A 55,110-nucleotide genomic window follows, 5' to 3' on the forward strand; every position below is an offset into this window, starting at 1 on the left:
CCAGCAGCGCGAGGGTGCCCGACGCGCTGCCGCCCGACAGGTCGGCGCCCACGCCGGGGGCGGGCGCGCCGCGCGCCGCGCGCCGGTCGGCCGGGCCCATGCCGGGGACGGGCCCCGGGTCGGGCGCCTCGGGCACGTGCCGGGGAGCGGTGAGCCGTACGCGCACGGCCTCCACCAGCGCGTCGCGGACCCCGTCCACGGCCGTGGCCGCGTCGGTCTGGGGGGCGGAGACGACGAGGGACGCGGTGGGCTCGTACCCGGCGATGTCGCGCGCGCCGTCGCGCAGTATCAGCGCGTGGCCGGGCGGCACCCGCCGTACGCCCAGGTAGGGCGTGCCGTCGCCCACGGCCTCCGGCGAGTCGGGGCAGGCCAGCAGCGCGGCGAGGTGGCCGACGTCGAGCTGGGCCTCGACGAGGTCGGCGAGCGGGAGCGCGGCGGTGGCGTACGCCGTGCCGCCGGCCCAGTCGGTGTGGAAGACGGGCCGGGCGCCCGCGAGGTCGCCGACGACGGTGAGGCGGCGGCCGACCTGGGCCACGGCGGTGTAGCTGCCGGGCCAGGCGGTGAGGTGGCGCAGCGCGCCGCCGCGGGCGGCGGTCAGGGCGACGCGCAGCTCGTCGTCACGGGCGCCGCAGTAGCCGAAGACGGCGAGCCGGGTGAGGGGGTCGGCGTGCACCACGCGCACCTCGTCGGGCCGCCAGTCGCCGACCGCCCACAGCGGGTCCGGGTCGGCCCATACGAGCTGCGCGCCGACGGGGTGGACGGCCTGGCTCTCCACGGAAGTCGGCCGCGAGGCGGACGTGCCCCACCCCACCAACCACCGCATCGCAGCCTCCACGGGCCGTGGCAACGAAGAACGAGAAGCCATCATGCACAGCGAGCCGGCGGTTTCGGCATCGCACCGGACAACTCCGCGCGCCGACCGGGCCACTTGGGCCCCGAAAGCGCCGACGCCCGTACCGGTCGCCCCGGTCGCGGTGAACCGCTCCGCCGGGGCCCATGCTCCCACGACTGGGGCGCATAGGCGCGTAGGGGGCGCGCAGAGAGCGCGGGGCGTACGGCGCGGGTGCGCGGTCGCGCCGGTGCTGGGCGGGGTGGGGGGGAGTTGGGCAGTGGGGCAATGGGGCAGCGGTCGGTGGCCGGAGGCGGGCGGTCGGTGGCCGGGATGGGCTCCCGCGCCGGGCCTCCCCCTCCGCGGCCCGGCGCGGTGCCCGGTCATCGGGGCGCGGTCTCATCCGCCCGCGGGCAGGGTCCACAGGCAGGGGCGACTTTCAGCCAATTTACCGAGGCCCCACCGTCGATTCCCCCGCGCTTCCGCGCGCCCGCGCGCATGCGTTCCGCCCGTACGCGCCTCGCGCCGATACGCGCCCGGCGCGCGCCGGACACCACAGTCCGGGAGGCGGTGTTCGCCTCCCGGACCGTTCCGTCGCCCGCGGGGAATGAGGCGACGGCGTCCTCCAGCCCACTGGACCCAGCAGTGGACCGACCCACGCGTCACTAATGGAAACGGTCCCTCCGTGGCTGAGACAGAGCGCACGCACGGGCGCACGGCCACACACAGTGGGAGCACGCGCCGGGCTCCGCACGCCCGTTCGTACAAGAATTTCGCCATCCGGTACACCACCTCTTAACGGTCGGGATGCGGCGAACTACGCTGGGTTTACGAATGCCCCGCGCCCATGTCGGGGCGGCCGTCTGTGCTGTCGAGGGGTGCGCATGTCCAGGGAGCCACGCGGGCCGAACGAGAAGCTCGGCACCGTTCTCGCCCTCGCGGGAATCAGCAACGCCGGGCTCGCGCGCAGAGTCAACGACCTTGGCGCCCAGCGGGGTTTGACCCTTCGCTACGACAAGACGTCGGTGGCCCGCTGGGTGACCAAGGGCATGGTCCCGCAGGGCGCCGCGCCCCACCTCATCGCCGCCGCGATCGCCAGCAAGCTGGGCCGTCCGGTGACCCTGCACGAGGTAGGGCTCGCCGACGCCGACCCGGCCCCCGAGGTCGGGCTCGCCTTCCCGCGCGATGTCGGCCAGGCCGTGAGCTCCGCGACCGACCTGTACCGGCTGGATCTGGCCGGGCGCCGCGGCGGGAGCGGAATCTGGCAGAGCCTGGCCGGATCCTTCGCCGTCAGCGCGTACGCCACGCCGGTGTCCCGGTGGCTGATCGCGCCCGCCGACACCTCCGTCACGCGCGAGCCGAAGGAGGGTGAGGGCGCCGTCCTGCACCCGGACGGCACGCCCCAGCGGGTCGGCCACAGCGACGTCGCCAAGCTGCGCGAGGCCGCCGAGGACGCGCGGCGCTGGGACTCCAAGTACGGCGGCGGGGACTGGCGCTCGTCCATGGTGCCCGAGTGCCTGCGGGTCGACGCCGCGCCGCTGCTCCTGGGCTCCTACAGCGACGAGGTCGGCCGCGCCCTGTTCGGCGCCACCGCCGAGCTGACCAGGCTCGCGGGCTGGATGGCCTTCGACACCGGCCAGCAGGAGGCCGCCCAGCGGTACTACATACAGGCCCTGCGCCTCGCGCGCGCCGCCGCCGACGTGCCCCTGGGGGGGTACGTGCTGGCGTCGATGAGCCTTCAGGCCACCTACCGGGGCTTCGCCGACGAGGGCGTGGACCTCGCGCAGGCGGCCCTGGAGCGCAACCGCGGGCTCGCCACCGCGCGCACCATGAGCTTCTTCCGCCTGGTGGAGGCCCGCGCGCAGGCCAAGGCGGGCGACGGGCCGGCGTGCGGCGCGGCGCTGAAGGCGGCCGAGGGCTGGCTGGAGCGGTCCCGCGCGGGCGACCCCGACCCGTCCTGGCTCGACTTCTACACCCAGGAGCGGTTCGCCGCCGACGCCGCCGAGTGCTACCGCGACCTGGGCGTGCCGGGCCAGGTGCGGCGCTTCACCGAACAGGCGCTGGCCCGGCCGACCGAGGAGTTCGTGCGCTCCCACGGGCTGCGTCTGGTGGTGTCGGCCGTGGCCGAGCTGGAGTCCGGCAACCTGGACGCCGCCTGCGCGGCGGGCGCCCGGGCGGTGGAGGTCGCCGGCCGCATCTCCTCGGCGCGCACGACGGAGTACGTACGGGACCTGCTGCACCGGCTGGAGCCGTACGGGGACGAGCCGCGCGTGGCGGAGCTGCGCGAGCGGGCCCGGCCGCTGCTGGTCGCCCCGGCGTGACCTGGCCGCGCCGGCGGTCCGGTCGCCCCGGCGGTCCCGGTCGCCCCGGCGGTCCCGGTCGCCCCGGCGGTCCCGGTCGCCCCGGCGGTCCCGGTCGCCGGGGCGGGCCCTCGGGGGCCGGGCCGGGTGCCGCTCCTCGTGCCGTCGGGTCCGGGTGCTGGACCGCGTGCCGTCCGGACCGGGTGCTGGACCGTGTGTCGTCGGGTCCGGGTGCTGGACCGTGTGTCGTCGGGTCCGGGTGCCTGGGCCGGATCGGGTTACGCCCTGGTCAGCGGCCCGGCCGGGGCGTTGTCAGCGGCTGGCGTCATGATGGAGGCAGTCGGGGGACGGCCGGGACGGGCGACCGGCGGGCGGATGACTGAACGACGTGGCGGGTGGGGAGGTGACGTGGCGTGGACATGAAGTCGCTGGACTGCGACGTGCTCGTGGTCGGAGGCGGGATCGTCGGCCTGTCGACGGCGTACGCGCTCACGCGCGCCGCGCCGGGCACCCGCGTGACCGTCCTGGAGAAGGAGGACGCCCCGGCCCGCCACCAGACGGGGCGCAACAGCGGCGTGATCCACAGCGGCATCTACTACCGGCCGGGGTCGCTGAAGGCGCGGTTCGCGGTGCAGGGCTCGGCGGAGATGGTCAAGTTCTGCGTGGAGCACGGCATCGCGCACGAGGTCACCGGCAAGCTCATCGTCGCCACCGAGCGCGCTGAGCTGCCGCGGCTGCACGCCCTGGTGCAGCGCGGCCGGGAGCACGGCCTGCCGGTGCGCGAGCTGGGCCCCGCCCAGATCTCCGAGTACGAGCCGCGGGTGCGGGGCCTGGCCGCGATCCACGTGGGCACGACGGGCGTGTGCGACTTCACGGCGGTCGCGGCCAAGCTCGCCGGCCTGGCCCGCGACGCGGGGGCCGTGGTGCGGTACGGCGCGGAGGTGCGCGCCGTGGGGCGGCGCCCGGAGGCGGTCGCGGTGCGCACGGCGGGCGGTGCGGTGCTCCGCGCGCGGGCCCTGGTCAACTGCGCCGGCCTGCACTGCGACCAGGTGGCCCGGCTGGCGGGCGACGACCCCGGCATGCGGATCGTGCCCTTCCGGGGCGAGTACTACGAGCTGGCCCCCGCCCGCGCCGACCTGGTGCGCGGCCTGGTCTACCCGGTGCCCGACCCGGCGTTCCCCTTCCTCGGCGTCCACCTCACCCGGGGCGTCCACGGCGAGGTGCACATCGGGCCGAACGCGGTGCCCGCGCTGGCCCGCGAGGGCTACGCCTGGCACACGCTCCGCCCGCGCGAGCTGGCCGGCACCCTGGCGTTCCCCGGCTCCTGGCAGATAGCCCGCCGCCACTGGCGGTACGGGGCGGGCGAGCTGCGCCGCTCCCTGTCCAAGCGGGCCTTCACCGAGGCGGTCCGCAGGCTGCTGCCCGAGGTGACGGCGGACGACCTGATACCGGCGCCGGCGGGCGTGCGGGCGCAGGCGGTGCTGCGGGACGGGACGCTGGTGGACGACTTCCTGTTCGCGCAGTCGCCGCGGGTGGTGCACGTGCTGAACGCGCCGTCGCCGGCGGCGACGGCGTCGCTGCCGATCGGGCGGGAGGTGGCGCGGCGGGTGCTGCTGGCGTTGGAGGGGTAGCGGGTCGCGGCAGGCCGTGCGGGCGGGCCGTGCGGGCGGGTCGCGGCGGGCCGTGGGCGGTGCGGGGCCGGGGGCTCCGGGGCAGGGTCCCGGACTCGCATATTTACGCATTTAGGCGGCCTCACCCCGGGCGAGGAGTCAACCGGAACCAGCCGCCCAAATACGAAAATATGCGGTCACGTCCGGGACCCTACCCCTGCGCCCCCGACCCCTCCCGTCTCGTCGTCGTCCGCGGCCCGGTGGCCGGTAGCCCGGTCGTGGCCCGGTGGCCCGGCTGCCGGTGGTCCGGTGTCCCGTGGTCCGGTGGCCCGGCGCCCGGTAGCCCGGTGTCCGTGTCCCGGTGGTCCGGTGGTCCGGCTGCCGGTGGTCCCGTGCCCCCGTGGCCCGTGGCCCGGTCGGCGGAATGGGCGGTCGTAGAATCGACAGCACTGTGTCCGAGAACCACGCCGTGAATCCCCGAGCCGTGACCGTCGCGATCGCCGCGGCGGACGGCGTGGGGACCCCTGCGGGCCGCGCGTCGGCCGCCGGCCGCAGGCGCGGGGAGCCGAGGTTCCCGGGCGGGCCGGCGCCCGATCCGGCCGGCTCGCACCACGAGCGCCGCATCCGCTCCTTCCGCCCGCGGCGCGGCCGGGTGACCCCCGGGCAGGGCGAGGCGCTGCGCAGGCTGTGGGGCCGGTGGGGCCTGGACATCGACGGCCTGCGCCCGGTCGACCTCGGCGGCCTCTTCGGCGACCCGGACCTGCCGGTGGTGCTGGAGATCGGCTTCGGCATGGGCGAGGCCACGGCCCGGATGGCGGCGGCCGACCCGGGCACGGGCATTCTGGCCGTCGACGTGCACACTCCGGGCCAGGGCAACCTGCTCGCGCGGGCGGAGCGCGCCGGCCTGTCCAACGTACGGGTGGCGAACGGCGACGCGATCATCCTGCTGCGCGAGATGCTGCCGCCCGCGTCCCTGGCCGGCCTGCGCGTGTACTTCCCCGACCCGTGGCCGAAGAAGCGGCACCACAAGCGCCGCCTGATCCAGCCGGAGTTCACCGCGCTGGCGGCCTCGCGACTGCGGCCGGGCGCGCTGCTGCACTGCGCGACCGACTGGGAGCCGTACGCCGAGCAGATGCTGCACGTCCTGAGTGAGAGCCCCGACTTCGTCAACACCCGGCCGGACGGCGGATACGCGCCGCGCCCGGACTTCCGTCCGCTGACGAAGTTCGAGGGGCAGGGCCTGGCCAAGGGCCACACCGTGCGCGATCTCCTCTTCCGCCGCCGCTGACCTCCCGGGCCGGAGGCCGGGCGCCGGGCATAATCGAAGGTCGCGCCACGCCCCCTTTCCCCATTCGCGAGGGTTATCGAGTGCACCAGCCGCTACCCGCCCCGCCCGCCCCGCGCGGTGCCCTGGCCCGCCTCTGGGCCAGCAGGCCGCTGCGCGCCACCGCGGTCGTCGTCCTGCTGTCGCTGTCCGGCCTGACCATCCTGGCGCTCGTACGGAAGGAGACGGGCACCGACGGGTTCCTGGTGGGCCTGGGCCTGGCCACCCTGCCGGTGCCGCTGCTGATCGCGGCCTTCGGCTGGACGGACCGCGTCGAGCCCAAGCCCAAACGGAACCTGGCGTTCGCTTTCGCCTGGGGCGCCTGCGCGGCGACGCTGGTCGCGCTGCTGGCCAACGGCTTCGCGACCGAGTGGCTGATGACCACCATCCGCGACGGGTCGTCCGACCAGTCGGACGCGGACGCCTGGGGCGCCACGTTCGTCGCGCCCGTGGTGGAGGAGACGGCGAAGGCGGCCGCGGTGCTGCTGCTGTTCCGCTTCCGGCGGCGGGACTTCAACGGGATCGTGGACGGCGTCGTCATAGCGGGCATCACGGCCACCGGCTTCGCGTTCACCGAGAACATCCTCTACCTGGGCACGGCCTTCGACAGCGACCAGGAGTTCGGCGGGGACGGCCTGGAGTCGGCGACCGCCGGCACGTTCTTCATCCGCGCGATCATGTCCCCCTTCGCGCACCCCCTGTTCACCGCCGCGACCGGCATAGGCTTCGGTCTGGCCGCCATGGCCCCGCACTCCCGCCGCGCCCGCCGCATCCTGATACCCGTGGCGGGCCTGCTGGCCGCCATGGTCCTGCACGGCGTCTGGAACGGCTCGGCCTCGCTCGGCGGCGTCGGCTTCCTCGCCGTCTACGCCCTGTTCATGGCGCCGGTCCTGGGCCTGCTGACGTGGCTGACGATCTGGGCCCGCAACAACGAGCTGCGCGCCATACGCACCCACCTGCCCGCCTACCAGGCCGCCGGCTGGCTCACCCCGCCCGAGCCGGTCGCCCTGTCCTCCCTGCGCGCCCGCGGCATAGCCCGCGACCTCGCCCGCCGCCTCCACGGCCCGGCGGCGGCCCGCGCCGTCCACGAGTACGCGGCGTCCGCCACCTCCCTGGCCTTCCTCCGCCAGCGCGCCTACCGCGGCACCGCGGGCCCGGACTTCGCCACCCGCGAACGCGAACTCCTGCACCGCCTCTGGGAACGCCGCACCATAGCCGGCCCCCTCCTCGCCCACGCCGCCCTGTCGGTCCCACCCCCGCGCGTGCCGGTCCCGATGCCGATGCCGATGCCGCCGCCCCCGCTGTACTGGCGGCCGTAGCCGCGCCTCCGGTACGGGCCGGATCACATCCCAGCGAAGATCGAGAAGACCGCGAAGACCGCGAAGAACTGGAGAGAGCCCGCCGTGGCCGACGACGCCCTCGCGTACCACCCCGCCCCCGTGGCCGGACTCTACGAACGTTTGATCACGGCCCGCTTGGCGAAGCAGCTCGCGAGGTTGGACGCCGACCGGTGGCGGGCCATCGAGCAGAAGGTCGGCGAGCACTCGACGCCCCACGTGCTGGCCCGGCACATCGCCGACACCGTGCGGCAGGTCTTCGCCGGGCTGCCGCCCGAGGAGCAGGTCGCCGCGGCCAACCACATCCTGGAGTCGATCAGCACCCTGGACGGCGCCGCGCGGTGGGTGGACCTCGTGGCGGACGGCCCCCGGCAGCTCATCGCGCTCGCCGAGCAGCAGGCGCCCGGCGTCTACGCCGTCCGCCCGGCGACGCCCCTGTCCGAGACGGCGCTGCTCACCAACTCTCCCGAGGACCCCAATCTCGGCTTCGAACTGCGGGCCGAGCTGGCCACCGCGGACCACGTCGACCTGCTCTGCGCGTTCGTGAAGTGGCACGGCCTGCGCGTCCTCGAACAGTCCCTCGCCGCCGCCGCAGAACGCGGCGTCCCCATCCGCGTCATCACCACCACCTACATCGGCGCCACCGAACGCCGGGCGCTCGACCGGCTGGTGCGGGACTTCCAGGCCGAGGTCAGGATCAACTACGAGCTGAGGTCGACGCGCCTGCATGCCAAGGCGTGGCTGTTCCGCCGGAACAGCGGCTACGACACCGCGTACGTCGGCAGCTCCAACCTCTCCCGCGCGGCCCTGCTGGACGGCCTGGAGTGGAACGTCCGGCTGTCGTCGGTGGCGACACCGGCGGTGCTGAAGAAGTTCGAGGCCACCTTCGACTCGTACTGGAGCGAGCCCGCTTTCGAGCCGTACGACCCGGACCGGGACGCGGAGCGCCTGGACGAGGCGCTGGCCCAGGCGGGCGGCAAGCGGCAGGGGGACGACACCCGGGCCATCAGCCTGTCCGGCCTGGAGGTCCGCCCCTACCCCCACCAGCGCGACATGCTGGAACGGCTCAGGATCGAGCGCGAGCTGCACGACCGGCACCGCAACCTGCTGGTGGCGGCCACCGGCACCGGCAAGACGGTCATGGCCGCGCTCGACTACCGGGACCTGCGGAAGCGCCATCCGGGCCGCGGCCTGACCCTGCTGTTCGTGGCCCACCGCCAGGAGATCCTGGAGCAGTCGCTGCGCACCTACCAGGACGTGCTGATCGATGCGAACTTCGGCGAGCTCCTGAGGAACGGAAAGACCCCGAAGGAGTGGAAGCACGTCTTCGCCAGCGTCCAGTCTCTTTCCGGGCGCGTGCTGGAGCCGTTCGCTCCGGACCACTTCGACGTGGTCGTCATCGATGAGTTCCACCACGGTGTCTCGCCGACCTACCGGCGCGTCATCGACCACTTCCGGCCGATGGAGCTGCTGGCGCTCACCGCCACTCCCGAGCGGATGGACGGGCGGAACGTCCAGGACGAGTTCTTCGACGGCCGCATCGCGGCGGAGATGCGGCTGTGGGAGGCCCTGGAGAACGATCTGCTCAGCCCGTTCCACTACTTCGGCATCGCCGACAACACCGACCTGGCGGGAATCACCTGGAAGCGCGGTTCGTACGACGCGGGCGAGCTCGACGCGCTGTTCACGGGAAACCACGCCCGGGCCCGGCTCGTCGTGAAGGCCGTACAGGACAAGGTCTCGGACCCCCGATCGATGCGCGCGCTGGGCTTCTGCGTGTCCGTGGCGCACGCGCACTTCATGGCTGACTTCTTCCGGCAGGCGGGATTCGACGCGCTGTCGCTGGACGGCTCGACGCCCGCCTCGGAGCGCGCCCGGGCGCTGGCCGACCTGCGCGACGGGCGAATACAGATCCTCTTCTCCGTCGACCTTCTCAACGAAGGTGTGGACATCCCCGACGTCGACACGCTTCTGCTGCTGCGTCCGACGTCCAGCGCGACGGTCTTTCTCCAGCAGTTCGGCCGCGGCCTGCGCCGCACGCCGGACAAGGCGGTCCTCACCGTGCTGGACTTCATCGGCCAGCACCGCAAGGAGTTCCGCTTCGAGGAGCGGTTCACGGCGCTCACCAACCTGACCCGCAGGCGGCTGGTCGACAACCTGGAGCAGGACTTCCCGCTCCTGCCCTCCGGCTGCCAGATCGTCCTGGACCGCAAGTCCAAGGACCTCGTCCTGGAGAACATCAGGACCCAGTTGAAGGTCAACGCCACGGTCCTGGCCCGGGAAATCGCCAGCTACGCCGAACCGGAACTCTCCGCCTTCCTGCGGGAGAGCGGACGGGAGTTGAAGGAGCTCTACCGGTCCAAGAACTCGTGGACCGGACTGCTGCGGCGGGCGGGACTGCTACCCGATCCGGCATCAGAGGGCGAGGACGCGCTGCTGACGCGCATGTCCGCGTTTCTGCACGTGGACGACCCGCACAGGGTCGCTGCCTACACCCGGCTCCTGGACGACGACGCCCCGGACTACGCCTCGCTCGATCCGCTGGAGCAGGCGTACGCGCGCATGCTCTTCTTCTCGCTGTGGCCTCTGGGCGGCCGATTCTCCTCGTACGGAGAGGGTTTCCACGCCTTGCGGGGGCAGTCGGCGGTGCGCAGCGAACTGCGGCAGATACTCGCCCACAACCTGGAGCACACCGAGCACTATCCCGTTCCGCTGGACGGCGCCTTGGGCGGCGTCCCCCTCACCGTCCATGCCTCCTACAGCCGGGAGGAGATCCTGCCCGCGCTCGGGCAGGCGGACGTCGGCGGCTTCCTGCCGGGGAACTTCCGGGAGGGTGTGAAGTGGTGCGAGAACGTTCGGACCGACGCGCTGCTCATCACCCTGGAGAAGGACGCGAAGGACTTCTCACCGCAGACGCGGTACAAGGACTATGCGATGAGCCCGGAGCTGTTCCACTGGGAGTCCCAGAACCAGACGTCCGCCACGTCCCCGACCGGCGTCCGGTACCAGCGGCACAAGCAGTCGGGCTCGCACGTCCTCCTGTTCGTCCGCCGCTACAAGAAGAACGACATCGGCGGCCCTCAGCCGTGGATGCTGCTCGGTCCCGCCGAGTACGTCTCGCACGAGGGCAGCAATCCCATGGGTGTCGTTTGGAAGCTCCGGCACGAGCTGCCTGCCGACGTGTGGACGTACTCGGCGATCGCGTCGAGTTAGCTTCGTCCGAGGTAGTCGAAGTCTCCTGACTTGGCTGCGCGTATGAAAGTCCGCAGGGTCACGGGGGACATGGTGAGGATGACGTCGGGGTCGTCGCTCTCGCGGAGCTTGACGGTGCCGTCCGCAGGGGTAGCGATGTAAACGCAATTGCCCGCATCGGGGCTGAACGAGGACTTTCGCCAGCTCAACTCGTTCATGATCCCCTCCCGGTCGGCCCGTGATCGGTGACACCATCGAACTCGCCTGCCTTGGCAGCGCATACGAAAGACCGCAGCGCATCAGGCGTGGTGGTGATCACGACCGTCGGGTAATCGCTCTCACGAAGCTTGACCGTACCGCCGTCCGCTGTGCGAACGTTCAGACAGTTGGCCGCCGTGCCACTGTAGGACGACTTCCGCCAGTTCAATGCGCTCATGTTCACCGCCTGCTCAGGCCATGCTCCGTGACGCAATCGAACTCGCCCGCCTTGGCCGCGTGTATGAAGGTCCGCAGCGCGGCGGGAGTGGTGGTGAGGATGACGCCGGGCTCGTCGCTCTCTCGGAGCTTTACGGTGCCAGCCCCCGGAGCAGCAACATAGACACAGTTGGCCGCTTCCGGGCTGTATGAGGACTTCCGCCAGTTTAAGTCGCTCATGTTCACCTCCTGCTCAGGTCTGATCCATAACGCTATCGAACTTACCTGCCTTGGCCGCGCGTATGAAGGCCCTCAAGGCCGTTCGACTGGCGGTGAGCACGACATCCGGATCGTCGCTCTCGCGGAGCTTGACGGTGCCATCCTCGACTGCGGCAACGTACACACAGGAGGCTGACTCCTGGCAGTACGAGGACTTCTGCCAGCTCAACTCGGTCACATCCACGTCCTGTCACAGCTCCTGAGCGATCTCCCGGATGAAGTCGCGGGACTCGTCCGCCGCGAGAGCGGTGGCCTCCATCTTGTCGATCACCATACGGTACTTCTCCAACTGGGCTGCGGCATCGAGCAGCAGAGAGCCGTGGGACTGTTCGAGCAGTACGGTGTCGAGTTGGGGCACCGGGCCGGAGAAGTAGTTGATCGACTGGCCGGAGCCGGGGAAGGTCCCGTTGCGGAAGGGGATCACCAGGATCGTGATGTGATCCCGCTCGCTCATGTCGATCAAGTGCTGGAGCTGCGCCCGCGAGGTCTTCGAGCCCCCGAACCGCATGCGTAGCGCGGCCTCGTGGATGATCGCCCAGCACGGCGTCGGGTCGTCTCCGTACAGGATCCGCTGCCGCTTGATCCGGTAGGTGACGCGGTCCTCAGCCTCCGGCGGAGGCAGCGCGGGCACGCCCTCGGCGAAGACCGCGCGAGCGTGGTCGGCGGTCTGGAGCAGCCCGGGGATGTGCAGAACGGTGGCCAGCCGGAGCCTCACCGCATGGTGTTCGAGTTCGGCAAGATCGAGCTGGGCGGCGGACAGGGTCTCGCGGTAGTCCTCCCACCAGCCGCGCCGCTGCCTGCCGGTCATGGCGACAAGGGCGTTGACAAGGTCCTCGTCGACGCAGTCGTAGTTCCGGGTCAGCGCCCGGACACTCCGCTCACTGAGCCCGAAGCGTCCCGTCTCGATGTTGCTGATGCGGGCCTGGTTGGCCCCGATCAGTGCGGCCGCTTCCTTGGTGTTCAGGCCCGCGCGCTCGCGCAGCTTACGCAGCTCCAGGCCCAGTCGCAGCTGACGGGCGGTTGGGGCGGCTCTCGGCGGCATGCCCTTCTTCTCCTTCGTACACAGGGCGCGAGCATCACCCACAAGGGTGCATCGGAAGAGTAATTCTCCTCACGCCGTAGAAAGTATCCTACGGAGAGCCTACGGTGTGAGCGAAACCACTTCGACTCGCAGCGGCGGCGCATCCGTCGTCTGTGACAACGACTCGGCTCTCGTCAAGTCCTCCTCACGACTGGAGATTTCCATGGCAACCGTATCCCCGCAGGAACCCTCCTCCGCCCCCAGCGACCCCACCGCCCTCGTGGACCCCGACTACGACGAGGCCCTGCGCGGCCTCGTCGTGGACACCGCGCCCCGCCTGTTCGCCGTCGTCCGGGAGTACGGGGAGGCGGACGAGCGGGACGCGGAGGTCGCCGCCTGGGGGCTGGCGCACGACGACGGCAGCGCGGACGTGACCACCTGCCCGGAGGACGGCCCGGCCATCCGGCTCCGGCTGCGCTCGCCCGAGCGGGCCGTCTGGTGGTTTGCCCGGCCCGCCGGGGTCTCGGCGCGGCTGGTCTGGCTGGAGCCGTCCGCGGACGCCGGGTTCGTACGGCCCGCAGCGGCCTGACCCGCAGCTGACCGAAACCACCCACGATGCGGGCGTTCGGCCGCCCCGCGTGCGGTGTCCGCGGGCCCGGTGTTGTCGAATAGGGCGAGAGCATGAGTCGCAGACACACAGTGGAGGTCAGGGCCATGGCGGGAGTACCGGCAAGCGTGGTGGCGGCGGGCGGGCTCGTCGGGGGGTACGGGGTCGCGCGCTGGACGAAGAAGCGGCCGCTGGGCGGCGCGGCGCTGGCGGCGGCCGGGGTGGTGGCCGCGCGGGAGTGGCGGCGGAAGGCCGGGACGGGGACGGCGGCCGCGCTGACCGGGCTGTACGTGGCGGCCTTCGCCGGGTCGCACCCGCTGGCGAAGAAGGTCGGGGCGTGGCCCTCGGTGTTCGCCGTCGCGGGCGGCGTCGCGCTCGCCTCCTGGGCCGCCGCCGACCGCCGCGCGGGCTGAGCACGGGGCCGCCCGGGGCCGTACGCCCCGCCCGCACCGTACGGGCGTACGTACCGGTGGGCGGGCCCGGGAAGCCGTCGGCACCTACCCGACCGGCCCCCGGCCCCGCCGGAAGAAGCGTTACGCCGACGCCTCCGTCAGCCGGGCCAGCTCCTCCCCCGTCAGCGTCAGGTCCGCCACCGCAAGCAGCGCCGGGAGCTGGTCCACCGTGCGGGCGCTGGCGATCGGGGCCGCGACCGTGGGCTGGGCGGCCAGCCAGGCGAGGGCCACGGTGGCATGGGCGGCGCCGCGAGCGGAGGCGACCTCGTCGAGGGCGGCCAGGACCTTGCGGCCGCGTTCGGTGGACAGGTGCTGGGCGGCGCTCTCCGAGCGGGCGCTGTCCACGGTGGCGCCCGGCCGGTACTTGCCGCTGAGGAAGCCGGACGCCAGGGCGAAGTACGGGAGGGTGGCCAGTCCGTGGCGGGCGGCGGTGTCGGCCAGCGGGCCCTCGTAGGTGTCGCGGGAGACCAGGTTGTAGTGCGGCTGGAGGGCTGCGTACCGGGCCAGGTTCTCGCGCTCCGAGAAGGCGAGGGACGCTTCCAGGCGCTCGGGGGAGATGTTCGAGGCGCCGATCTCGCGGACCTTGCCCTCCCGGACGAGCGCGTCGAGGGTGGCGATGATGTCCTCGACCGGCACGGACGGGTCGTCGAAATGGGTGTAGTAGAGGTCGATGTAGTCGGTGCGCAGACGTTTCAGCGACTCCTCGACGCCCGACCTGATCACGGCGGGGGCCAGGCCGCGGCGCTCCGGGTAGCCCGCGCCGACCTTGGTGGCCAGTACCACCTCGGAGCGGTTGCCGCGGGAGGCGAACCAGTCGCCGATGATCGTCTCGGACTCGCCGCCCGCGTTGCCCGGCGCCCAGGCCGAGTAGATGTCGGCGGTGTCCACGAAGTCGCCGCCCGCCTCGGCGTAGGCGTCGAGCACGGCGAAGGACCCGGCCTCGTCGGCCGTCCAGCCGAAGACGTTGCCGCCGAGCGAGAGCGGGAAGACGGAGAGGCCGCCGATCCGCTTGCGACCGGTGCCGGGCCGCGGCGCCGCGCCCGTCTTGGTGTCGTTCGCGGTCGGGTTGTCAAGCGCATTATCGGTCATGCGTGGGTTCAACACCCGGGCGGGGAACGATATTCCGCGCGGTATCTCACCGATTATCCAGGTCCGGAAGGGCCGCGTACGAGACCGGCGGCCCTGGCGTCAAGGGGGGAGAGATCGCCAGGGCCGCCGGGGTATCAGGGGCCTCAGGGGGTGAGGCCGTGCTGGCGCAGCCAGGCCAGCGGGTCGACCGGCTCGCCGCCGCCCGGCCTGACCTCCAGGTGCAGGTGCGGGCCGGTCACGTTGCCGGTGGCGCCGACGCGGCCGAGCACGTCGCCCGTCGTCACCGTGCCCGCCGTCCTGACCATGGACGACAGGTGGCAGTACCACAGCTCGGTGCCGTCGGGCAGCGTCAGCACGACACGGTAGCCGTACGAACCGGCCCACCCGGCCTCCGTGATGGTGCCGCCGTGCACCGCCTTGACCGGCGTGCCGGTCGGCGCCGCGAAGTCCTGGCCCGTGTGGTTGGCCGACCACATGTCGCCCGCCTGGCCGAAACCGGCCGTGAGCGTGTACGAGGACACCGGCAGGGCGTACGAGCCGGCGAGCGTGACCGCGCGGTCGGCCTCGGCCTGCCGCCGCGCCGCCTCCTCGGCCTGCCGGGCCGCCTCCGCCGCCTTCCGGGCGGCCTCCTGCTCGGCGGCCTTCTGCCGGGCCTCGTCCTCCGCGCGCCGCTTGGCGGCCTCCTTCGCGGCCTGCTCGGCCGCGGCCTTGGCGGCGGCCTCCCGCTCCGCCTCCTCGGCGGCGAGCCGCTGCGCCTCGGCCTGGCGCAGGATGCGGGCGCGCAGCGCCTCGCCCGCGTCGGCGACGCCGGTCGCCGCCTGGGCGGCGGTCGCCGGGCCGTGGGCCGTCAGGTCGGGGTGGGCGGCGGTCGTCCGCTGTCCGGCCGCCGCGTCGGGGAAGCCGATCGTGCCGAGGGCCGGCAGGTCCTTGGTGGTGTCGGGCATCGCCCGCTGGACCTGGTCGGCGACGTGGCCGAGGTCGGGCACGGTGATCGGGGGCGCGGGCCGGTCCTTGGCGGACGCCATGCCGCCCGCGCCGACCGCCGCCATCACGCCGACGCCGAGCACGGCGCTGCTGCGCGCCATCGTGCCGCCGCGCTGCCGCGCCACGCGGTGCCTGCCGCGCACCGGGGCCAGCGACTCCTCGGTGGGGTTCCACTCCTGCCCGTCGGTGCCGGGCGGCAGCCCTTCGGGCCCGGCGTACGCGCCGTGATCGCCGTACGGGCCGTAGCCGCCGGGAGCGCCGTCGCCGGTCGGGGGGTTGGAGGCCGCGCCGAGCGCGTCATACGGCCCGTACGGCGCGGACGTGGGCGTCGCGGGAAGCGAAGGCGCGGCAGGGGACGCGGGGGCCGGGGCCGGGAACGGCGCCGGTGCGGCAGACGGACCCTCGTCGAGGGCAGACCTGTTGGACGCCACGGGGGCGCACTCCTTTCCTTCCCTCTCGCCTACCGGGTTAGCTGACGGGTTCGGAGGTGGAAGGTCTCCTACGGGCCACGCTGGCCCGATTCACCCCAGGGTGTGTGGTTCCCCGGTTCCCTTGGTGCTGCCGCGCCGCGGCGGCTTGTGGTGCCGCGGCTCGGCCGGGATTCGGCGACGGCGCACGGTGCCGCCTGGTGGCGACAGTGACGACCGCGCTGCGTTATCGAACGTTAATAGACAGCCCGTCGGGATTCCAAGCTCTTCCCCAGAATCCCCTCGACTTCACCAGAGAATTTACCGGCCACAGTGGCACCAAAGGGGACGAATCCACGACGGCCAAAATCCGCACCAAAACACGTCACGCTCGATCGTGCGCCAATCGTTATCCTGCGGGACCTTGACCGCATACGCTCCGTGTCCCACGCGAGCGGATACGGGCGGCGGGTGAGGGGCGGGCGCTCGTGGTCCGGGGCGGCCCGGCGGCCGGCGGCGCGGCCGTACGTGCCGTATGCGCCGTGCCGCCTGCGCTGTACGGGTGCGCCGCGTACGGACGCGCGGGTGGGCGGGCAGCCTACAGGCGGGCCCGCGCGCGGAATCCCGCCCAGACCGCGCGGCCGCCTCCCGGGCCGCCGGGCCGGACGCTCGGCGGCGGTCACACCCGGTCAGTCCGAGCGCCCGTTCGGCCGACTGTGCCCGGGGTGGGGTCCGGCCACGCTCAAGGGGTGTTCGAGGCTCGCTCAGGCCGCGGTCACAGGTCGACGCCCAGCGCGCGGGCGTGCCGGTCCGCCGCCAGCTCCGCCGCCGCCTCGTCCAGGTAGACCTCGCACACCAGCCGCCCGTCGCTGGTCAGGTTGTGCTCCAGCTCCCACAGCACGATCTCGTCCCCTCCGGCGAGGAGGAACGCGTGCTCGTAGAAGCGGCACCAGGTCGCGTCCGAGTGCTCCGAGCGGCGGCGCGGCTTCGTCGCCAGCACGATGTCGTGCGCGAAGGCCGTCGCGAGCAGCCGCTCGGTGTCCTCGCCCGGGCGGTCGGGGTTCTCGGCGCGGCGCAGCACCCGGCGGGCGTGGTCGGCCGAGTCGTCGGCCACGTACATGTACGCGCGCCTGAGGGCGCGCGGGGACGCCGAGGGCGCGAAGGTGGGCGGGAACTGCTCCGGCAGCAGCAGCGCGCCGATGTCCCACCGCTCCGCCTCCCCGGCCAGGCCTCCCGGCCGACCCGCCGGACGCGCCCGCTCCGCCCCGTCCTCCGGCCGTCCGCCGTCGATCCGCTCCTGCGCGCGGCACTCGGCGACGACCAGGGCCTCCTCGTCGGTGTACAGCTCGTACAGGGGGCGGGCCCCGGGCGCCGGGACGTGCTCCAGCTCCCACAGCGTGCGGCTGCTGCCGTCCGGCAGGAGGAAGACGTGCCGGTAGGTGCTGTAGCCCGCCGGGCCGGGCGGTTCGTTGTCCTGTCGGCAGGAGCGCAGGTCGGACTGGTACATCAGGGCGCGGTGCAGCCGTGTGCGCACCGCCTCGTCGATCTCGAACCCGTTCTGCGCGCGGGCCAGCAGCCCGTCCACGTACTCGGCCGGCGTGCCGCCCGCCCGTAAGCGCTCCATGCCTCTCTCCTCCCGGCCATCGACTCGCCGCGCTTTCCCTGACGACCTCCGCGCACTTACCGTAGCGGCGCGAACACGGTCGGCGTGGGGATTTCGGATAAGCGATCGCCGGTCTGTTCCGTCGTTATCTCACTCCTGCGCCGGAAGGCGCGGATGTATCACTCACCGGCCTGACCGGACGCCTCAGCCGTCGCCGCTCCCGTCCCCGGCCGGGCCGCCTCCGTCCGGCCTTTCGCCCTCTTCCGACGACCCGGCCCGTAGCGTCGCGGCCCGGCAGCGCAGGACGACGGCGCACGCCGCGGTGCTCGCCGCGAACCCGAGGGCCACCACCCAGGGCCGGTCGAGCCGGTGCCCGGTGAGGTGGTCGAGGGAGAGGCGGCCGGGACCGGCCAGGCCCAGCCCGGCCGCGACCGCGCCGAGGAACGCCGGGAACTCGAAGCCGCCCTCCATGTTGAAGAACCCGGCCGGGGCCTGCACGGCCACCGCCGCGGCCATCGCGCCCGCGGCGGCGGCCCCGGCGGCGGGCGTCGCGAGCCCGGCCGCGAGCAGCGCGCCGCCGCCCGCCTCGCCGAGCCCCGCCGCGAGCGCGCTCGTCCGGCCCGGCACGAAACCCATCTGCTCCATGGCCTGACCGGTGGCCGCCAGGCCGTGGCCGCCGAACCAGCCGAAGAGCTTCTGGGCGCCGTGGGCGAAGAGGACCCCTCCGGTGCTCGCGCGCAGGGCGAGCAGTCCGAGGTCCTGGCGGTGCTTCAGCGGCATGGGACGCCTCCTGGGGATCCTTGGGACGTGGCACCTGCGGGCTGGGCGCGGGGGCTCTGGGGGCGGGCTACGGGCTGTCGGGCCACCGGCCGGCGGCTCCGGGCCTTCGGGCTGTTCGGGCTGTTCGGGCTGTTCGGGCTGTTCGGGTCGTCGTCCGGTCGTCCGGTGTCCGGGCCTGCCGGGGCCTGCGGGCATCAGCCCGGTTGCGGGGGCATCGGGGCCTCGGGGCATCGGGGCGGCCCTCGGGGTCACAGGGGCTGTCGGGGTTACAGGGTCGTCGGAGGCCGCCGGGACCCCTCCCGGGCGGGTCCGGCTGCCGGGCGGGGACCGGGCGTACGGCCGCCCGACCGCCAGTATCCGGCCGCGGCGGCCCGCGCGGCTGGCCGGACTGCGCCGTCCCGGTGACCGCCCGCGGCGGCGCAGACGGCAGCCCCGGCAGTGTCCGACCGACGACCCGGCCGACGACCCGGCCGACGACCCGACGGACGACGCGACCAGCGGCCCGAGCGAACGGCCCGCGGGCGCTACCGGCCGACGAAGATGAACTCGCGCGCCGCCCGGCGCGCCGCGGCCGGGTGCGTGCCGAAAGAATACGTATGATCCACCGAAATCATGCGCACGTCCTCCTTCACCTCGGACAGCAGACCTTTCACCGTGTCCGCGTCGGGAACCGCGTTGGAGGAATAGGAGAGGACGATGACCGACTCGGAGAATGTGTCGAAGGTACGCGCGAGAGCGTCCACGACGGTCTTTTTTGAGGAGAAGGGAGTGGGCTTCTTCGCCAGCTTCTTGGTTTTCGTGTTCTCCATGATCTCCTGGCCCCGCCAGTAGACGGAAAGCCCTTCCAGGAAGTGGTAGCGCTTGACGTAGCAGTTGTCGTCGCGGGGCGGCGCGTACGGCGGGTCGAGGTACACCACGTCGTGTCCGCCGGACGGGATGTCGAAGACCTCGCCGGTCAGCGCGGCGCACGGCTGCCCGCTGTCGAAGACCGCGCGGCTGTATTCGGCGGCGCGCCGCCGGAAGTGGTCGCGCAGCGGCAGCCGCAGGTCGGGGCGGCCGTCGTCGTAGCGCAGGCCGGTGACGGTGAAGACGCCGCGCGGCTGCTTGCGCGCGGCCGACAGCACGAGGGCGGCGATGGCCAGGTCCCGCTTGGCGCCGCGCATGCGGTCGATGTGCGACCAGGCGGCGTCCAGGAAGGCGCGGTCCTCGCCGGTGAAGTACAGGCCGTCGAACGTGGACTGGATGAAGTCGCGGTCGTCGGCGGCCGGCCCGGTGATGGCCTCCACGTCTTCGGGGGTGAGCGCCTGGTCGTGGTTGACCACGGCCGCCCGGGCGATCACGGACGGGAAATTCAGGAAGTCGTTCGAGGTGACGGCGCAGCCCATGGACTTCAGCAGGTAGGAGACCACTCCACTGCCGCTGAACGCGTCGAGGGCGGTTTTCCCGGATCCGTTCCGCCCGGCCTCTCCATCCCGCTGGGCGGGTCCGTCCCGCACGTCCCGCTGGTCCCGTACGCCGCGCGCGCCGGGTACGCCGCGTACGCCGCGCGCGTCTGCGAAGATGTCCGCGAAGACCTCGGCGAGTCGGGGAAGCAGCCGGTGCTTCGATCCCATGTAACGCAGCCGTGGAAAGCGCGCGGCGACGCGGGCGGCGAGCACCGAGTCCGCCGCCTGGTACGGGTGTTCGCCGGTCCGGTCCCCATTCCGCTGCGGGGTCCCTGCGGGCACCACGGGGTTCATGCGCCTTCACCCTACCGGGGAAAGACCTCGAAGAGCCTTATTCCGAAGTCTTTTCCCGGTGCTTTGCCGAAAGCCCGCCGCGCCGCCCCGCGGGCTCGCCCTGGGCCCGTACCAGCGCGTCGCCGACGGCCGTCCGGTAGTACAGCACCGACCGCCCGGCCCGCCGCCGCAGCACCAGCCCGGCGTCGAGGAGGACCTTCAGGTGGCGGCCCACGGAGCCGAGGCCCTGCCCGGTGAGCGCCACGAGCTGCGTCGTGCTCTTCGGGGCGTCCAGCAGGACGAGGACGGCCGCCCGCGCGGGGCCGAGCAGCCTGCCCAGCGGCTCGGGCGCCGCCGTCCGCTCCGGGTCGGCGAGTTGGCCCGCGCAGGGGTACACCACGGCGTACCGGTGCCGGGAGCGCTCCGGGCCCCCGGCCGCGCCGACCGGACCGGGCCTGGTGCCGCCGCTGGCCCTGCCAGTTACACCACCCGCGCCCGCCCGAGCCGGACCGCCGGACTCCCCGGCCCCCTCGGCGGCGGACAGGTCCCACGACACCCACCCGGCCTTCGGCGTGACGGGGACGAACAGCAGCCGAGCGCCGGAGATCTCGCGCGGCGGGTTGTCGTACGCGTTGATCTGGAGGCGGCTGCCGCCCAGCCAGCGCAGCCCCGGCCGCATGCCCTCCAGCGCCGCCGCCCACCCGCCCTGGCCCACCTGCCGGGTCCGCGCGACGATGTCGGCCTCCACGATCCGGCGGCGCCGCGGCCAGGTGGGCCGTACGGTCTCCCGCCACACCCACGCCAGCAGGTCGGCGGCGCGCGCGGGCAGGTCGGAGCGGTCCAGGCGGGCGGGCAGCGGGCCGCGCAGCGACACGGTCAGGTCCGCGCGGGCGGTGTCCGGCGGCGTCGCGCGCAGCCGGGCCAGCTCCTCCTCGAACGCGGCCTCGCCGTCCCCCGGCCCGGCCTCGCCGGTGGGCGTCGGGGTGAGGAAGTCGGCGATCCAGCGGCGCCCGAGGGCGGCCCGTACCAGCAGTGCGGTGAGCGGGTCGGCGGCCAGCCGCTCCCGGTAGGCGGGCAGGTGCGCGGCGAGCCAGGCGCGCTCGCCCGGGTGCGCGGCCTCGCCCCGGTGCAGGACCATCAGGCTCGCGGTGGTCTCGGCGAGGGCGGAGGGCACGAACCGGCTCTCGGCGAGGGTGTCGGCGTTGACCTGCCACCAGCCCATGTTTCGCCTCCCCGCGAAACAGTAACGGTCCAGGGCGCGTTCTCCCGAGCCTTGGGGCATGCGCACGTATCGCGAACTCTTCCGTGCACCGGAGTTCAAACCCCTTTTCTGGACATCCACGGTGCAGGTGGCCGGTCAGACGGTCAGCGGGCTCGCGCTGAGCACCCTGGTGTACGAGGCCACCGGCTCGCCGCTGCTGTCCGCGCTCGCCATGTTCGGGCCCGCCCTCGCGCAGGTGGCCGGGGCGCTGACGCTGCTGTCGGCCGCCGACCGGCTGCCGCCGCGCGCCGCGCTGGCGGCCGTGGCCTGGCTGTTCTGCGCGGGCACCGCCGCCCAGGCCGTCCCGGGGCTGCCCGTGTGGGCGTGCTTCGCGCTGCTGCTGGGCCTGGGGACGGCCGCCTCGGTGGCCGGCGGCGTGCGCTACGGGCTGCTCAACGAGGTTCTGGCGCGGGAGGGTTACCTGCTGGGCCGCTCGGTGCTGAACATGGCCGTGGGCACGACGCAGATCTGCGGGTACGCGCTCGGCGGCGTCCTGGTGGCCGCCCTGTCACCGCGCGGCGCGCTGCTCGCGGGCGCCGCCCTGTACGGCGCGGCGGGCGCGATCGCCCGGCTGGGCCTGGCCCGGCGGCCGCCGCGCGCGACGGGCCGGCCGTCGGTCGCCGAGACCTGGCGGACCAACGCGCTCCTGTGGTCCGCCCCGGCCCGCCGCCGCGTCTACCTCGCCCTGTGGGTGCCCAACGGGCTGATCGTCGGCTGCGAGTCCCTCTTCGTCCCGTACGCGCCGTCCCGCGCGGGCCTGCTGTTCGCGGCCGCCGCGCTCGGCATGCTGGCCGGGGACACGCTGACCGGCCGGTTCGTACCGCCCGGGTGGCGGGAACGGCTCGGCGCCCCGCTGCGCCTGCTGCTCGCCGTGCCGTACCTGCTGTTCGCCGTGCGCCCGCCGCTGCCGCTCGCGGTGGCGGCGGCCGCGGTGGCCTCGGTCGGGTACGCGGCGAGCCTGCTGCTCCAGGAGCGGCTGATGGCCCTGACCCCGCCCGACCTGAGCGGGCACGCCCTCGGGTTGCACTCCTCGGGCATGCTCGCCTGGCAGGGCGTGAGCGCGGCGCTGGCGGGCGCGGTCGCGCAGCTCACCTCGCCGTCGACGGCGATGGCGGTGCTGGCGGCGGCCTCGGTCGCGGTCACGGCGGCCCTGGCACCGGGCCTGCGGCCGGACCGCGCCGGGCCCCGGCCGCCGTCCCGCGCGTACGGAGCGGACGGTCCTGGCAGACCGGCGGACGGGGCCGGAGACGGCGGGCGGCGGCGGGGCCCGGAGGACCTCAGGAGACGGTGAGCCCGCCGTCGACGGGCAGGATCGTGCCGGTGACGTACGGCGCCGAGACCAGGTAGCGGACGGCCTCGGCCACGTCGCCGGGCTGCCCGATCCGCCTGACCGGCACGCCGTCCGCGGCGGCCGCGAACTGCGCCCGCCGCTGGTCCTCCGGCAGGAACGACCACCAGGCGGTGTCCACCACCCCCGGCGAGACGGCGTTCACCCGCACCGGCCCCAGCTCGGCGGCCAGCGGCGGGACGATCCGCTCCAGCGCGCCGTTCACGGCGGCGAGGCCGACCGTCCCGGGCAGCGCCGCGCGCGCGGGCGCCGGCAAGCAGACGATCTACCGCTGGTGGCCCTCGAAGGCCGACGTGGTGCTGGACGCGATGCTCGACATGGCCACCGAGAAGGTCGCCGTCCCGGACGAGGGCTCCCTGGACGCCGACCTGTCCGCCTTCCTGTCCGCCACCTTCCGCCAGCGCGGCCAGCGCCCGGTCCTCGTCGGCCTCATGGCCCAGGCCGTGCTCGACCCGGCCTTCGGCACGGCCTTCCGCGACCGCTTCCTCCTCAGCCGCCGCGCCGCCCTCCGCGGCATCCTCGACCGAGCCGCGACCCGCGGCGAGGTCGCCCCCGACGCCGACCTCGACCTGCTCGTCGACGTGGTCTACGGCGTGCTGTGGTACCGCCTGCTGCTGGACCACGCGCCCCTGGACGAGGCCCTGGCACAGCGCCTGGCGTCCCTGGTGGCACGGGCGGCGAAGTAAAGGCCCTGGCCGGAAATCGGCGGCGACGCCGAGGAGGCAGCCGTCCGCCGACCACTGCCCCGCCACCAGGGCCGGACCAGCGCCAAAGGCGAACGCTCGGCCCCGGCCGCCTGGGCCCGGGCCTAACACCGTGATTGCCTGCACTTCGGCCCAGCATCGGGCGAGCCGGCGATCCTGAACCGCCGTCGAACACCATCGGCCCCAGGCCGAAAACGCTCTGACCTGGGGCCGATCCGGTGGGCCGTCAGGGGCTCGAACCCTGAACCAATGGATTAAAAGTCCAGATGAGAGCGTGTCAGATGATGACGATCAATGATGACCCGTGACACATACGCAGGTCAGCACAGGTGCGGCTGCCCGGCGATCACAGCCCATGACGATCCGTCCATAGGCGTCCGGGCTCACACCGGGCTCACACGGCACCGCTCCTGACCTGCACCAGCAGGCATGTTTCACGGGCCACTCGCCGTACGTCGGCGACTGTGCAGCATCAGCGAAAGGGGCCGCGCGGCGTCCGCCGCGCGGCCCTGGTCGCTCACTGGCTCAGTCGTGGCGCTTGCCCGGGTCGGGCTTCTGGGTCTGCCGGCGGCCGCGGCCGGGGGCAAGGCCGTTCAACGCCCGTTCGAGAGCGGTCGCGCCGGCCGGGGTGATGTGCCGGTCGTCTATGACGATCCTTAAGTCATCGGCCGTCGAACGCAGGGCAACGAACGCTCCGTCGTCGAGTCGGGTTCGTCTAACGGTGATCAAGTGGCGCCCCCTCGGCACATGGCACGGCACGCCCGAATGCCTGTTCGATACAAGGACAACACCGAGAGTACACGAACAGGCACCCAACGTCACCCCCCTGGGGGATCGACCCGTTCCGCCTCCGCCTCGGGGGCATCACCCGAGGCCCACCTCTTCAACAGATCATGCACCAACGGCATATGCTCCGGCTTTATTCCGGGCACGTGCGCCACGACGACAGCAGCTTCGGGCGTGCTCGCGCCCAGCGGGTCACCGGCGACCAGGCCGACGTACTGCTGCGCCGCCGCGATCTGCGCGAGGTGCTCCGGCTTGCGGACCGCGGCGGCGACGGCGCGGACCAATGGCGGGTTGATCTTGACCGGCTCGTCGTGTGCGATCTTCCACAGGGTTTGATGCGACGTCCGGTAACCGGTCCTCGGATCGATCGCCTTTCCAGCTAGTTCCCGGTACGTGCTCTCTGCGACCGCTTCCCGCACCAGGTCGCCGAACGGGGTGCCGGATTCCCACATGTCCCATCTCCGTCCCTGTCGCGTTACGGGAACGCGCTCATTGAACCAGTCGGCGACGTGCGCGGCACGCGGCCGAAGTTCGTTGACGGCCCAGTTCAAGCCACCTACCGTTACCGCCATCACCGGAAGCAGACAGGGGCCTCACAAGTCCCTTACACGCTACGCGCGATGACTGTATCTGTCCGTTTACAGAGACAAGGGGGCGAAGTGTCCACCCGCGCGCCCGAGCCGGTGCGCCCGGATTGGCAGCGGGACGAGCATGTCCGAAGTACGGGGAGTGAGTCACATGAGCGTCGAGTTCATCGGCCCGCCGCCTGCGGGCAAGAACACCAAGCACGACCGCAACGCGCAGGATTTGAAGGCACGCCCCGGCGAGTGGGGGGTCGTCCAGCGCACGGAGACCAACAGCCGCGCGGCGTCGGCTGCGCAGGCGATACGCACCGCGAAGCTGGCCGCGTACGCCCCGGCCGGCTCGTTCGAGGCCGTCGCCCGGACGGTCACCGAGGCCGGCGTCGCCGAACACCGGGTGTACGCCCGGTACGTGGGGCGCCCGCAGTGACGGCCGCGCCGGAACGGCCGGCGGCCGTCACCCCTGCCGGCGTCGTCGTCACCGCCCCGGGTGTGGAGCGCGAGCGGTGGCTCGCCGCCCGCCGCACGGGCGTGGGCGGTTCCGATGTCGCCGCGGTACTCGGCATGGACGAGCACGTCTCGCCCCTTGAGGTCTACCTCGACAAGGTCGGCGACCTGCCCGGCCGCCCGCGCTCGCCTGAGTTGGACGAGGCGGCGTTCTGGGGTCTGGCGCACGAGCCGGTGATCGCCCGGGTGTTCGCCGAGCGCACCGGTCTGCGCGTGGTCGACGGCCCGGGGATGCTGGCGCACGTCGACCGCCGGTGGATGCTCGCCACCGTCGACCGCCTTGTCGCGGAACCGTCCGCGTTTTTACCCGCGTCACTGCTGGAGATCAAGACCCGGTCCGCGTACCAGCTCGACGAGTGGCTGCTCGGCGTGCCGGACGGCCCGGCGCTGCAAACCCACTGGTACCTCGCCGTGACCGGCTACGGTCACGCCCACGTCGCCGCGCTGCTCGGCGGCAACCGGCTGATCGTTCACCGCGTCGAGCGCGACGAGGGCCTGATCGAGCACCTGGTGCAGATCGTCGGCGCGTTCTGGCAGCGCGTCGTCGACCGCGCGCCGCCTCCGGTCGACGGCTCGGCGGCCACCGCCGACCTACTCGCCCACCTCTACGACGTCGCGCCCGGCTCGGTGACGGTCGCCGACCCGCGCGAGGTGCTGCCGCTGCTGGAGCGGCACCGCGAGCTGAAGCAGCGCCAGGAGCGCACCGCGGACGCGCTGCGCGAGGTCGACAACCGCCTCAAGGCCATCGCCGGCCGGGCCGAAGTCGTCACGGTGCGCGGTGATGTCGCCTACACGTGGAAGCAGAACGGCCCCTTCTCGCCGAAACGTTTCTCCGCCGCCTGTCCCGGGCTCGCCGCCCAGTACACCCGCCCGGCCGACGTGCTCGACACCGCCCGCCTGGCCGCCGAGCACCCCGCCCGCTATCGCGCCTTCCGGGCCCTGTTCTCGGCAAGTTCAGTTGGCCCCACTTTGGGCCTGATCGACATCCGTTCTGGCCCCACCTCCGACGGAGAGCCAGCAACGGGCCTGAGTGCGAGACGGCCGCCTCTAGCTGCGTCTTTGTCTGTGACCTGCCGATCGGCCGCGCGCGTCGCTCGAACACCTGATGGCGCCAACTTCGATGTCGGAGTGGAGCCCGTTTCAGTTGCCACAAACAGGGCCCGCCGTCTGCTGGTCCCCGCCGCGAAGGAGTCCGCCCGTTGAGCACCAACCTCGCCGCGCGCGTCGCCAAGCGCGCCCAGACCGCCAACGTCGGCCACCGCGCCGACCGCGGAACGCCGCCGCCGCTGGTGGCGTTCGTGCACTCCATGCGCGGGGAAATCGCCCGCGCCCTGCCCTCCCACGTCGCCAGCCCGGAGCGCATAGCCCGTATCGCGCTGACGGAGCTACGGCGCGTCGAACACCTCGCCGAGTGCACGCAGGAGAGTTTCGGCGGGGCCTTGATGACCTGCGCCCAGCTCGGCCTGGAACCGGGCGGAGTCAGCGGGGAGGCGTACCTGCTGCCGTTCTGGAACAAGCAGCTCGGCGCCTACGAGGTCCAGCTCGTCATCGGCTACCAGGGCATGGTCCGGCTGTTCTGGCAGCACCCGCTCGCCGCCGGACTCGACGCCCACACCGTCTACGAGAACGACGACTTCGACTTCGAGTACGGGCTCGCCCCCGTACTGCGGCACCGGCCGGCCCGCGGCGACCGGGGACAGCCGACCGAGTACTACGCGGTCGCCCGGATGACCAACGGCGGAAGCGCGTTCGTCGTGCTCAGCGGCGGCGAAGTCGAACGCATCCGGCAGAGGTCCAAGGCCAAGGACCGCGGCCCGTGGACCACCGACTACGACGCCATGGCCCGCAAGACCTGCGTCCGGCAGTTGTTCAAGCTGCTGCCGAAGTCCGCGGAACTCGCCCGCGCGGTCGCGCACGACGAGAGCGTACGGCGCGACACCGGCCCGGACGGGATCGACGCGGTACCCGCATACGTCGAGGGCGAGGTCGTCGCCGAGCAGCCGACCGAGCACGCCGAGGCCACCGGCCCCGGCGCTACCGACGGGGGCATGGCGTGAACGTCCATGAGTCCTGGGCCGTGGCCGCGGGAGCGGCGCCATGACCCTAGATGCCATGGACTGGGTATGGACCCGGTCGGAGTCCAAGGGGGTAGCCCGTACGGTGCTGCTGGCCATCGCCGACCGGTGCACGGGCCCGGCCTGCACCGCCTACGCCGGTACCGCCATGCTCGTCCAGCGCTCCCGCGCCGCCCGCTCCACCGTCGTCGCCGCCGTCGACAAGCTGCTCGCCTCCGGTGAACTCGCCATCGTCGACGGGGTGAAAGGCCCGCGGGGGGAGACCTGCTACCGCCTTCCGCACGCCGTCGGGCACACCCGGCCAGCGTCCGAAGATGCCCGTTTCGCGGGTCCGGACCCCGGACCGGTACAGAATCCGGACCGGTCCGAGGACCGTACCCCGGGGGGTGCGGATTCCGGACCCGAGGGGTACGGGCACCGGACCCCCACCGGTCCGGATTTCGGACCCCAGAACGCATCTGAACGCAAGCACCAAGCAGAACAGCAGCCGCGCGCGAGCACGCCGCCATCCCCGGCCGCCGTCGGCGCGCTGCGGCACCTGGCCGAGGCGCTCGCCGCCGCCGGCGTCGAGGTCCGATGGACGCTCGGCCTCGGCGAGCAGCACGACCTCGGGCAGCTCCTACGACGGCACGGCGCCGCCGCCCTGGTCGACCTCGCCGCCCACCGCTCCGTGCCCGGCGCGCCGCCGAAACCGGCCCGCTACTGGCTGCGCGTGTGGGCCGACCTCGACCGCTCTCCCGCAGCCCGGCCCGCGGCCGCCGCCCCGGCCCGGCCGGCGGCCGCGGACGCCTACGCCGACAACCTCGCCGCCGGCCTCGCCCTCCTCTCCGCGCAGAAGGGCTCCGCCTGATGATCGACCGCGAAATCGCCGCGCTGCTGGCGTACGCCGGCCGCCTCGACAGCCGGATACGCCGCACCCTGGCCGACCCCCGGCAAGCCGCCCGCACCATCGAGGAATGGACGGGCGCCCTCGCCGACCTCCCCGCCACCCGTCCCGAAGTCGGATGGGACGTCGCGCACGCCGTACGCCGCTACTACGAGCAGCACGGCGGCAACCGCAGCGCGCAGTACCGCGCCATCGAGCCACACGACGTCCTCGCCACGTGGGCGCCGTACCGGGCCGAATTGATGAACCGGCACACCGACCCGCTACCGGACGCCGACCCCGACGACCCCGCCGCGTGGCGCGCCGAACTCCTGGCCACCCGCGCCGCCGTCGCCACCGGCCACACGCCGCCCGTGCAGTACCGCCCGGCCCTCGACCCCGCCGGGCAGCAGCGCGTCGCCGCCCTGCTCTCTTCCGCCGACGGCCGCCCCCGCCGCGCGCTGCCCGAGCACGCCGCCCGGCAGCTCGCCCCCTTCCGCCCCGTACGGGCCGCCCGCGACGCCGCGCGGTCCGACGGACAGCCCGACCCGCTCGACCACCCGTGCACCTGGTGCGGCGCCCAGACCGACGAGCCGTGCCGAACCGGCTACCGCCGCCACGGCAAGGGCCGCGGCACCCGCGCCACCCCGCACCCCTGCCGCGTCGACGCGGCCACCCGCGCCGACCAGGAGACCGCCGAGTGAGCCGCCGACGCCACCACCACGCCACCGAGACCACCCGCAACACCGCCGACTACCGCGCAACCGCCACCTGGCCCGGCACCGCCCGCCCCTTGGTGTGGCACAACGCCGACCGCCGCCAGGTACGCCGCAAAGCCCGGCAATGGGCCGACAACGGCGCGCACGTCGTCATCGCCCGCCATCGCGGCGGCACCTGGCACACCCTGGCCACCGTCGACGGCCCCGCCCGCCACCGAGCCGCCGCCGAGCACCGCGCCCGCGTCGACGCCCGACTCGACGCCGACACCGCCGCGTTCGTCGACCGCGTCCTCACCGAGCACGCCGAGGCCCGGCACGACGACCTCGCCCGCCTGATGCGCCGACCGCCCGCACCCCGCCCGGTCCGCGCCCGCCACACCACCGGAGGCGACCACCGATGATCCCGCCCGCGGCACGCGCCGCGCTCGCCGCCCACCTCACCGACACCCTCGGCCTCCCGCCCCACCTCGCCGCCCGCACCGCCGCCACCCTCGCCGACCACCTCACCGCCGACGGATGGCACCTCACCCTCACCCCGCCCGCGCGACCGGTCGCGCCTCGCGCGCGCGAGGCGCGCTCGGCCCGGCGCCTCGCCGCCCGGCTGCTGACCCGCCGCCCGCGACGCGCCCCCGTACGGAAGGCAGGCACGGCCCGATGACCGACGCCCCGCAGCCCGCGCTGCACCGCGGCGACGCCCTCGCCTGGCTCACCTCGCTCGGCACCGCGACGGCGGCCGCCGTCATCACCGACCCGCCGTACAGCTCCGGCGGCATGCTCCGCTCCGACCGCAACGCCAGCACGCGCCGCAAGTACAGCGGACTCAAGAGCCACCACCACCTGCCCGACTTCACCGGCGACAACCGCGACCCCCGTTCGTGGGGCTACTGGATGGCGCTGTGGCTCGGCGAGGCCGCCCGCGTCGTCCAGCCCGGCGGCGTGCTCGCGATGTTCACCGACTGGCGCCAACTCCCCGCCGCCAGCGACGCCCTCCAGGCCGGCGGGTGGGTATGGCGCGGCATCGTGCCGTGGATCAAGCCGGACGCGCGCCCGCAACTCGGCCGCTTCACCCAGAACGCCGAGTTCCTCGTCTGGGGCACCAACGGCCCGCGCCCGTTCGCCGGCCCCTGCCTCCCCGGCTACTACGTCGCCCGCGCACCCCGCGCCACCGACCCCGGGGCGCACCGCCGCCGGCACCTCACCCAGAAACCGCTCGACCTGCTGCGGTCGGTGGTCCGCGTCGTCGAGCCCGGGGCCCTGGTCCTCGACCCGTTCGCCGGCGCCGGGACCACCCTGCTCGCCGCCGCCCTCGAAGGACGGCACGCCGCCGGATGCGAACTCGACCCCGTACACCACCAGACCGCACTCGACCGGCTCGCCGAAGCCGCCGACCCCGGCCCGATCAGCCCGACCGCACTCGATGTCACCGGAGGCGCCGCGTGAACACCCCGCACCACTCCCGACGCGACCGCCACCCCCGCCCGTCCGCAGCCCAGCAGACGCGCGCCGCCCGCCGCGCATCCCTCGCGGCTCTGCTGGACCTCGCCGACCGCGGCACCCTCAGGACCGCCGACGCCGCCGCGCTGCGCGAGCACGTCGAGGCCGAACTCGCCGAGGGCGACAAGGCCCGGCGCGGCGCGGTCGGACAGCAGGCCGCGGCCCGTCGGCTGCTGCGCCGCATCGACGCCGCCGAGCAGGCCATCATCGAGACCGAGGCCGACCGCGACCGGCTACAGCGGCAACTCGACGAACGCCGGCAGCACCCCGCCGACGACGGCGCGCCGGGCCCGGCAGGCGCCGCCGGCCACCCGGAGGGTACGTGCCGCTGCCGCACGGGACCCATCAGCGGCCGCCACCACGTCGGAGCCCGTACGCCCGTCCCGGGGCGGTGCCGGTGACCCGTCCCCCCGCCGCCGTCCACGAGACCGCCGCCGCGCTGCGCACCGTCCGCCAGCACTGGGGCGATCTGCTGCTCGCCATCGAGACCCCGCCGCCCGCCGACACCTGGCCGCCCCGCCAGCTCGCGCACACCCTGAACCCCGCCACCGACGAGCCGCCCGCCGCCGAGGAGCGCGCGCCCCTGGTCCTGCGCCAGCACCCGGCCCCGCTGAACCTCGGCGCACTGGACACCGGCCTCACCATCGAACGCGACCTGTTCGACCTCGCCGACATCGTCGCCGCCGAGGCACAGCAGCACCTCGCCCCCGGCGACCCGCGCCGCTGGACCTACCGCAGCGAGACCGACCCCGGCAGCCGCGCGCACGGCGTGCACTGGGCCGCCCTGTACATCGAGGGGCGGGTGCTCGCCGAGGACACCGAACCCGAACCGCGCCCGGACGGCACGCTCGCCGCCCCGCCGTTCGTCCCGCTGCCGGCGTACCTGCTGTACGAGGCCCGGCGCACCGCCCGCACCTGCGCGGCCCGGCTGCTGCGCGAACTCGGCATCGGCCAGCGCACCACCCCGATCCCCGACCGCCCGTGCCCCTGGTGCGGCGGCGAACTCACCCTGCACACCCCGCCGGACGGGGCCCCGGCGATCACGTGCGGCACCGGACCGCGCTGCCCCGCGCCGGTGGCTCTCGACGAGCACGGCCTGCGGGTGTGGACGTGGGCCGCGCTGCCCGTCCTGGTGGCGGCGCTGGAGCGCACGGCACCCGCAGGGTGACGGTTTCTCAGGCTGTCCGCTGGTCGCCCTCGGCCGCCTTCTGCGCGGCCGGGGGCGCCGACGGGCGCGGCACCGCACTTGCCGCCGACCCGCTGCCCGCCGAGCCGGGCACATGGCGCGCGGCCGGGTGGTGTCGCCCCAGGGCGGCCAGCAGCTCACCCTCGCCGGCATGGCCGCGGACGCCCAGCAGGGCGCCCTCTTCACCGCGCGCCCCCAACACCCTTGCGCCGTTACCTTTCCGTGACCTACCGTAGATGGCACCTCCGGCGTGCCCAGACGCCCCTTTCGCGGTTCCGGTGAGGCGGCCTTCACCTCCCTTCACGCGTTGCTGCGGCGCGTTCTCTCTGTGAAGTTGGGCCGCCCTCCGACGGTTCTAAGCAGAGCCTCGAAATCACGCCGCACCGCGTCATACTTCGCCTTGTCATGCAACGATTCGGCGAACGCGCGGAGAGTTCCACCGCCCACGTCGCCAAGTCGTTTCATGGCGCTCAACTGCGCGCCCAGCCAGGAGTCAGGCGGGATCATACGCCAAGCGGTTCCCCTCGATTTCTCGATAAAAGCGTGGGTGCCGTCAAACTCCGTAGTCATGGCGAACTCTTCCGCACAGGCCGTTGTCAACTCGCCGAAGATCGCGATGAGATGTTGCCGGATACGTCGCCGTCTTCGGAGGGGAAGCCGCAAAGATAGCCTGACCAACTCGACGGCCATGGAATTGCAACCACTGTCATTCAAGAATTGCTGAGGATAATCTCTCTTTATCGAGTAGCGATGCCAGTGCAACGCCAAGTACGAAAGCCGCTGAGCCGTATATGAACGAAGCGCATCAAGGTCCGCCGCTCGCTGCTTCCCTAGTTCCTGACGCTGAGCTACGTAGCCAGCCAAGAACAACGAAGCGGCGGCGCCGCCCAAGGCGCCAGTGCCAACCTTGACGGCGAGATCGATGAAATCCACGCCTGTATTGTGGTCGTCTCAGCCCTTACTCGCGAGTTGAGGAGACGGGCCGATAGCTGCTTCGATCTCTGAGCGCGATCGCCAAGGGGTGCGGCGACTACACGCCGACGGGAAGAGTCGTAACGAGATCGCCCGTGCCATAGGACGCAGCGCCTCGACCGTGTCAAAGATCGCTCGCGAGGAGGGGCTGGTCTTCTCCGGGGGTGCCCGCGTCGCCGCCGCCACCGAGGCCCGCCGCGCCGACGCCGCCGCGCGGCGCGAGCTGCTCGCCGATGAGGCCCTCGACGGTGCCCTCGGCCAAGTCGCCCGCGCCGGCGGAGCCGAGACCGCGCGGGATGCCCGCGACCACGCCACCGCCGCCCGCGCCCTGGCGGACGTGCACGCCCGGATCGCCGAACTCGCCCGCGCCAATGGCCGGGCGAGTACGGGCGGATCGCTGCTCGACAAGCTCGCCGACGTCCTGATCGGACCGGACGGAGGTGACGGCGACGGGGGGTGACGGCCCACGTCAGCCCCCCTGTCCGACAAACAACTGCGGTCCATTCGCGAATCGGCCCGCGCCCGGATCTCGATCTGGCACGGCTCCGTCAGGTCCGGAAAGACGATCGCATCGTTGGTCGCGCTGCTGCTCGGCATCCGCCGCGCGCCCGCCTCCGGGCTGATTCTGATCTGCGGACGCAGCTTGCAGACCATCGAACGCAACATCATCGAACCGTTGCAGGACCCGGCTCTCTTCGGGGCCGTGGCCTCCGAGGTCCGCCACACCCGCGGCGCCACCACGGCAACCGTGCTCGGGCACACGGTGCACCTGATCGGCGCCAGCGACGCGCGAGCCGAGGGCCGACTACGTGGCCTGACCGCCGCACTGGCCTACGTCGACGAAATCACGCTGCTGCCCGAAGCGTTCTTCGCGCAACTCCTCGCCCGGCTGTCCGTGCCCGGGGCACGGCTGCTGGGCACCACGAACCCGGACTCGCCCCGCCACTGGGCGAAGGTCGGGTACCTCGACCGGACGCACGAGCTGAACCTGCGCGCGTGGCACTTCCGCCTCACCGACAACCCCAGCCTGACGCCGCAGTACCTCGCCGACCTGTCCGCCGAGTACGTCGGCCTATGGCGCCGACGCATGATCGACGGCGCGTGGGTCGTCGCCGAGGGCGCCGTTTACGACATGTGGGACGAGCAGCGGCACGTCGTCGCCGCCCTGCCCACGATGCGCCGCTACTGGCTCGGCATCGACTACGGCACGACCAACCCCTTCGCCGCGGTCCTGCTCGGCCTCGGCGAAGACGGCCGACTGTACGCCGTCTCGGAGTGGCGCCACGACTCCCGCCTCGCGCACCGGCAGATGACCGACGCGCAGTACAGCGCGGCCGTCCGGTCGTGGCTAGGTCGGCACCAGGTCGAGCCGGAATGGACGTTCATCGACCCGTCGGCCGCCAGTCTCATCACCCAGCTTTGGACCGACGGGCACCCCGGCGTCACACGGGCTGACAACGACGTGCGGGGCGGTATCCGGTCGGTGGCGTCCGCTCTTGCCGGCGGCTTGCTGTACGTGCACGAGTCGTGCGCCGACCTGCTCGACGAGGTCCCCGGGTACTCCTGGGACCCGGCCGCGACAGCCAAGGGGGAAGACCGGCCCACCAAGAACGCCGACCACTCCCTCGACGCCTTGCGCTACGTCGTGCACTCCACCGCGCACGAGTGGCGCCACCTGCTCACCACATCGGGGGAGCCGCTGAACGATCGACTCCCCCGAGCCGATCATCTGAATTCCTCCCGCTAGTCCGTCCCGCGCCAGGCAGCGCGTATCTGACGAAGGGATCAGATTGCTTCTATCGCTTTCACGGCCAACGCCGGGATCAAATCCAGGACATAGCCAACGACCAAAGCGCAGCCCCCAAGACACCCCACGATTACTGTGGCCCAACCAACCGTTTCCATATACACCGGCTTCCTTCTCTGCGGAGAGGCCGGGCCGGTTGACGGGCAGACTCGGCCCGGCCACCTTCAAGTGGCCAGAACCGAGAAGCGTCACCCTAAGCACCGCTGAATCTCGTTTACAGCGCCGTACCACTGGCGCTTATACGATGCAGAGCAGAAGCGAACAACGCTCTCGCTCCGAGCCTCACAGAAGGCTGCACGGTGCTTGGGGTGCCAGCCCTTGGTGTCGTGAAGTGAAGCTGCGAAAACAGCGTGGCAGATGCGACCCACTCGCCTCACCTCAACAGCAAGCCCGTTGCCTAATCGTGACATTGTCATCGGTGCGCCTGCCCCATGTCGCCTGACGCATCCGGATCGGAGGTAGCGACGTGCCCCTGCCCGACAACGGCACCGCTTGGCCGCCCCGGAGCGTCGTCCCGCTCTACGCCGACATCAAGGTCGACGATGCGTGGTACAGCGGCGATCCCAAGCGGCTCGCCGAGGTCTACCGGCACGCTCCGCAGCACCGGCACGACGGCCGCCGGCGCCTGTGGGGCCGTCAGCAGCGCCACCCTCACCGGCGCGAGCACCGGCTGCACATCCCGCTCGCCGGCGAGATCGCCCAGACGTCCGCCGACCTGCTGTTCGCCGATACCCCCGTCGTCACCGTGGCGGACACTGCGACGCAGGACCGCCTCGGCGAGCTGCTCGACGCCGGGGGCGTGCCCGAGCTGCTGCTCGCCGCCGCAGAGACCGCCGCCGCCCTGTCGGGGGTGTTCCTGCGGGTGACGTGGGACAAGGCAGCGGCCCCCGACCGGCCGCTACTCACCGCCGTGCACCCCGACCAGGCGGTACCCGAGTGGTCGTTCGGGATCATGCAGGCTGTGACGTTCTGGCGGGTCCTGCCCTCGACGACGTCGACGGTATGGCGCCACCTGGAGCGGCATGAACGGGGCCGCATCCTGCACGGTCTGTACGAGGGCACCGACGACCAGCTCGGCCGACGCGTCCCGCTCGCCGAACATCCGGACACGGCCGTTCTCGCCAACTCTCTCGGGCCCGAGGGCGACAGCATCGAGACCGGGGTCGACCTATTGACCGCGGTGTACGTGCCGAACATCGCGCCCAACCGGCGGCACCGCGGCGCCCCGTGGGGCCGCAGTGACCTACAGGGGATGCACGACCTGCTCGACGCGCTCGACGAGACGTGGACGTCATGGCTGCGCGACGTCCGCCTCGCCCGGGCGCGGCTGATCGTGCCCGACGGGTACCTGCGCAACAACGGACCCGGCCGCGGCGCGGAGTTCGACGACGACCGGGAGGTCTGGCAGACGCTCGCCATCCCGCCCACCGAACAGGGTGCCGCGGGCATCACCCTGTCCCAGTTCGCCATCCGCGTCGAGGAGCACCGAGCGACGGCTGAGGCGATCGTGCGGCAGGCCACGGCCGCGGCCGGCTACTCCCCTGCGTCCGTCGGACTCGACGGAGACGGAGCAGCGGTCACCGCAACGGAGATCGCCGCGCGTGACCACCGGTCGATGGTGACCCGAGGGAAGAAGGCGCGGTACTGGCGCCGCGGTGTCGCTGACATCCTGTACGTCCTGCTCGCCATCGACCAGGCGCAGTTCGGCAGCCGCATCACGCCGGAACGGCCGACGGTCGACATCGGCGACGGTGTCGCCGAGGACCCCGCCAGCACCGCGCAAACCCTGTCCCTGCTCGCGCAGGCACAGGCCCTCAGCACGGACACGAAGGTACGCATCCTTCACCCCGCTTGGGACAACGCCGCAGTTGCCGAGGAAGTTGCGCGCATCCACGCCGAGACCGGGCAGGCCGCGCCGGACCCGGTCGGGACTTTCCCACTCACCGCGACGAATTGATTTTATTTTTCCCGCGCGATCCCCAACGGCTCTCGCCTAGTTTTCAAATTATCATATTCCGAATACAGAGAATTCAGCGACTCGGGTTCCGCGCCCAACAAAATAGTTGTGCGCGCATCCAAAAGTCGACCGAGAAGCCGAGAATATTCCCCGGCGAGAACAACGAGCTGTTCGCCACGCTCACGCAATCCCAAAGTCGACGGCACAGCGATAGAAATTGCGCCTGAAATTGCCGCCACAGCGCTTACGATTTGCCACCAAACCTCGGGGGAACGAGTGATTTGCGAAATGCTGAAAGCCCCCGCCACGGCGCTCAGCGCAGCCCCGAACACATTGAATCGACGAATCAGGCGATTCACTTTGGAAATTTCTACAGGAATCCTATCCGCCCAATCCCGAGCCCTACCGATACACAAATCAAGCCGCTCTGGCACATGTCGCCGACCAGGAGCATACCCCTGCGGCGACCACTTACTTTCTGGAAGCACCTCCACAGGTACCCATGCCTCTACATCTTTTGACCCCATCCTCGATCCGATGAACAACGGCTCACCCCAGCCGCTCACGACCTCTTCTCGCTGGCTGCGCTTGGACTGTCGGAACCCAAGGAACTTGACATGCCGACACCAACAAACTTCCACATAGACAGGCTTACGCCGAAAAGGAGACACGAGCGCACTCTCACCTACGCGCGACGATAATTTCAAAAATTATCTCTAGACGCTCCAGGCAGACGCGAACCATTTCGCAATGAATTTCATCCATCCGGGGGGAAAGGGAACCTTCACATGCCCGTGTCCCCCGACCAGGTCGAGTACCTCGCCGCCACGACGTCCGACCTGTACGCCGACGTCGAGCAGCGCCTGCTCGCTGTGGTGGCGCGGCAGCTTGCCGCCGGCCTAGAGGCGCCGGGGTGGGCGGTTGCCAAGCTCGCTGCCCTGGCCCCGTTGCGCCGCGCGGCCGAGGCCCTGCTTGACACCCTGGCCGAGCAGGTCGGCCCGGAGGTGCGGCGCGTCGTCGCCGAGGCGTATGAGTCCGGCCGGCACTCCGCCTTGGCCGAACTCGGCGTGCTGAGGGACGACGAGCGGCGCACCGTGGCCGAGCACACCCCGCAGGCCGGCGCCGTCGACCGCCTCGCCGCCGAGACCGTCCAGACGGTCACCGCCACGCACCGCGGGATTCTGCGGGCGGTAGAGGACGGTTACCGGCAGGTCGTCGCCGAGGTGACCGCGGCCCCGCTGCTGGGTGTCGAGACGCGCCGGCAGGCCACGCAGCAGGCCATGACCCGGTTCGCCGACCGGGGCGTGTCCTCGTTCCGGGACCGTTCCGGCCGACGTTGGTCCCTGACCGCGTACGCCGAGATGGCCGTACGCACCAGCGTGGGCCGCGCGGCGACCGAGGCGCACATGACCACGCTCGCCGCCGCCGGCGTCGACCTGGTCGTCGTGTCCAACTCCCCGCGCGAGTGCCCGCTGTGCCGGCCGTGGGAACGGGCCGTGTTGTCCATCGGCGGCCCGGACGGGCCCCGGCTGGTCGATGTCGAGCACGCGACCGAGGACGGGCGCATGGTCCGTGTGCACGTCGCCGGATCGCTGGACGAAGCCCGCCGGGCAGGGTTGCAGCACCCGAATTGCCGGCACAGCGTGTCGGCCTACGCTCCGGGCATCACCCGCACCGGGGACGCCGCGGCGGACCCGGCCGGCTACAGGGCCGGTCAGCGGCAGCGCGAGATCGAGCGGCACATCAGGAAGTACAAGAGCCGGGCCGCAGCGGCCGTCACGCCCGAAGGCAAGCGCGCGGCCGAGGCCAAGGTGCGCCAGTGGCAGGGCGCCATGCGCGACCACCTCGCCGCACACCCGGACCTGCGCCGTCTGCGCCACCGTGAGCAGCCCGGCGCCTCGAACCTGCCCACGCCGGCCCCGACGCCGCCGTCCGACGTCGTGCAGGCCGCCCGCGTGCGCGCCGGCGACGACGGCACGCTGCGGGAGATGACCGACGAGCAGCTCGGCGCCGCCATCCGCCCGGGCGTTTTGGATGACCGGGACCTCGGCCGTATCGCTGCCGAGGTCGAGCGGCGTGACGAGCAGGCGGTGCTCGACCGCATCCGGCCCGGCGGCCGGCTGGTGGGCGACCTCACCCCGTACAGCGACGACGAACTCGCCCGCGCGGTGCCGCACCTGGGGGACGACGACGTGCTGCGGGTCATGGCCGAGATGGACCGGCGGGACCTCGACGCCGGCCTGCCCGGGGCCCGCCGGGACCTGATCGGCTTGTCGGACGCCCAGTTCGCCGAGCGGGCCCGCCACGCGGACGCCGGCGAACTTGATGCGCTCGCGGCCGAGGCCGACCGCCGGCAGTTGCTCGCCGAGACCTTCCCCGCCGGCCGGCTGCGGCCCGACCTGGATCAGGTCGGCGACGACGTGCTCGGGTGGGCGTTGCGCTACGCCACCCGCGAGGACGCCGAGCGGATCGCCGCCGAGTTCGACGCCCGGTACCCGCCGACGGCCCAGACGCCGCCGGGGCGCGGGGCGCACACCGTCGCCGGGCAGCTCTCCGACCGGGCCGCGGTCGAGGAGCTGCTCGCCCCGGCCGGCGATCCGGACGACTGGGGGCACCTGGCGCTCGACGGGCCCGACGACCCGTACGCCGGCCTGTCCGCCACCGAGCGCTGGATCGCCGAACGCGAGGCGGAAGCGGCAGCGGCCCGCGGTGCGTACACCCGCGAGCAGATACGGGAGATGTACCGCGAGCACGTGTATGCGCAGTGGCTCGAAGCCGAGGACGCGCTGCGCGGCGTGCTGCTGTCCCGCCAGGCCGAGGCCGCCGGCGTCGACCCGATCAGCCTGTTCACCGGGCCGGCGCACATCGCCTACGCCCGCGCGTCGGAGGAGCTGAAACGCTGGTGGGCCGATCACCCGCGTACTACGCTGAACGAGTACACCGAGCAGATCACCGGCCGGCGCAGCGCCGCGGCGGACACCGCCCGCAAGGCGCGCGACGACCGGCAGAACCGACTGTGAGGAGGCGCTATGACCCGCGTGGAGCTGCTGCGCGCGCTGAACGCCGGCCGCGACGCCGGCCTCGCCCGCCGACCGGTCACCGACTGCCCGTACCCGTCCGGCGATCTGCGCCGTAGCGCGTGGGTCCGCGGATACGCCAAGGGCCGCCCGCTCCCGGGCGAGGCCGCCACGTAGCCCCGCCCCTTCTTCTCTCCCAGGGTCCGCCGGTCGGCGGGCCCTTTTTCATGCCCCGACACGGTCACGGAAGGCACGACCACCCATGCCCGACACCCCGAGCCCCGCGACGCCCACCGCCCCGTCCAACGCCCCGTCCGCAACCCCGAGCACCGCGCCGACGGCCCCCGCGGCGCCTGCCGCACCGACGCCGCCCGCCACACCGCCAGGCGCAGCGACGGCCGCGCCGGCGGTACCGGCCGTCGACCCGGCCGCCGAGCAGCGCGCCACCGCCGCCGAGCAGGCCGCGCAGCAGGCCCGGGCCGAGCGCGACGAGCTGCTCGCCGGCCTGCGCCGCGTGCTGGACCCCAACGGCGCGGCGGCCGAGCAGGACCCGGCCGCGCTCGCCGCGCAGGCGACCGCCGAGCGCGACCAGGCGCAGGCCGAAGCCCGCCGCCTGCGCGTGGAGTTGGCCGCGCACCAGGCCGCGCACGGCGCCGGCGCCGACCCGGCCCGCCTGCTGGACTCCCGCACGGTCGAGAAGCAGCTCGCCGCCCTCGACCCCGACGACACCGGGTTCAGCGACAAGCTCGCCGACGTCATCAAGGCCGCCGTCGAGGCGAGCCCTCACCTGCGCGCCGAAGGCGCCCCCGTCGGCCCCGCCCGCGCTGGCGCCGACTTCACCGCAGGCGCCCCGGCGCCGCCGACGGCCGAGCAGTTCGCGCGCATGGGCTACGCCGAGCGCGTCGCGCTGCACCAGTCCGACCCCGATCTGTACGCGCGGCTGTCTGCCGCGTCCGAGTAAGGAGGCCGCCGTATGGCGACCGGCAAGACCACCACGGCACAGATGATCGTTCCCGACGTCTGGGCCGACATGGTGCAGGCGAAGTTCAAGGGCGCCCTTGTGGTGGGCACGCTCGCCCTCGACGACGCAACCCTCGAAGGCAAGCCCGGCGATTCGGTGACCTTCCCGAAGTGGAAGACGCTGGGGGAGGCGGAGGAGCTGAACGAGGGCACGCCGATGACGCCGGAGCAGCTCGCCACCGACCCCGGCAGCAGGGCCGTGATCAAGGAGGTCGGCAAGGCGGTTGAACTGACGGACAAGGCGCGCTTGGTGGCGTTCGGCGACCCGTACGCGGAGACGCAGCGTCAGCTCGGCGTACTGATCGCCCGGAAGATCGACAAAGACCTGATCGCCTCGGCCGAGGCGCCCGGCGTGATCAGCGTGGACGCCTCGGCCGTCCCCCTGTCGTGGGATGTCATGGTCGACGGCATCGCGAAGTTCGGCGACGAGTGGGACCCGCAGAACATGGCCGGTATCGTCATCCACTCCACGCAGCGCGCCAGCCTGTTGAAGGACCCCAATTTCATCAGCGCCGACAAGCTCGGCGCGGGAGCCGTCATCCCCCGCGGCGTGATCGGGCAGGTAGGGGGCGTCAACGTCCTGGTGTCCGACCGGTTGACCACCACCGCCGGCGACGGCACCAACCCGGCCGCGTACCACGCGCTGATGATCCGCCGCGGCTCCCTCGGCCTGCTCTACAAGCGCCGGCCCGTCGTCGAGACCGACCGCGACATCCTCGCCCGTACCACGGTCGTCACCACGAACGTGCATTACGCCACGCACCGGCTCGACGACGAGGGGATCGTCGTGCTCAAGACCCGCGGGGCCACCGCGTGATCCTACGCCGGTACCACCGGCCGCCACCCGCAGCCGAGCAGCCCGAGCCGACCGCCACCCGCGAGCAGCCCGACGACGCCCCGCAGGCCAGCAAGCCGGCGGGGCGTTCTGCTGCCCGCGGCAAGCGGGCCGCTACGACCGGCAGGGGGTGAGCCGTGGCCGGCCGCGTCTACGCCACCCCCGAGCAGCTCGCCGCCTACACCGGTACCCCCGCGCCTGCGGGCGCCGATCGGCTGCTCGCCCGCGCGTCCGAGGACGTCGACGCCGCCCTGGTGACCGCGGTGTACGACGTGGACGCCGACGGGAACCCCACCGCCGCGGCCGTCGCCGCCGCCCTGGCCGAGGCCACGTGCGCCCAGGTCGAGTACCAGGTCGCCACCGGGGACGACGGCACCGGGGCGGCTGGGCAGTGGGACGCCGTCAGCGTCGGCCCCGTGTCCCTGTCCGGCCGGAAAGCCGGAGTGCCGGCCGCGTCCGGTGTCGACCTCGCCCCGCGCGCGCACCGCGCCCTGCGGCGGGCCGGCCTGCTGCCGGGGGTGATCTGGTGAGGGTCCCCGACTGGCTGCTGCGCCACCGCGTGACCATCGAGCCCTACCGCGGCGACACCGCGTACGGCCCGTCCTACGGCCCGCCCGTCGCCGACGTGCGCGCTCTGGTCTCCGCCACCGTCCGCCAGGTACGGCGCGCCACCGACGGCCGCGAGACCACCAGCACGGCGCAGGTCATCACCGCGCCCGGCCTTACCTGCCCGCCCGGCTCACGGCTCACCCTGCCCGGCGGCCGCGTGACGACCGCCCTTTCGACCGCCGAGCACGCCGCGCCGGGCCTGCCCGTACCGGCCTGCACGGAGGTGATCTGCGAATGACGCAGCGCGCCCGCCTCACCTGGAACGGCGCCGCCGCCCTGCGCGCCACCCGCGCCGGCGCCCTGCGCGGCCTGCGCGCCGCCGCCGAACACGTCCTCGAACGCTCCCGCGCCCGCGTCCCGATCGAAGAGGGCACCCTCGAACGCTCCGGCGCCGCCAGCGTGGACGAGGAGGCGCTGACCGCCGGCGTGTCCTACGACACCCCGTACGCCGCCCGCGTGCACGAGGACCTCACCGCCCGGCACGACGCCGGCCGTACCGCGAAGTACCTGGAACGGCCCCTGACCGAGGAGGCCGACACGGTCGCCGAGATCATCGCCGCACAGGTGAGGCGGGTGCTTCGTGGCTGACCTGCTCGGCGGCCTCGCCCGATGGCTGGACGCCGCCGGCCTGCTCACCTACGACCCCACCGGCCGCACGGGCGACACGTTCATCGAGGCCATGCCCCCGGTGCCGGATGCCGCCGTGTCCCTCGCCTTGTACGACGGGCCGCCCCCGGAGGCGCGCGACGGCGCCGACACCCCGCGCTTGCAGGTGCGCGTGCGCGGCGGCCCCGACCCGCGCGCGTCCCGGGCCCGCTGTACGGCCCTGTACCGCGCGTTGCACGGCCTGGCCGGTGTGGTCCTGCCCGACGGGTCGTGGCTGGTCCTGGCCGCCGCCCGCGGCACCCCCGCCCCGTTGGGGCCTGACAGCAACGGCCGGCACGAGCACGTGGTCAGCCTCGACCTGCACGTCGCCGACCCCGCCGACGAGTAAGGAGGTACCCGGATGGCAGGCAGCGGCCGGCCGATCGATGCCCGCGGGTGGCTGTTCGAGGTGGAAGACGCCGACGCCGGCACCGAGACATGGCTGACCATCGGCGGCACGACCAGCTTCACCCACAACCCCGGCGAGAACGAAGAGACCGCGGACACCACGGCGTTCGACAGCGACGGGCAGTACGAGCAGGACGTCATGCAGCGCGGCGCCACGCTGGAAATCCAGGCCCAGTACCGCGTCGACAAGGCCACCGGCGTGCAGGACCCCGGGCAGGCGTACGTCGACCACGCGTGGGCGCAGCGCCTCGGCGTCGACAGCCGCAACCGCGTCCGGTGGCGGCACAAGTCCCAAACGGCGTGGGTGGTGTGGGATGCGACCGTGACCCCGGGCGAGCAGGGCGGCGGCACCAACGACAAGACGAGTTGGTCGTGCACCGTCACCCGGTGCGGGCCGGCATCCGCGATGGCGGTAGCCGGATGAGCGGCGACCGCGACACCGGACCCGTCGACCAGGACGACGCGCAGCAGCCCGCCGCCGACGGTGCAGCCGACTTCGACGCGTTCTTCGCCGAGGAGGCCGCCGCCCGGCCGCGCCAGCGGCTCACCCTCTACGGCCGCGACTACCTGCTGCCCGACTCGCTGCCGCTGCTGTTCACCTTGCAGATGGAGCGCGTCCAGGACTCCAGCGACCCGGCCGACGTGCGGCGGATGCTCGCCACCCTCTACGGGGCCGACGTCCTGGACCTGTGGGCCGAGCAGGGCATGACCGACCGGCAGCTCGGCGTCGTGCTCATCTGGTCTGCCGGCAACATCCGGAAGCCGGGCAGCGTGACCATGCGGCGCGCGGCCGAGCTGTACGCCGAGCAGGATGCGGGAAAAGCCGCGGCGCCGGCGAACCGGGCGGCCCGGCGCACGCCGGCCAGGAAGAAGAAGGGGAAGACGGCGCCGCGTTCTGGCGCGCGGTCCTGACCCACTGGACGGCTGTCGAGGGCGACCTCGCCCGTGCGTACGGCATCAGCACGCGAGACCTCGCGCGGATGTCCACCCGGCGTTTCCTGGTCCTGGTCGCCGGCCTGCCGGGCGAGGCGCGGTTCGCCCGCGCGTGGGCGCGCACCCCCCGAGCTGTCACCGATCCGGCCGAGATCGCCGCGATCACCGGCCTGCCCGCCGGTACCGCGCACGACGGGGGGTGACCGGATATGGCGCTGACCGTCGGCCAGTTGCTCGTCACGATCGACGTTGACGACTCCCCTCTCCAGGGAGGGCTCGCCCGTGTCGAGCGGGCCGTCGTCGCCACCGCCGAGAAGATCACCGCCGAGGCCGCGAGCGCTGGCGAGGCGGCCGGGCAGCAGCTCGGCGACGCCGTCGCCGACGGGGCCGAGGACGGCGGGCAGGCCGCCGGCGGGCGGTTGCGCGACCGCCTCGGCGCGTTCGGCTGGGCCGCGGTCGGCGCGAGCGTCGGCGCCGCGGTGGTGGCCGGCCTCGGGGAGGCCATGTCACAGCAGCGGGAGACGTCGTTGCTGGCCGCCCAGCTCGGCGCCGACCCCGCGCAGGCCAAGCGCCTTGGCAAGGCCGCCGGCGCGCTGTACAGCCGCGGCTATACCGATTCGGTTTCCGACGCGAACGAGGCGCTCAAAGCATTGTGGCAGCAGGGCCTCGTACCCGCCGGTGCGACGGAAAAGGAGTTGGAGAAGGTCGGTGGACGCCTGTCGCAGGTGGCGCAGATCATGGGTGAGGAAGTCGGCCCTACCAGTGTCGCCGTCGGCCAGATGCTCAAGACCGGCATGGCGCGGAACGCGGACGAAGCGTTCGACATACTGACCCGGGGTACGCAACTCGGCATCAACAAGGCCGAGGATCTACTCGACACGTTCAACGAGTATTCGATCCAGTTCCGGGACCTCGGCATTGACGGCAAGCAGGCCCTCGGCATCATGCACCAGGGGTTGCAGGCCGGCGCCCGCGACGCGGACATCGTCGCGGACGCGATGAAGGAACTGAACATCCGGGTCAAGGACGGCAGCGCCGCCGACGGGTTGAAATCCCTCGGCCTGAACGCGGATCAGATGGCGCGCGCGTTCGCGACGGGCGGGCCGAAAGCCCGCGCCGCACTCGACACCATCACCGACCGGCTGCGCGCCGTGAAAGACCCGACCGAGCGATTCCGGCTCGCCCAGCAGTTGCTGGGTACGCAGTCCGAGGACCTTTCACGGGCCCTGCTGGCGATCGACCCGAGCAAGGCGGTCGCCTCCCTCGGCCGGGTCGACGGTGCCGCCAAGCGCGCTGGCGACACCATGCGCGACAACGCCGCCACGAAGGTCACCGTCTTCACGCGATCCCTGCGACAGGGATTCGTCGAGATACTCGGAAACCGTGTCCTGCCCATCCTGACCACAGCGGGCAGCTACCTCGACGACTTCGCCGACGGCCTCGCCGCGGCGGCGGGCTTCGTCGCCCGCAACGGTGCCGCGTTCAGCGTGGCCGCGGGCATCATCACCCTCGTCATGCTGCCCACCCTGGTGCAGTTGGGGACACAGGCCACGGTCACCACCGGTCAGGTGGTCGCCGGCTGGATCGCCCAAAGCGCGGCCGGTGTCGCCGCCGGCGCGCGGTTCGTCGCCGCCAACACGCTGATCCTGGCCGGATGGGTACGGCAGGGGGCCGCCGCGTCCCTGACCGCGCTACGGGTGGTCGCCGCGTGGGTCCTCATGGGCGGGCAGTCCCTCGTTCAGGCCGGGCGCATGGCGGCGGCGTGGGTCATCGCTCTGGGCCCGGTGGGGTGGGTGCTGGCCACCGTGGCCGCACTGGTCGCCCTGATCATCGTCAAATGGGACACGGTCACGTCCGCGACCGGCAGCGCGTGGGATTGGGTGTCGGGCAAGGTCTCCGCCGTCGCCCGGTTCCTGCTGAATCTGTTCATGGCGTGGACGATCGTCGGCGTGATAATCCGGCATTGGGACGCGGTCCGGTCGGGCACCACCCGCGCATGGAACGCCACAACCGATTGGGTAAGAGGAGTTCCTCAGAGGATCATCGGGTTCTTCGCGCGCTGGACTATCGCCGGACTGATCGCATCGCACTGGAAGCGCGTCAAGGACGGCACCGTCCGTGAAGCCGGTGAAATGCTGACGTTCGTCAGTAAACTGCCGGATACGATCGCCGGGTACTTCGGGGATTTCGGTGACCTGCTGTACGACGAAGGGCGAGACGTCGTCCGCGGACTGTGGAACGGCATCAAGTCCATGGGCGACTGGCTGAAGTCGACCCTGTCCGGATGGGCGAAAAAGGTCATTCCCGGGCCGATCAAAAAGGCCCTGGGCATCGGGTCTCCCTCGCGGGTGATGGCGCGCGAGGTGGGACGGTGGATACCCGCCGACGTGGTCGCCGGCATCCGCTCCGGGCAGGGCGCCGTCGCCCGGACCATGGCCCGCCTGGTCACACCACCGCCCCTACCGCCCGTACCGGCGTTCGCCGCCGCGAGCGGGCCACCCGCCCCGCCCGGGTACTTCCCCGGCCGGCCGGCGGTGCACATCGAGCACTGGCACGGCGGCACGCAGACCCCGCAGGAGAACGCCGCCGCGCTGGAATGGCGCATGAAAGCCAGGGGGTGACGCGGTGGTTCCCGGCGACCGGGTGACCGCGCCCGGACACCTCCAGCTCGGCGAGCTGCTGCTCGGCCGCGGCACCCCCTACCGGTGGCGCACCCTCACCGGATGGGCCGACCTCCCCCCGCTGGACAACGGCAGCATCCCCCGGTCGGACGCGCACGGCGCGCTGGCGGGCCGACTGCTGGCACAGTCGCGCGTGATCACGGTCGAGGACCTCGTCATCCGCGCCCGCCCCGACCAACTCGGCGCCGTCGTGCAGCAGCTCGAAGACGCCACCGCGGTCACGGATGACGAGGTGCCCCTGGTGGTGCAGCTCGACGCGCGCGGGCCGCTGCTGGCGTGGGTGCGGGTGACCGCCCGGACGATCCCGGTCGGCCGCGGGTACCGGGTGGGCACCATCACCGGCGCCGCACTCCAGCTCACCGCCACCGACCCCCGCCGCTACGCACTCCCCGAACAGCTCGCGCGGACCGGCCTTCCGACCCCCGAGCCCGGCCTCGACTGGCATGGAACCGCCGGCCTCGACTGGCAGAGCGAGGCCGGCGTCGACTTCGGGCCGCCGGGCAGCACCGGCACCCTCACCGCGGCCAACGCCGGCAACGCCCCCGCCCACCCTGTCGTCGCGTTCACCGGCCCGGTGTCCCTGCCCAGCGTGACCAACCTGGCCACCGGCGACGCCCTCGAATACGCCCTCGACCTGGCCGCCGGTGACGTCCTGACCGTTGACACCGGCGCCGGCACCGTGACCCTCAACGCCACGGCGTCGCGCCTGTACGCCGCCACCGCGCGCAGCGTGCCCGAGCAGACGTTCACGCTGCCACCCGGCGCGACCGACCTCGCGTTCCGCTCCGCCCCCGGCTCGTCCGACCCCGCCGCGTCCGCCACCCTCCGGTGGCGCTCGGCTTACTGGTAGAAGGAGGGCGCCCCGCATGACCGTGCGCGTCGCGTGGCTGCTGTCCGGCCCCCCGAACGGCCAGACCCGCACCGACACCCGCCTCGCCCCTCTGGGGACCATGGCGCCCGAGGGCGAGCTGACCTCGCGCGCCGGCGTCATCGCCGGCGGCGCCCCGCTCGCAGCCACCGGCACCGGACCCATGCAGGTCCAGCTCGGCACCGGCCGCGCCGTGGTGCAAGGCACCACCGCCCAAGGGGCCTACCCGGTGGTGGTCACCGCGCCCGAGACGCTGACCGTCCCGGACGGCGACGCGCAGTACCCCCGCCTGGACTCCCTTGTCCTGCGCGTCTACGACGGGCTGTTCGACGCCTCCGGGCAGACCGCCGCCGCCGTCGAGCTGCTCACCGGCGCCCCGGCCCCCTCGCCGGTCGAGCCGCCCCTGCCCGCCGCCACACTGCGCCTGTGGACCGTCACCGTCCCCGCGGGCGCATCCGCCGGTACCGGCGGTATCCCCTGGTCCTCCGCCCTTGCCGACCGGCGCCGCTACACCACCGCGCACGGCGGGATCATCCCCCGCGCGGCCGGCGACTCCACCCCCGGTGCCTACGACGGGCAGTACCGCGACCGCGGCGGCGTCCTCGAACGCTGGAACGCCACGGCCGGCCAGTGGCAGACCTACCGCCCCCCGCTCGCCGTCGAGTCGGCCACCACCGGTTTCACCGTGGCCGCCGGCTACACCCTCAACGCTTACGCGGCCCGCCGCACCGGCGGTGTGGCGTCCGTCGTGCTCGACGTCCAGCGCAAAGGGCCCCAGCTCGATGTCGGCCCCACCGGCAACGTCAACCCCGACGAGCCGATCGGCACCGTGCCCGCCGGGTGGCGCCCCTTCGCCGACGTCGAGCTGTCCGTCTCAGACGGGTTCGGATCGGGAGCGGCGCGGCTGACGACGGCCGGCACGCTCACCCTGCGCACCTGGTCGAGCAATGGGGCCCTCCTGAACGACCGGCGCCTGCGCACGTCGACGACGTACCTCTTGCCCTGACACGGTCGGGCCCCCGGGGGGAGGTGGCGTGTGCTGCCTGCCCCGTACCGGCTGCTGCTGTGCGACCTGCGCACCGATCAAGTCCTCGACACCCTGCCTGTGCAGGACCTCGCGTTCGACGACTACATCGGCAAGCCGGGCAGCCTCTCGGGCACGGTCCCGATCCCAGACTCGCGGATCGGCGCCCGCGCCCGCGCCGCCCTGGTGCCCGGCCGCACGGCCCTGTGGCTGTACCGCGGGCGCGACCTGTGGTGGGGCGGACTCCTGTGGACCACCGCCGTCCGCTCCGACGAACGCGGTTTCCTGTCCGTACAGGTACAGGCGGGAACCTGGGACACCTACCTCGCGCACCGGCTGATGATGCACAGCTTCACCCTGTCCGGTGACCAGTTCGACATCGTCCGCTTCCTGATCGACTACGTACAGGCCATCGACGGCGGGAACATCGGCATCACGTACGGGCCGGAAACCTCCGGCCGCGTGCGCGACCGCGCCTACAGCGAGTACGACCTGTCCGTCGTGCGCGACCTGATCGACCAACTCGGCGGCGTCGAGGACGGGTTCGAGTGGCGGATCGGCTCCCACCTGGACGCCGACGGCCGCCGCGTGAAGCGCGTGCAGCTCGGACACCCGGTCATCCGCACCGGGCACACCGACATCGTCCTGGACCACCCCGGGCCCATCACCGCCTACACCTGGCCGATCGACGCCACCGGCCGGGCGAACGCCTGGCAGAGCAGGGGCGCGACCGACCCCGCCACCCAAGGCGGCGCCGACGCCGTACCGCTGATGTCCGCCGTACAGCTCGCCGAGCAGGACATCACCGACGGCTGGCCGCGCCTGGACGGCAGCAGCGACTACACCACCGTCACCGAGCAGGCCACCCTCGACGCGCACGCCGCCGCCGACCTCGCCGCCGCCCGCGCCGGAAGCGTGATCCCCGAGATCACGCTCGACATGACCCGCGCCCCGGTCTCTCCCGCCCTGCTCGGCGCGACGGTCCGCGTGCGCATCCACGACCCGTGGCACGACCGGCTCGACGCGCGGTTTCGCGTCGTGGGCCTGTCCGTCGCCCCACCCGACCGCGGCCGGCCCGAAACCGGCCGCCTGTACCTGGAGGCCGCCTAGTGCCCGCGCTTCCGCAGGACATCCTCGACCGCATCCGCCGTCTGGAACGGCAGGTCCGCGCGCTGACCGGCCGCGCCCACACCCGCACCGCCCCCGCCGCCGCGGCCCCGGCCCCGGCCCCGGCCGAATCCACCCCCGTCCCCGCCCCGCCAGCCGACAGCACCGAGACCACCACCGACACCAGTCCGCACACCGCCGACGAGACGAGCCCCGGCCCTGCCTGAGTCACTCCCCGCCAGACCCGTCACCGCCCGGTACCGCACCCCCGCCTGACCCGCCACCTGCTACGCCCCGGCTCTCGGCCGCGGGCGTTTTCTCATGTCTGGAGTTACCCCGTGGCACGTATGCCCGGCGCCGCCTGGCGCCCGATCCCCGTCAACCACACCCGCGGCGGACAGCAGTCCGTACACGGCGTCGTCGTACACATCATGGACGGCTCGTACGGCGGTACGGACTCCTGGTTCCGCAACCCCGACGCCGAGGCGTCCGCGCACTTCGGCACCAGCCGCGCCGGCGCGCTGTGCCAGTGGGTCGACACCGCCGACCGCGCGTGGGCGCAGGCCGGCGGAAACCGCACCTGGCTGTCCGTCGAGAACGAGGGCCGCGGCGGCGACACGCTCACCGACGCCCAGCTCGACCGGTGCGCGGCCGTCCTCGCGTGGGCCCACACCACCCACAGCGTGCCGCTCCAGATCGCAGGCTCTCCCAGCGGGCGCGGCCTGGGCCATCACGCGATGGGCGGTAGCGCGTGGGGCGGACACACCTCCTGCCCCGGTCCACGCGTCGTCGCGCAACTGCCCGAGATCGTCCGCCGGGCGCAGAAGCTCACCGGCAAACCCGCGCCGGGCAAGCCGGCCCCCTACACGCCGCCGACGTTCCCGCCCGGCCTCGGCCCGAACAAGGCCAAGCCGTCGGCGCGACCGCTCCAGCGCGCGCTCAAGGCCGCCGGCTACCTGCCCAAGAGCGTGCAGGAGTCCGACAACTACGGACCCGCCACGCAGGCCGCCGTCGCCCGCTTCCACAACGCGCACCCGCAGTACCGCGCCAAGGGCAAGCCCTACGACCCGGCGATCGGCCCGCACGGGTGGGCCCACCTGTTCCGCCTCGCCCACGGCAGGTAGACCCCGCCCGCCCCGGCCCCGCCGCCGGGGCGGGCCCTGCCGCACCCCCGCTTCACGAAGGAGACCTGTCCATGAGCACCGCCGCCAAGCGCACCGTCCGGACCGTCCTTCAGACCGTTGTCGCGTTCGCCCTCGCCCTGCCCGCCATCGTGCACGCGGCCGGCATCCCCGAGGCCCTGCCGTGGGTCGCCGGCGCCCTCACCGCCGCCGGCGGACTCACCCGCGTCATGGCCCTGCCGTCGGTCGAGGCCCTGCTCGACCGCGTCGGCCTCGGCCTGGCCGACGACACCGACCCGGGCCGGTGACCACGGGAGTCCCCGCCGTCGACCTCGCCGCCGTCTGGAGCGCAGTCGTCGCCGCGGTCGGTGGCGCCCTGGCCCTGCTCTACCGGGCAACCCGCACCGCCCGCCACCTCGCCGAGCGCCTCGGCGACCTCACCGACGACTGGACCGGTACGCCGCAGCGGCCCGGCGTCCCCGCCCGGCCCGGCGTCATGACCCGCCTGGCCCGCATCGAGGAACGCCTCGCCGCCGTCGAGCACGAACTGCACCCCAACGCCGGCAACAGCCTCCGCGACGCCGTCGACCGCGTCGAAGCCCGCGCCCGACAGCTCGCCGACCGTCCACCAGACCGGTAGTACGCACCGGCAGGAACCGACGCCGGCCGCCCGAAGCAAGGACGGCCGTCTCCCCCCGGTGCGCTGCCACCAGCTCAGGAGCGACACAGCCGCGGAAGCCCCGCCCGGTGAGTACCGGGCGGGGCTGGCACGGTGCCGTTGCAGGGGCTACGCGTCCGGCTCCAGTTCCCCCGGGGTCGGACCCGCCGTGACCGTCGGCGCGCACCGGGGGCAGGCGTACAGGACGACCCCGGGCCCGCTGGCCCGCTCGACGTAGCCCACTGCGACCGCAGCGGCGGAAGAACCTCCGCAGCGGCAGCACACCGGGAGCGGCACCGGGAGGGCACCGGAGCCCGGCCACGGCCACGGTTCGTCGGACACGTCCTGCTGGCCTCCACCGTCCCCGGGGGTCTCGGGGCCGTGTTCGCGGGCGGCGTCGCTCACGCTGCGCTCACCGCGTCGAAGTGGTTGCCGGCATAGCTGTAGGAAGGGACGTCCGGTGCGCCCGCCTCCGCAAGAACCAGGGCCATGCGCCGCTCGGCTCGACGCCGCCGCTCCGCCTCCTGCTCCCAGCGCAGGACGTAGGGGCGCACAAGGCTCACGTCGTCGCCCGAGACGGTCCGGTGCCTGTCGAGCACATGGGCGGGTACGGGAGTCGGCCACGGCGTTGCCCACACGCTGACCGGAGCGGGTCCGGGGCGGGTCGGGGTGGTGCGCTGCCCGGCGCTGGGGTGCTGGGGACGGGTGAACAGCGACCGTAACCACGCGACCAGGTGGGTTATAGGGTGCGGCATGTCGTCAGCTCCTCGATAGCTGGGGGCGGTACCCCGGTGGCGCCTGCACGCGCCGCCGGGGTCTTGTCGTCTGACGACGGTAACCAGCTTGTGTATACCTGTCTATACCGAGGTACTGACTTGTATGCCTATGCGTCGAACGCCGTGGCTGGGTACGGTCGCAGGGTGATCGAGTTCGACCCGACGCGCCCCAAGTGGCAACAGATCGCTGAAGCGCTCCGGGAGCGCATCGAGACCGGGGAGTACCCGCCGCGCCACCTGATCTCCGAGGTAGCACTCGAAAAGGAGTTCGGCGTGAACCGGCTGACCGTCCGGAAAGCCACCAAGGCACTCAGGGATCAAGGGCTGATCGTGACGGTTCGCGGGATGGGCTCGTTCGTGGCCGGCCCGGAGAGTTGAGCCCTCGCCCACGGCGGTGAGGGCATGAGACGGCCCCGCCCGTCGCAGACGGGCGGGGCCGCTTGGGGTGCTGCGTCAGGTGACGGGCTTGCTTGACTCCCGCACGCAGTCGAGGCACACCCATGTCGTTCTCAGCACAAGCTGCGTCCGGGATTTGGGGTGCTTGCCGCACCACGTCGAGGCTCCGGAGCGGTCGGGGATGTCGCGCTTGATCAGTCGCTTGATCACGTCGCGGCCCCTGGGCAGCTCGTCAGGATCAGTCATCGTCGCTTTCGGTGTCCTCCGACTCCGGCGAAGGCTCCGCAGGAGTCACGATCTCGTGCTCGAAAACGTCGTACCCGTTCACCTCGTCAGGCATGGCCTCTTCCTCCAGGTTGTCTCGTTCTGACTGCGAGTGGCTGCGGGTTGTGCGCGCCGGGTGTCCCCGGCGCCCCGCCCGTCCGCCACGGGGGCGAGCGGACGGACGGGGCCGTTCGTGGTGTCGGGGGTGCCGGCGCTCCCTGTGGACCCCGGCGGCGCCGACACCCCCTGTCCCTCACCGCTCACGGGGGCGGCGCCCGATGCGCGTTTCCAGCCGCGCGGGCAGGCAGGCACGACACCGGGAGACCCAACCCCGGGTCCTGCCGAGGGACGGCTATCCGTTCCAGCTCCGGCCGGAACGGCTGCTAACGGTTGTACTTGCGGGACAGGTAATCAGCGGCGTTCTCGGTAAGGCCGCTCGCCAGGTCCCGGATATCATCCGGCTGGGCCGGGTCCTCCGCAGTCTGCGCCACCTCGGCCAGGGCCTTGATATCGCGGAAAAACTCCTCATCGGACACGTCGTCCGGGTCGACTGGCTTGACTCCCAAGGTCCATCCTTCTCTGTCGAATATCGGTTCGCATGGTCCGGCAGGCGCCTGTCGTCGCCGCCTGCCGGGGCCCGCTCCGGTCGCAGTCCCCTACGACCAGAGCGGGAGTCTCTACGGGGCCTGAAGGCATTCAGGACAGGTGACAGGCCGGTTCCACTCGGTCGGCTCGCCGGACGCGCCGCACGCCGCGCCACCGGACCGGAGCTTGTGTACGGTCTCCAGGTCAGACCCCACAGTCACGGTCCAACCGCCGGGCGGCGGGAGGACGGGCTCCAGATCGTCGTCGGCTTCGGATGGGGTGCGGGCCACGGAGGGCCCGGCGCCGCCGAGCTTTTCGCGGAAGCGTCCGATCAGCGCGGCCCTACGGTCCCGCTGCCGCAACGCGTCCGCAGAGTCCTTGGCACGGACGGATGTGGTCTTTCCCTTGCGTTTGGTCTGGCGGACTTCGATCGGTCCATTCACGAGCGATTCCTCTCGACGGTCCCTGTCTACTGAGCGAGAAGAGGGTCATCCGGTCGGCACAGGATGAATTACTGGCGGCACGGGCGCGCCGACGATCAACCGGCCGGCCACGATGTCGGGCGTTTATCGCAGGGGAACCAATACGGCATAGTCCACGTACGCCCGCTGAAAACGCAGGTGCCCGGGATTGTCCCGCGCGTGCTTTCGGATCCACTCCAAGCACGCGTCTTCAGTGCCGAGGACTCCGCTCGTGGCCCCGCAGTCTTCTTCGTCTCCCGACACGCACGTGACCGACCGTTCCGCTTCCGCCGTCTCGTCCTTCACCAGCATGTAGAAAACGAAGCGGAAAACCCGGATCACCATCCCAACCCCCGCATTCGGTTCCATTCCGCGACTCGTGCCCGCTCCACGTTCCCGTGGTGATCGCTTCGTTCCCGGGGCCCCGGCCCGACCACTTCCCGGTGCCCCCTTCCGCGCCCAGCCGATCACCCGGCCGAAGGCCGGCCGGGAAGTCGGGCCCGCCCCTGCTACCAAGGAGTCACTGGGTAGCCGGAGACACCGACATCCGGCAGGGCGGGGCCTTGTTCAGGCGCGTGCGCTCACGGCTGGTACGGGTCGCTGACAACCGCCAGCCACCCGAACCCCGCCAGCAGAGCGACCGCGCCGGCGACGACGAGCGCGGCCCGCGTCACGCGCCAGGCGCAGAGCAACCGCCGCACCGCTCCGTCTGTGCTCACCGCCGGAACCGGGAGGCACAACCGGCGCCGGGGCCGCCTGTGCTGACCCGGCCCGGGCGCCGGCACCGGCCGCACCCGCACACGTCTCACGGTCTCTCCCCTTCACCGAACATCGCAGCCAGCAACTTCCCCTCATCAGGCGCAGGCAGCGGCGGGTCCTGGTCGCCACCCTCGGCGAGCACCGCCTCGAACCAGCCATGCACGCGGCGCCGCCGCGGACTTACCAGCAGGACCAAACGCGACCACTGGCCGATCAAACGCCACCAGGCGCGCAGGCGCGACCAGTACGAGTGCAGCCACACGAGTAAGGCCACGTTCACCGCCCCCTCCACCGGCGATCGCGGTTCTCCCGGGCCACCCGCGCGCTCAGCACCTCGCCGACCGTCGGCCGGCGGAACTCCGTGGTGTCCCAGAGTTCGTCACCCGTCGGGGCCTTCAGCGTCAGCGTCAGCGTCCTGTTGTCCCATGCGCTGGCGTAGCCGACCCGGTCGTGCTGGGTGTCGGTCACCAACTCCCCCGGGTCCGGGACGAACGCGGGCCTCAGGCGCTCCCCGCTCACCGCTTGCGCTCCTTCACCAAGGTGGCTACCCACTCCCGCGCCTCCTGCGGGGAGAGGTACCCGAGGTAGATCCGGGGCCCCTCGCCCTCCGGGCACTTGCCGCACGGGGGCGACACGTAGGCACCCGGCAAGGTGAGCCCCATACCCGCGAGCGCCGACTCAAGCTCGTACAGCGTGTTCTGCGCATCCCGCGTCAGCTCGGCCGGCAGCAGGTCC

Annotated in this window: 67 protein-coding genes, 1 pseudogene and 1 riboswitch (1 of these 69 only partly in view); of the genes and pseudogenes, 42 read left to right on the plus strand and 26 right to left on the minus strand. The window is 72.9% G+C overall.

The annotated features are described in order from the left end of the window. Positions 1-823 (minus strand): annotated as a pseudogene (locus RKE29_RS02585) (asparagine synthase); the annotation flags it as partial. 890 nt (positions 824-1,713) lie between these two features. Between RKE29_RS02585 and RKE29_RS02590 the strand changes: the two are divergent. The 5 genes from RKE29_RS02590 (at position 1,714) to RKE29_RS02610 (ending at position 10,613) form a co-directional block, all read left to right on the plus strand. Next, positions 1,714-3,150 (plus strand): MFS transporter, encoded by a 1,437-nt coding sequence (locus RKE29_RS02590; RefSeq protein ID WP_312003346.1) that lies wholly within the window; start codon positions 1,714-1,716, stop codon positions 3,148-3,150. Between the two features lie 398 nt (positions 3,151-3,548). Then, on the plus strand, positions 3,549-4,760 hold the full coding sequence (gene lhgO, locus RKE29_RS02595) for an L-2-hydroxyglutarate oxidase (protein ID WP_312003412.1): 1,212 nt from the start codon (positions 3,549-3,551) through the stop codon (positions 4,758-4,760). Between the two features lie 493 nt (positions 4,761-5,253). After that, positions 5,254-6,027, plus strand: coding sequence for a tRNA (guanosine(46)-N7)-methyltransferase TrmB (trmB, locus tag RKE29_RS02600; RefSeq protein WP_312003413.1), 774 nt, complete (start codon positions 5,254-5,256; stop codon positions 6,025-6,027). 80 nt (positions 6,028-6,107) lie between these two features. After that, positions 6,108-7,382 carry a PrsW family intramembrane metalloprotease gene (locus RKE29_RS02605; RefSeq protein ID WP_312003347.1) on the plus strand — a complete coding sequence of 425 codons (1,275 nt, stop codon included), beginning with the start codon at positions 6,108-6,110 and terminating at the stop codon, positions 7,380-7,382. Positions 7,383-7,466: 84 nt separating this feature from the next. Beyond that, on the plus strand, positions 7,467-10,613 hold the full coding sequence (locus RKE29_RS02610; protein WP_312003348.1) for a DUF3427 domain-containing protein: 3,147 nt from the start codon (positions 7,467-7,469) through the stop codon (positions 10,611-10,613). Here the strand turns inward: RKE29_RS02610 and RKE29_RS02615 are convergent. The 5 genes from RKE29_RS02615 to RKE29_RS02635 are packed head-to-tail and all read right to left on the minus strand — an operon-like array spanning position 10,610 to position 12,327. Continuing rightward, entirely contained in the window at positions 10,610-10,873 is a 264-nt protein-coding gene (locus tag RKE29_RS02615) for a DUF397 domain-containing protein (RefSeq protein WP_312003349.1), read from the minus strand. The genes RKE29_RS02610 and RKE29_RS02615 overlap by 4 nt on opposite strands. Further along, entirely contained in the window at positions 10,807-11,028 is a 222-nt protein-coding gene (locus tag RKE29_RS02620; protein ID WP_312003350.1) for a DUF397 domain-containing protein, read from the minus strand. The genes RKE29_RS02615 and RKE29_RS02620 overlap by 67 nt, the downstream gene beginning before the upstream one ends. A 2-nt stretch (positions 11,029-11,030) precedes the next feature. Continuing rightward, complete coding sequence (locus RKE29_RS02625) at positions 11,031-11,246, minus strand: DUF397 domain-containing protein (RefSeq protein ID WP_312003351.1); 216 nt, start codon at positions 11,244-11,246, stop codon at positions 11,031-11,033. Positions 11,247-11,259: 13 nt separating this feature from the next. After that, entirely contained in the window at positions 11,260-11,469 is a 210-nt protein-coding gene (locus RKE29_RS02630) for a DUF397 domain-containing protein (protein ID WP_312003352.1), read from the minus strand. Between the two features lie 6 nt (positions 11,470-11,475). After that, on the minus strand, positions 11,476-12,327 hold the full coding sequence (locus RKE29_RS02635) for a helix-turn-helix transcriptional regulator (RefSeq protein WP_312003353.1): 852 nt from the start codon (positions 12,325-12,327) through the stop codon (positions 11,476-11,478). Positions 12,328-12,529: 202 nt separating this feature from the next. On the opposite strand from RKE29_RS02635, the gene RKE29_RS02640 reads away from it, so the two are divergent. After that, entirely contained in the window at positions 12,530-12,895 is a 366-nt protein-coding gene (locus tag RKE29_RS02640) for a hypothetical protein (protein WP_312003354.1), read from the plus strand. A gap of 125 nt (positions 12,896-13,020) precedes the next feature. After that, positions 13,021-13,326, plus strand: coding sequence for a hypothetical protein (locus RKE29_RS02645; protein ID WP_312003355.1), 306 nt, complete (start codon positions 13,021-13,023; stop codon positions 13,324-13,326). 120 nt (positions 13,327-13,446) lie between these two features. Here RKE29_RS02645 and RKE29_RS02650 read toward each other — a convergent pair whose 3' ends face one another. From RKE29_RS02650 to RKE29_RS02675, 6 genes are all read right to left on the minus strand, one after another. Next, positions 13,447-14,454, minus strand: coding sequence for an aldo/keto reductase (locus RKE29_RS02650; RefSeq protein ID WP_312003356.1), 1,008 nt, complete (start codon positions 14,452-14,454; stop codon positions 13,447-13,449). Positions 14,455-14,597: 143 nt separating this feature from the next. Further along, positions 14,598-15,638 (minus strand): M23 family metallopeptidase, encoded by a 1,041-nt coding sequence (locus RKE29_RS02655; protein ID WP_312003414.1) that lies wholly within the window; start codon positions 15,636-15,638, stop codon positions 14,598-14,600. Between the two features lie 242 nt (positions 15,639-15,880). After that, a riboswitch (cyclic di-AMP (ydaO/yuaA leader) is annotated at positions 15,881-16,022 on the minus strand. 598 nt (positions 16,023-16,620) lie between these two features. Continuing rightward, positions 16,621-17,469: a DUF6227 family protein gene (locus RKE29_RS02660; RefSeq protein ID WP_312003357.1), complete on the minus strand. Its 849-nt coding sequence runs from the start codon at positions 17,467-17,469 to the stop codon at positions 16,621-16,623. A 183-nt stretch (positions 17,470-17,652) separates the two neighbouring features. Further along, positions 17,653-18,228, minus strand: coding sequence for a DoxX family membrane protein (locus tag RKE29_RS02665; RefSeq protein WP_312003358.1), 576 nt, complete (start codon positions 18,226-18,228; stop codon positions 17,653-17,655). A gap of 524 nt (positions 18,229-18,752) precedes the next feature. Further along, a complete protein-coding gene (locus RKE29_RS02670) occupies positions 18,753-19,967 on the minus strand; it encodes a DNA adenine methylase (RefSeq protein ID WP_312003359.1) in 1,215 nt (404 codons plus the stop codon). A 37-nt stretch (positions 19,968-20,004) separates the two neighbouring features. Further along, complete coding sequence (locus tag RKE29_RS02675; protein WP_312003360.1) at positions 20,005-21,168, minus strand: winged helix-turn-helix domain-containing protein; 1,164 nt, start codon at positions 21,166-21,168, stop codon at positions 20,005-20,007. Between the two features lie 58 nt (positions 21,169-21,226). Between RKE29_RS02675 and RKE29_RS02680 the strand changes: the two genes are divergently transcribed. Next, the gene (locus RKE29_RS02680; RefSeq protein ID WP_312003361.1) at positions 21,227-22,498 is read left to right on the plus strand and encodes an MFS transporter; all 1,272 of its coding nucleotides are present in this window, start codon (positions 21,227-21,229) and stop codon (positions 22,496-22,498) included. Here RKE29_RS02680 and RKE29_RS02685 read toward each other — a convergent pair. Then, complete coding sequence (locus RKE29_RS02685) at positions 22,485-22,760, minus strand: SDR family oxidoreductase (protein ID WP_312003362.1); 276 nt, start codon at positions 22,758-22,760, stop codon at positions 22,485-22,487. The genes RKE29_RS02680 and RKE29_RS02685 overlap by 14 nt on opposite strands. Between RKE29_RS02685 and RKE29_RS02690 the strand changes: the two genes are divergently transcribed. Beyond that, complete coding sequence (locus RKE29_RS02690; protein ID WP_312003363.1) at positions 22,669-23,241, plus strand: TetR-like C-terminal domain-containing protein; 573 nt, start codon at positions 22,669-22,671, stop codon at positions 23,239-23,241. The two genes, RKE29_RS02685 and RKE29_RS02690, sit on opposite strands and share 92 nt — an antisense overlap. A gap of 543 nt (positions 23,242-23,784) precedes the next feature. Here the strand turns inward: RKE29_RS02690 and RKE29_RS02695 are convergent. Together RKE29_RS02695 and RKE29_RS02700 are read right to left on the minus strand one after the other, a co-directional pair. Beyond that, on the minus strand, positions 23,785-23,988 hold the full coding sequence (locus tag RKE29_RS02695) for a hypothetical protein (RefSeq protein WP_312003364.1): 204 nt from the start codon (positions 23,986-23,988) through the stop codon (positions 23,785-23,787). Between the two features lie 89 nt (positions 23,989-24,077). Further along, on the minus strand, positions 24,078-24,497 hold the full coding sequence (locus RKE29_RS02700; protein ID WP_312003365.1) for a hypothetical protein: 420 nt from the start codon (positions 24,495-24,497) through the stop codon (positions 24,078-24,080). Positions 24,498-24,783: 286 nt separating this feature from the next. Between RKE29_RS02700 and RKE29_RS02705 the strand changes: the two genes are divergently transcribed. The 10 genes from RKE29_RS02705 to RKE29_RS02750 are packed head-to-tail and all read left to right on the plus strand — an operon-like array spanning position 24,784 to position 31,454. Beyond that, the gene (locus tag RKE29_RS02705; protein ID WP_312003366.1) at positions 24,784-25,056 is read left to right on the plus strand and encodes a hypothetical protein; all 273 of its coding nucleotides are present in this window, start codon (positions 24,784-24,786) and stop codon (positions 25,054-25,056) included. Continuing rightward, positions 25,053-26,336, plus strand: coding sequence for a lambda-exonuclease family protein (locus RKE29_RS02710; RefSeq protein ID WP_312003367.1), 1,284 nt, complete (start codon positions 25,053-25,055; stop codon positions 26,334-26,336). The genes RKE29_RS02705 and RKE29_RS02710 overlap by 4 nt, the downstream gene beginning before the upstream one ends. Next, positions 26,333-27,190: a recombinase RecT gene (locus tag RKE29_RS02715; protein ID WP_312003368.1), complete on the plus strand. Its 858-nt coding sequence runs from the start codon at positions 26,333-26,335 to the stop codon at positions 27,188-27,190. The genes RKE29_RS02710 and RKE29_RS02715 overlap by 4 nt, the downstream gene beginning before the upstream one ends. Before the next feature lie 40 nt (positions 27,191-27,230). Beyond that, the gene (locus RKE29_RS02720) at positions 27,231-28,058 is read left to right on the plus strand and encodes a hypothetical protein (protein ID WP_312003369.1); all 828 of its coding nucleotides are present in this window, start codon (positions 27,231-27,233) and stop codon (positions 28,056-28,058) included. Then, the gene (locus tag RKE29_RS02725; protein ID WP_312003370.1) at positions 28,058-28,777 is read left to right on the plus strand and encodes a hypothetical protein; all 720 of its coding nucleotides are present in this window, start codon (positions 28,058-28,060) and stop codon (positions 28,775-28,777) included. Before RKE29_RS02720 ends, RKE29_RS02725 begins: the two co-directional genes overlap by 1 nt. Next, entirely contained in the window at positions 28,774-29,193 is a 420-nt protein-coding gene (locus RKE29_RS02730; RefSeq protein WP_312003371.1) for a hypothetical protein, read from the plus strand. The genes RKE29_RS02725 and RKE29_RS02730 overlap by 4 nt, the downstream gene beginning before the upstream one ends. After that, positions 29,190-29,450 carry a hypothetical protein gene (locus RKE29_RS02735; protein ID WP_312003372.1) on the plus strand — a complete coding sequence of 87 codons (261 nt, stop codon included), beginning with the start codon at positions 29,190-29,192 and terminating at the stop codon, positions 29,448-29,450. Before RKE29_RS02730 ends, RKE29_RS02735 begins: the two co-directional genes overlap by 4 nt. Next, positions 29,447-30,232, plus strand: a complete 786-nt coding sequence (locus tag RKE29_RS02740) for a DNA methyltransferase (protein WP_312003373.1) — start codon at positions 29,447-29,449, stop codon at positions 30,230-30,232. The genes RKE29_RS02735 and RKE29_RS02740 overlap by 4 nt, the downstream gene beginning before the upstream one ends. Beyond that, positions 30,229-30,687, plus strand: a complete 459-nt coding sequence (locus tag RKE29_RS02745) for a hypothetical protein (RefSeq protein WP_312003374.1) — start codon at positions 30,229-30,231, stop codon at positions 30,685-30,687. The genes RKE29_RS02740 and RKE29_RS02745 overlap by 4 nt, the downstream gene beginning before the upstream one ends. After that, positions 30,684-31,454: a hypothetical protein gene (locus RKE29_RS02750; RefSeq protein ID WP_312003375.1), complete on the plus strand. Its 771-nt coding sequence runs from the start codon at positions 30,684-30,686 to the stop codon at positions 31,452-31,454. Before RKE29_RS02745 ends, RKE29_RS02750 begins: the two co-directional genes overlap by 4 nt. Before the next feature lie 7 nt (positions 31,455-31,461). On the opposite strand, the gene RKE29_RS02755 is transcribed toward RKE29_RS02750, so the two are convergent. Then, positions 31,462-31,674: a hypothetical protein gene (locus tag RKE29_RS02755; RefSeq protein ID WP_312003376.1), complete on the minus strand. Its 213-nt coding sequence runs from the start codon at positions 31,672-31,674 to the stop codon at positions 31,462-31,464. 98 nt (positions 31,675-31,772) lie between these two features. Then, the gene (locus tag RKE29_RS02760; protein WP_312003377.1) at positions 31,773-32,405 is read right to left on the minus strand and encodes a hypothetical protein; all 633 of its coding nucleotides are present in this window, start codon (positions 32,403-32,405) and stop codon (positions 31,773-31,775) included. A 64-nt stretch (positions 32,406-32,469) separates the two neighbouring features. Between RKE29_RS02760 and RKE29_RS02765 the strand changes: the two genes are divergently transcribed. From RKE29_RS02765 to RKE29_RS02775, 3 genes are all read left to right on the plus strand, one after another. Next, positions 32,470-32,904, plus strand: coding sequence for a helix-turn-helix domain-containing protein (locus RKE29_RS02765; protein ID WP_312003415.1), 435 nt, complete (start codon positions 32,470-32,472; stop codon positions 32,902-32,904). Positions 32,905-32,922: 18 nt separating this feature from the next. Further along, positions 32,923-34,191, plus strand: a complete 1,269-nt coding sequence (locus RKE29_RS02770) for a terminase family protein (protein ID WP_312003416.1) — start codon at positions 32,923-32,925, stop codon at positions 34,189-34,191. A gap of 526 nt (positions 34,192-34,717) precedes the next feature. Further along, positions 34,718-36,208 carry a phage portal protein gene (locus RKE29_RS02775; RefSeq protein WP_312003378.1) on the plus strand — a complete coding sequence of 497 codons (1,491 nt, stop codon included), beginning with the start codon at positions 34,718-34,720 and terminating at the stop codon, positions 36,206-36,208. A gap of 2 nt (positions 36,209-36,210) precedes the next feature. On the opposite strand, the gene RKE29_RS02780 is transcribed toward RKE29_RS02775, so the two are convergent. Beyond that, positions 36,211-36,774, minus strand: a complete 564-nt coding sequence (locus RKE29_RS02780) for a hypothetical protein (RefSeq protein WP_312003379.1) — start codon at positions 36,772-36,774, stop codon at positions 36,211-36,213. A gap of 222 nt (positions 36,775-36,996) precedes the next feature. On the opposite strand from RKE29_RS02780, the gene RKE29_RS02785 reads away from it, so the two are divergent. The 19 genes from RKE29_RS02785 (at position 36,997) to RKE29_RS02875 (ending at position 51,116) form a co-directional block, all read left to right on the plus strand. Then, positions 36,997-39,228, plus strand: coding sequence for a phage minor capsid protein (locus RKE29_RS02785; RefSeq protein WP_312003380.1), 2,232 nt, complete (start codon positions 36,997-36,999; stop codon positions 39,226-39,228). A 9-nt stretch (positions 39,229-39,237) separates the two neighbouring features. Then, entirely contained in the window at positions 39,238-39,402 is a 165-nt protein-coding gene (locus RKE29_RS02790; RefSeq protein WP_312003381.1) for an Rmf/CrpP fold protein, read from the plus strand. An 85-nt stretch (positions 39,403-39,487) separates the two neighbouring features. Continuing rightward, complete coding sequence (locus RKE29_RS02795) at positions 39,488-40,186, plus strand: hypothetical protein (RefSeq protein ID WP_312003382.1); 699 nt, start codon at positions 39,488-39,490, stop codon at positions 40,184-40,186. A gap of 12 nt (positions 40,187-40,198) precedes the next feature. Continuing rightward, complete coding sequence (locus tag RKE29_RS02800; RefSeq protein ID WP_312003383.1) at positions 40,199-41,062, plus strand: N4-gp56 family major capsid protein; 864 nt, start codon at positions 40,199-40,201, stop codon at positions 41,060-41,062. A 155-nt stretch (positions 41,063-41,217) separates the two neighbouring features. Further along, positions 41,218-41,610 (plus strand): hypothetical protein, encoded by a 393-nt coding sequence (locus tag RKE29_RS02805; RefSeq protein ID WP_312003384.1) that lies wholly within the window; start codon positions 41,218-41,220, stop codon positions 41,608-41,610. Next, positions 41,607-41,927 carry a hypothetical protein gene (locus RKE29_RS02810; protein ID WP_312003385.1) on the plus strand — a complete coding sequence of 107 codons (321 nt, stop codon included), beginning with the start codon at positions 41,607-41,609 and terminating at the stop codon, positions 41,925-41,927. The genes RKE29_RS02805 and RKE29_RS02810 overlap by 4 nt, the downstream gene beginning before the upstream one ends. After that, the gene (locus RKE29_RS02815; RefSeq protein WP_312003386.1) at positions 41,924-42,277 is read left to right on the plus strand and encodes a hypothetical protein; all 354 of its coding nucleotides are present in this window, start codon (positions 41,924-41,926) and stop codon (positions 42,275-42,277) included. Before RKE29_RS02810 ends, RKE29_RS02815 begins: the two co-directional genes overlap by 4 nt. Continuing rightward, positions 42,270-42,683, plus strand: coding sequence for a minor capsid protein (locus RKE29_RS02820; protein WP_312003387.1), 414 nt, complete (start codon positions 42,270-42,272; stop codon positions 42,681-42,683). The genes RKE29_RS02815 and RKE29_RS02820 overlap by 8 nt, the downstream gene beginning before the upstream one ends. Positions 42,684-42,695: 12 nt before the next feature. Next, on the plus strand, positions 42,696-43,166 hold the full coding sequence (locus tag RKE29_RS02825; RefSeq protein WP_312003388.1) for a phage tail tube protein: 471 nt from the start codon (positions 42,696-42,698) through the stop codon (positions 43,164-43,166). Further along, the gene (locus tag RKE29_RS02830) at positions 43,163-43,654 is read left to right on the plus strand and encodes a hypothetical protein (RefSeq protein ID WP_312003389.1); all 492 of its coding nucleotides are present in this window, start codon (positions 43,163-43,165) and stop codon (positions 43,652-43,654) included. Before RKE29_RS02825 ends, RKE29_RS02830 begins: the two co-directional genes overlap by 4 nt. Before the next feature lie 68 nt (positions 43,655-43,722). Beyond that, positions 43,723-43,878 carry a hypothetical protein gene (locus tag RKE29_RS02835; RefSeq protein ID WP_312003390.1) on the plus strand — a complete coding sequence of 52 codons (156 nt, stop codon included), beginning with the start codon at positions 43,723-43,725 and terminating at the stop codon, positions 43,876-43,878. Between the two features lie 6 nt (positions 43,879-43,884). Continuing rightward, positions 43,885-46,296 carry a phage tail tape measure protein gene (locus tag RKE29_RS02840; protein WP_312003391.1) on the plus strand — a complete coding sequence of 804 codons (2,412 nt, stop codon included), beginning with the start codon at positions 43,885-43,887 and terminating at the stop codon, positions 46,294-46,296. Between the two features lie 4 nt (positions 46,297-46,300). Then, on the plus strand, positions 46,301-47,206 hold the full coding sequence (locus RKE29_RS02845; RefSeq protein WP_312003392.1) for a phage tail domain-containing protein: 906 nt from the start codon (positions 46,301-46,303) through the stop codon (positions 47,204-47,206). A 16-nt stretch (positions 47,207-47,222) separates the two neighbouring features. Beyond that, a complete protein-coding gene (locus RKE29_RS02850; RefSeq protein ID WP_312003393.1) occupies positions 47,223-48,230 on the plus strand; it encodes a hypothetical protein in 1,008 nt (335 codons plus the stop codon). Positions 48,231-48,260: 30 nt separating this feature from the next. Then, entirely contained in the window at positions 48,261-49,358 is a 1,098-nt protein-coding gene (locus RKE29_RS02855) for a hypothetical protein (protein WP_312003394.1), read from the plus strand. Then, entirely contained in the window at positions 49,358-49,582 is a 225-nt protein-coding gene (locus tag RKE29_RS02860; protein ID WP_312003395.1) for a hypothetical protein, read from the plus strand. Before RKE29_RS02855 ends, RKE29_RS02860 begins: the two co-directional genes overlap by 1 nt. A gap of 120 nt (positions 49,583-49,702) precedes the next feature. Beyond that, positions 49,703-50,479 carry a peptidoglycan-binding domain-containing protein gene (locus RKE29_RS02865; protein ID WP_312003417.1) on the plus strand — a complete coding sequence of 259 codons (777 nt, stop codon included), beginning with the start codon at positions 49,703-49,705 and terminating at the stop codon, positions 50,477-50,479. Between the two features lie 71 nt (positions 50,480-50,550). Then, positions 50,551-50,784 (plus strand): hypothetical protein, encoded by a 234-nt coding sequence (locus RKE29_RS02870; protein WP_312003396.1) that lies wholly within the window; start codon positions 50,551-50,553, stop codon positions 50,782-50,784. Next, entirely contained in the window at positions 50,781-51,116 is a 336-nt protein-coding gene (locus tag RKE29_RS02875) for a hypothetical protein (protein ID WP_312003397.1), read from the plus strand. The genes RKE29_RS02870 and RKE29_RS02875 overlap by 4 nt, the downstream gene beginning before the upstream one ends. Positions 51,117-51,535: 419 nt before the next feature. Here RKE29_RS02875 and RKE29_RS02880 read toward each other — a convergent pair whose 3' ends face one another. Then, positions 51,536-51,889, minus strand: coding sequence for a hypothetical protein (locus RKE29_RS02880; RefSeq protein ID WP_312003398.1), 354 nt, complete (start codon positions 51,887-51,889; stop codon positions 51,536-51,538). Between the two features lie 165 nt (positions 51,890-52,054). Here RKE29_RS02880 and RKE29_RS02885 point away from each other — a divergent pair, with 165 nt between their 5' ends. Continuing rightward, complete coding sequence (locus RKE29_RS02885; protein ID WP_312003399.1) at positions 52,055-52,288, plus strand: GntR family transcriptional regulator; 234 nt, start codon at positions 52,055-52,057, stop codon at positions 52,286-52,288. A 75-nt stretch (positions 52,289-52,363) separates the two neighbouring features. Here RKE29_RS02885 and RKE29_RS02890 read toward each other — a convergent pair whose 3' ends face one another. From RKE29_RS02890 to RKE29_RS02920, 7 genes are all read right to left on the minus strand, one after another. Beyond that, entirely contained in the window at positions 52,364-52,552 is a 189-nt protein-coding gene (locus tag RKE29_RS02890; RefSeq protein WP_312003400.1) for a hypothetical protein, read from the minus strand. A gap of 401 nt (positions 52,553-52,953) precedes the next feature. Beyond that, positions 52,954-53,136: a hypothetical protein gene (locus tag RKE29_RS02895; protein WP_312003401.1), complete on the minus strand. Its 183-nt coding sequence runs from the start codon at positions 53,134-53,136 to the stop codon at positions 52,954-52,956. A gap of 111 nt (positions 53,137-53,247) precedes the next feature. Continuing rightward, the gene (locus RKE29_RS02900; protein WP_312003402.1) at positions 53,248-53,598 is read right to left on the minus strand and encodes a hypothetical protein; all 351 of its coding nucleotides are present in this window, start codon (positions 53,596-53,598) and stop codon (positions 53,248-53,250) included. A 599-nt stretch (positions 53,599-54,197) separates the two neighbouring features. Next, the gene (locus RKE29_RS02905; RefSeq protein ID WP_312003403.1) at positions 54,198-54,335 is read right to left on the minus strand and encodes a hypothetical protein; all 138 of its coding nucleotides are present in this window, start codon (positions 54,333-54,335) and stop codon (positions 54,198-54,200) included. Positions 54,336-54,421: 86 nt separating this feature from the next. Beyond that, positions 54,422-54,655, minus strand: a complete 234-nt coding sequence (locus RKE29_RS02910) for a hypothetical protein (RefSeq protein WP_312003404.1) — start codon at positions 54,653-54,655, stop codon at positions 54,422-54,424. Further along, positions 54,652-54,894 carry a hypothetical protein gene (locus RKE29_RS02915; protein WP_312003405.1) on the minus strand — a complete coding sequence of 81 codons (243 nt, stop codon included), beginning with the start codon at positions 54,892-54,894 and terminating at the stop codon, positions 54,652-54,654. Before RKE29_RS02915 ends, RKE29_RS02910 begins: the two co-directional genes overlap by 4 nt. Further along, on the minus strand, positions 54,891-55,110 hold the 3' portion of the coding sequence (locus tag RKE29_RS02920) for a hypothetical protein (protein WP_312003406.1). 185 nt of this gene lie beyond the right edge of the window; 220 of the gene's 405 nt are visible here — the last part of the coding sequence; the start codon falls outside the window, past its right edge; it ends in the stop codon at positions 54,891-54,893. Before RKE29_RS02920 ends, RKE29_RS02915 begins: the two co-directional genes overlap by 4 nt.

It is taken from the genome of Streptomyces sp. B1866, assembly GCF_031932565.1.
Taxonomy (GTDB): Bacteria; Actinomycetota; Actinomycetes; order Streptomycetales; family Streptomycetaceae; genus Streptomyces.

Coding starts and splice junctions, on each gene's coding strand:
- RKE29_RS02795 (WP_312003382.1), top strand. CDS start 39,488: ATGCCCGACACCCCGAGCCCCGCGACGCCCACCGCCCCGTCCAACGCC.
- RKE29_RS02680 (WP_312003361.1), top strand. CDS start 21,227: ATGCGCACGTATCGCGAACTCTTCCGTGCACCGGAGTTCAAACCCCTT.
- lhgO (WP_312003412.1), top strand. CDS start 3,549: ATGAAGTCGCTGGACTGCGACGTGCTCGTGGTCGGAGGCGGGATCGTC.
- RKE29_RS02785 (WP_312003380.1), top strand. CDS start 36,997: ATGCCCGTGTCCCCCGACCAGGTCGAGTACCTCGCCGCCACGACGTCC.
- RKE29_RS02890 (WP_312003400.1), bottom strand. CDS start 52,552: ATGACTGATCCTGACGAGCTGCCCAGGGGCCGCGACGTGATCAAGCGA.
- RKE29_RS02670 (WP_312003359.1), bottom strand. CDS start 19,967: ATGAACCCCGTGGTGCCCGCAGGGACCCCGCAGCGGAATGGGGACCGG.
- RKE29_RS02835 (WP_312003390.1), top strand. CDS start 43,723: ATGTCCACCCGGCGTTTCCTGGTCCTGGTCGCCGGCCTGCCGGGCGAG.
- RKE29_RS02705 (WP_312003366.1), top strand. CDS start 24,784: ATGAGCGTCGAGTTCATCGGCCCGCCGCCTGCGGGCAAGAACACCAAG.
- RKE29_RS02675 (WP_312003360.1), bottom strand. CDS start 21,168: ATGGGCTGGTGGCAGGTCAACGCCGACACCCTCGCCGAGAGCCGGTTC.
- RKE29_RS02800 (WP_312003383.1), top strand. CDS start 40,199: ATGGCGACCGGCAAGACCACCACGGCACAGATGATCGTTCCCGACGTC.
- RKE29_RS02825 (WP_312003388.1), top strand. CDS start 42,696: ATGGCAGGCAGCGGCCGGCCGATCGATGCCCGCGGGTGGCTGTTCGAG.
- RKE29_RS02735 (WP_312003372.1), top strand. CDS start 29,190: ATGATCCCGCCCGCGGCACGCGCCGCGCTCGCCGCCCACCTCACCGAC.
- RKE29_RS02880 (WP_312003398.1), bottom strand. CDS start 51,889: ATGCCGCACCCTATAACCCACCTGGTCGCGTGGTTACGGTCGCTGTTC.
- RKE29_RS02725 (WP_312003370.1), top strand. CDS start 28,058: ATGATCGACCGCGAAATCGCCGCGCTGCTGGCGTACGCCGGCCGCCTC.
- RKE29_RS02700 (WP_312003365.1), bottom strand. CDS start 24,497: ATGTGGGAATCCGGCACCCCGTTCGGCGACCTGGTGCGGGAAGCGGTC.
- RKE29_RS02590 (WP_312003346.1), top strand. CDS start 1,714: ATGTCCAGGGAGCCACGCGGGCCGAACGAGAAGCTCGGCACCGTTCTC.
- RKE29_RS02840 (WP_312003391.1), top strand. CDS start 43,885: ATGGCGCTGACCGTCGGCCAGTTGCTCGTCACGATCGACGTTGACGAC.
- RKE29_RS02720 (WP_312003369.1), top strand. CDS start 27,231: ATGACCCTAGATGCCATGGACTGGGTATGGACCCGGTCGGAGTCCAAG.
- RKE29_RS02635 (WP_312003353.1), bottom strand. CDS start 12,327: ATGCCGCCGAGAGCCGCCCCAACCGCCCGTCAGCTGCGACTGGGCCTG.
- RKE29_RS02815 (WP_312003386.1), top strand. CDS start 41,924: ATGACGCAGCGCGCCCGCCTCACCTGGAACGGCGCCGCCGCCCTGCGC.
- RKE29_RS02830 (WP_312003389.1), top strand. CDS start 43,163: ATGAGCGGCGACCGCGACACCGGACCCGTCGACCAGGACGACGCGCAG.
- RKE29_RS02640 (WP_312003354.1), top strand. CDS start 12,530: ATGGCAACCGTATCCCCGCAGGAACCCTCCTCCGCCCCCAGCGACCCC.
- RKE29_RS02660 (WP_312003357.1), bottom strand. CDS start 17,469: ATGGAGCGCTTACGGGCGGGCGGCACGCCGGCCGAGTACGTGGACGGG.
- RKE29_RS02650 (WP_312003356.1), bottom strand. CDS start 14,454: ATGACCGATAATGCGCTTGACAACCCGACCGCGAACGACACCAAGACG.
- RKE29_RS02645 (WP_312003355.1), top strand. CDS start 13,021: ATGGCGGGAGTACCGGCAAGCGTGGTGGCGGCGGGCGGGCTCGTCGGG.
- RKE29_RS02625 (WP_312003351.1), bottom strand. CDS start 11,246: ATGAGCGACTTAAACTGGCGGAAGTCCTCATACAGCCCGGAAGCGGCC.
- RKE29_RS02665 (WP_312003358.1), bottom strand. CDS start 18,228: ATGCCGCTGAAGCACCGCCAGGACCTCGGACTGCTCGCCCTGCGCGCG.
- RKE29_RS02850 (WP_312003393.1), top strand. CDS start 47,223: ATGACCGTGCGCGTCGCGTGGCTGCTGTCCGGCCCCCCGAACGGCCAG.
- RKE29_RS02740 (WP_312003373.1), top strand. CDS start 29,447: ATGACCGACGCCCCGCAGCCCGCGCTGCACCGCGGCGACGCCCTCGCC.
- RKE29_RS02865 (WP_312003417.1), top strand. CDS start 49,703: ATGCCCGGCGCCGCCTGGCGCCCGATCCCCGTCAACCACACCCGCGGC.
- RKE29_RS02615 (WP_312003349.1), bottom strand. CDS start 10,873: ATGCGCTGCCAAGGCAGGCGAGTTCGATGGTGTCACCGATCACGGGCC.
- RKE29_RS02790 (WP_312003381.1), top strand. CDS start 39,238: ATGACCCGCGTGGAGCTGCTGCGCGCGCTGAACGCCGGCCGCGACGCC.
- RKE29_RS02870 (WP_312003396.1), top strand. CDS start 50,551: ATGAGCACCGCCGCCAAGCGCACCGTCCGGACCGTCCTTCAGACCGTT.
- RKE29_RS02620 (WP_312003350.1), bottom strand. CDS start 11,028: ATGAGCGCATTGAACTGGCGGAAGTCGTCCTACAGTGGCACGGCGGCC.